The organism is Mucilaginibacter limnophilus (assembly GCF_004005815.1).
In the GTDB taxonomy this organism is placed as follows: Bacteria; Bacteroidota; Bacteroidia; order Sphingobacteriales; family Sphingobacteriaceae; genus Mucilaginibacter; species Mucilaginibacter limnophilus.
This window is the reverse complement of record NZ_SACK01000013.1, coordinates 1-57,671: the sequence shown is the minus strand read 5'-3', so window position 1 is coordinate 57,671 and position 57,671 is coordinate 1. Positions and strand designations below refer to the sequence as shown.

Below are 57,671 nucleotides of genomic sequence, written 5' to 3'. Positions count from 1 at the left end.
TTGTTTTATTTTTTAATCGTTGCTTTGTTTGTGACTTATTAAGGTGCTCAACTACCGATATAAATTCTACCTGAAATAAAAACCATTTTAACCAACAAGGAACATGCCAGTAAGTTTCACCAAACCATCAGGGTTGTTGTATTTGACACTCCAGAATGGTGAGTTAGCGGTGCTATTTCTGCTATTCACGATTGTGCCCTGCATAAATATAGGTGCATTTGCTAATGCACCTATCATCTCAAAATCTATAGTATTTATTTACGGCTTATCTATTATTTTTTTATTATCATCTGTTAACCTTGTCCTTAATAGAATAAGGCCACTTACCCGCATATCAAACATTGATTTGGCCCTGCTTACAATTATCGGGTATAGTTTTCTTAATCGGTATTATTTGCAAAGCAGGCACGGCTTTTCATTAGTATTTATTGATATGTTTTCGCTAATTGCATTGTACGTAATAATTAGAAATACCAGGATTAATCAACTTCTTTTATTATTACCCGCTATCATACTATCAGGCATAGTGCTTGCAGGTTATGGCTGCATCGAATTACTAACTAGTAAAAAAGCTTTAGCAGGATTTTCCAACCCAGGGCCGTATGCCGGTTATTTGGCCATTATTGGTTGTGTTGCTTTGGGTATGTATGTGTTTAAAAACCAGTTGCAGGCAGTAACCATCCCACTGGCTTGTTATCCCAAAATGCTATTATTTAAGACACTGCCCATTATAGGTATAATATTTATAGCCATTGTTTTACCGGCACTGCGCTCCCGCTCAGCATTTTTGGCAATTATAGCCGCAGCCGGTTACCTTCTATTCTGCCGCTACCAGTTAAAAATATACGGCACTAAGCTAATGCGTATTGGTTTACCATTGCGTTTGCTTCTTTTTAGTACAATAACTGCAGTTACGCTTATTGCGTTATACACTGTTTACAGTTCGCGTATAGAATCGTCAAACGGGCGGATGCTTATCTGGAAGGTGACCGGTAATATAATAAAAGATAATCTGGCGTTTGGTGTTGGCACCGATGGTTTCAAAACATATTACATGGACGCCCAAGCGGCCTATTTTAATAAACATCACCATTCACCATATGTTTTACTGGCTGATAACACCTACTATGCTTTTAATGAGTCATTGCAGTTTGTTGCAGAAAACGGTATAGTTGGTGTTTCACTTTTTGCCTTATTTATTATTGCTTTGTTCAGGGTAAAGTTTAATGCCCGGTTTGTGTTTTTAATACAGTTGGCTGTAGGTGCCTTAATTGCTTTTTTAGTTTTCGGCATGTTTGCATACCCCACGCAAATACTGCCCATTAAAATGGTTATAGTGACATTGATTGCATTGATAGCCAACCTGGACGATAGAAAGGTAAATTTCGCAACATCCCAAATAGCTACAGGACCCGGTAAGCAGGTTCCTGCAATTCGATATGTTGCCGGACTAGCTTTATTCGCTGGTTCTGTAATGATTATATATCAGGGAAATATCCTCAGCAGCGCTTCATTTAACTGGCAAAATGCGCTAAACCTTTACGAGCATGGTAATTATAAGGCGAGCCTTAAAAGCTTTGACCTAGCCCGACCCTATTTGCAGCGGGACGGCGATTTTATGATGAACTACGGAAAAGCGCTGGCTTTCGCTGGTGATAATAAAAAAGCCATGATCGTGTTAATTGAAGCCAGACGTTATACAAACACAGAAATTACGGAAACGGCGCTAGGTGATGTTTTTAAAAGTCTAAAGCGTTATCAACAAGCCGAAACAGCTTACATAGCGGCAACCAATATGGTACCTAACCGCTTTTATCCCCTGTATTTATTGGCCAAACTTTACAATGACACAGGTAATAAAGATAAAGCCGGTGAAACGGCCAGGCTACTACTGGTTAAAGATGTAAAGATATACTCGGCAGCTATTGCGCAAATGATGGATGAAATGAAAAAAATTGCAGCTGAAGGTAAGGAGCCTTTAAATACTGCATTTAATTAAAAACGCAAGCCTATGGTATAAAAACATCGATTGAGAGGGTCTTAATATAAGATGCATTACCTGGTGGAACCAAGTAATAACCATGCGAAGCATATCAGCGTGCCTTAAAAAATCATTATGCATCAATCAATCAATCAAATTAATAATTTAAGTATAATATCCATGAAAAAAGTTTTAGGATTTATTGGCCTTACAGCTATGGCAGTTGGCTTATTTGTAACTACCCAAAATGTTGACAAAGCAAGCAGCACTAACTTTGCCGACATGATAAGCATCAACAAAGCTAACGCTGAGTGCGTGTATAACACCAACTTCCCACATTTAAACTACGGAACATGCAGCCGTACTCCTGAGTACAAATGCTTTTGGGCTTCTGCTGCTGATCCGGGCAATTGTGATCCAGCCCTGTCTAACTAATTGGTATCGCTGCCATCGATATTGTAATAACGTAGTTTATACTGCATAAAGCGATATACTGGCCAGCTTTACTAACAGCTGGTTTAAGCAATTAAGCCGGCTGTTACAATCCCCTACAACTTATATCCATGAAAAGACATTTGATTTTTTTGTATTGCGTTTCCACTTTCGCCCTCTCATGTACAAATACTTCTGTAACTAGCATAGTTAATGAAAAACAAGGTCGGCTTAAGTCCACCCATAAACTTGAGATAACTTCCGAGAAAAAATTTCCGCTTGACAGTGTGACCGCGCCACGGCCAAACTATACACAAGTTTATACCAACAGCACTGGCAACAGGTTTTACACCATTTTAAACACCTACAACAATTCAATATACTTTTATGATTACGCTGGTTTGAAATTCATAAAAAAAATAAGTTTTGATAACCTTGAACCCAAGCCTGATATTACGGCATTTCATATTAAAAGCTCTGATTCTATATATCTCTATAATGAACGGGCAATAGAATTATTGCTCACGGATAGTAGTGCCAAAACCTTTAAAAAAATATCCCTTATAGGTAGCAAGAACATCCGTAAAGACCCATGGATGTACATGTATCCACAATACAATACACAAACAGCTATACCTTTTATACAAACCCTAAATGAATTACTTTTTACTGGCGAGTTTATAGGGCAGATACCTGATGACATCATACGCACCTTTAAATTTACCGCCGGTATTAATTACTCTACCAATGAGGTAAAGTTTAGCCACACATACCCCATTGAACTGTATGGCGGTAATAAACTATGGCACAATATACCTTTTACGGAGGTTTATTTAGATTATGATACCGATAACCATAAATTAGTTTATAGCTTCCCTGTTTCGCATAACCTATATATATCCGATTTAAATACAGACAAATATGATGTGGTATACGGCGGCAGCAACGAAGCCAGCACCATAACATCACTTAAAGCGAACCAACGCGATATTGATGCCGATTCTTTTTTAAAACACATAGGCGAAACGGATGAGTATGGGAGTATTAAATATGATAAGTATCGTAAACTTTATTACAGATTTTTATATAAAAGCATACATGATGACGGTGGTGTAGTTACGGTAAAAACCAAATGGAAACAAAAGCCGGTGAGCATAATAATAATGGACAAACATTTTAACTATTTAGGCGAAACACCTATAGGTTTGGCCGGCGACTGGAACCTTAAAAATGTGTTTGTAACCAAAGAAGGTTTAAACATTGAGCATGTTGGCCACGATATTGATGAAATGTATCTAACACTGAAAATTTTAACATTAAAAAAAATATGAAAGCAAAATTTACCTGTGTATACTTCACAGCCATCTTAGCTATAACTATTATATGCGGGTGTGGCAAAAAAGAGCCTAAAGACATTGAGGCTGATTATTTGGTTGAGTACGTAAAAGAATTGCACTTACAAAATAATGTAAAATTAGTGCTTATACTACCCGGTTTAGGTTGCCATGGTTGCATTGAGGAGGGCGAGCTTTTTATGAAAGATATGGCAAATAACAAAAACATCAATTTTGTACTTACAAAGGTCGAATCGTTAAAAATACTGCAGGGAAAAACCGGGGTCAACGTTAAAGACCACAACAATATAATTGTAGATACGGATGACCGTATTAACGTGCCTACCGATAATCAAATTTATCCGTGTGTAATACACGTAAAAAATGGTCAGTTTGTTAGCCATGAATTTCAATCACCTGATAACTTTATGGCGCTGGCTAATATTAAAAAACAGATTGAGGACGGGAAACTTCAATAGTGCCTTTCTATAAAATATTTATAGTTTGTTAGTTGAAAATGAAAGTGTGTATTAAAATGATTTCGCTGCTGTCTATTTATATAATGATGCTGGCAGACACCGTACGTGCGCAATCTATTAATAATGATGTAAAAGACATTGTTGCCGCAATTGATACTTTTAACACGCGGAACCCAGCGGAAAAAGTTTTTTTACATATTGACAGGCCTTATTATACAAATACTGATACCATTTGGATAAAGGGTTACCTACTTAACAACCAGTTAGCCTATTCGGCCAAAAGTGGCCTGCTGCATACCGAATTGCTTAATGACACTGGCAGGGTGGTAATGCGCATAGCCATGCCTGTACTTGATGGCATCAGCTTTGGACAAATGGTCCTTGACAGCGCCTTGATAACTGAAGGCAATTATACATTGCGCGCTTATACCGGCTGGATGCAAAACAACGGCACCGAGAGCTTTTTTACCCGGCAGATATACATTGGCAGAGTAGATGAAGGTAGCTTGCTAGCAAAAATTGATGCCATTGCCGCAGCAAAAAACGGTAAAGAAACCGTTGATACACGTGTGCAATTATTAAGGCAGGATGGCAGCCGGGCAATATTGCAAAAGGTGCAGCTTAAGTTAACAGATGGCCAGCGAACCTTCCTAAATCAAAACGTACAAACAGACGTAGAAGGGAAAGTAAATTTCGGTTTTGAATTGCCCGCAAAAGCAAATACAAGTCGATTGATGTTTGTGGCAAAATACCAAACCCAAACGGGCGAATATAAAACTATGCAGTTACCGGTGCCTATTAACAGCCCCGGGCACACCGATGTGCAGTTTATGCCCGAAGGTGGTTATATGGTAAATAATTTAACATCAAGGGTAGGAATTAAGGCTATTGCCGAAAATGGCAGGGGCGTTAATGTTACAGGTGAGGTGATAGATAGTAAAAACAACATTGTTGCACCAATTAAAACCTTACACAAAGGAATGGGGGTATTTGAAATTACCCCATTGCCGAGTGAGGCCTACACTGCCAGAATAGTGCTGCCTGGCGGCACTGTAAAAAGCTATCCACTGCCCCAAGTAAAGCCGTCAGGCGTGGTAATGTGTGTTATGAACCACCCCGAACGCCCCAGTGTAATGGTCGTTATACAGCGTAGTGCCAATATTGCCGAAACAGGCAACTACTTACTGGTGGCCCAGGGAGAAGGCCGTGTATGCTACGCTGCTGTTATAAATTTTAAGCAAGGCACCAATAGTATTAATGTTATGATTGATAAGCAACTATTGGCAAGTGGCATCATACGCTTTACGCTGCTTAGCATGCAGAAAACACCCCTTGCCGAACGTGTTATTTATATTGAAGGCAACAACCATCTAAATATTAACATAAAGGCCGGCCGGCAGGCTACTGATAGTGTAAGTATGGATTTACATGTTACCACTACAGATGGTCAACCTGTTCAAGGCGCCTTTTCTATAGCTGTTACGGATAATAACCAGGTAAAAGCTGATAGCGTTAACATGCCCGATATTGCCACCTACATGCTACTAACAAGTAACCTGAAAGGCGAAATTGAAGAGCCTGGCTATTATTTCGCCCAGGCTAACACTGCGCAGCACCTGGATATGCTATTGTTAACCCAGGGCTGGACTGCCTATATCTGGAAGGACGTTTTTGACAAAGCATACAAGCCCGAATTTTTACCCGGATACGCAAACCGTGTAACTGGTAAAGTAGTAAGCGGAAATAGGCCCCAAGCTAATATTAAAGTAACTCTCCTATCCACCAAACAACCGGTAGTGTTTCGCGATACGGTTACTGACAGTAATGGCCGCTTTAGCTTCACTGATTTGCCGCGCATTGATTCTCCAGCGTTTATTGTGCAGGCAGTTGGCAAAAAAGGCAATATGTTCGAGTCTATGGTTTATATTGATGAATTTATCCCGTCTAAGACAAGCATTAGTTTGGCGCCCCGTATTGCCCCCTGGTATGTAAACACGGATACTACGTTACTAAATTATAACAAACAAAATATAACCCGTAAAAAAGAGCTTGACGGATTGTATGCCGGCGGCGGCCGTTACTTACAAGAGGTTATAATTAAGGGTCGAAAGGTGATTAAAGGCTCAAAGTTTTATGCCGGTTACGGCGCCGTGCCAGATTTAGTTTTGGACGAGAAAGAGATGAATACCGCAAAAAAAACCTCAATAGAACAACTTTTAAGTAAGCGGGTAAGTGGCTTTAGCTCACGTTTGTTCAGAAAAAAAGCATTAGAGTATATGGTGAATGACGGTCTGGCTTATTTTTTTATTGACGGATTTGAGATTGAGACATTCTACAACCCATCAGATAGCCCTACCCCTAATGAGCACTATAATTATGTGCGGTCATATTTATCTCAACTTACTGCCGAGGATGTCAGAGGCATCGAGGTAAAAACTACCATGATGATGATTGTTTTACCTGATGACAAAGACAAGAAAAAGGAACTGCACAGGGTTACTTACATCGAAATAACTACGTGGTCTGGCGATGGGGCTTTTATGAAACGTGCAAAAGGACGTGTTTTATACCGTCCGTTCCCTGTAAGCTGGCCTAAAAATTTCTATCAGCCTAAGTATACTTCCGGTAATAAAGCCCTTAATAATTTGCCAGCAACCATATTTTGGGCGCCTAATTTAATAACAGATAAAGAGGGCAAAGCTAAACTAACCTTTATGCTGCCACCCAAAGGCCCGGCATGCACCGTAATAGTAAACGGCGCCAACATGGATGGAAAAATAGGATATAATCGTGTTAAGCTAGGCCTGTAAAGTTTTCAATTTTACTAATTATAGCACACCTTATTACACTTCATGAATAAAAGAATTACGCTTACTGTTTTTTTGCTGTTTGTTATTGCTGCCATTTTTACCCGGTGCATTTTTATTGACGAGCTTACGATGCCGGCAAATGTACAAGCCGGCAAAAAGTTTAAGATCAGCATGCGCATACGTATGCAACCCAAACAGGATCGCGAAAACATCCGCTTTGTATTTGCCATGCTTGTACCTAAGGGATGGCATGCGAAGAATAACACAAAAATCAGCTATACCAGCACAAGGGGTAACGGCATCCTGGTGCCTGTGCCTGCTAATGTTGTAGCCGCTAAAATGCAATACATTAACTGGCCCGATGGTTTAATGAACAGAGTTGGAATGGGTAAGAACACAATCCCTGATTTTGAATGGGTAGTTTTTTGGACACAGCGTATTTACAGCATTACGTCTGGTGAGCCAGAATTTTCGGGCATGTTACACGTTATTGCAACCGCCGGAAACGAAAATGCTAAAATGGACATGGGCTTTATGGTGTGCAATAGTTTTGACGGTTTTGAAGGTGAATCAGTAACTAAAAAGGTTTTCAAGCCTTTAACAGTTTCAGGCGGCAAAGGGCTTCAAATCGACTACCAGAAACCTCAAACATCGGTGGTTACGCCGCTCAGAAGCAGGGATACCGCCCTGTTTACAATATCACTAGATGGTAATAGGGTTAATACTCCGCTTTCGCGCGCCAGTATCGTTTATTTATATGCGAAAGGTTATGCTAATCAAAAGGTTTTTGAGGTTTCAGAACAACGTATCGATAACAAAATGGTACCCTTGGGTAATAACAAATGGCAGTTAAAATTGCGTCCGCGTACTTTCTTTGACGTTGAAGAAGGCCAATCATTAAAGCGCATGGAATATTATTTTGTAATTGGTAACAGCCGCTTAAAAGTTGATAATAATAGTGTTAAACGTTATCAACACACCTTTCAGTAAAACCCTATGAAACCATTGTATGCTTTATTTTTAATTATCCTGAGCACGCTGCTTTACTCGTGCAGGCAAGGCAAACCTGTTAACATAGTTGGCGATTTGGGTTTGTGCGATACTGAAATTTTGGTAAGAAACTGGGAGCTGACAGCCCCAACCCCATTAACCATTGATGATGAAAACATATCGGTAAAAGACCAGGGCGACTTTATTAATGATTATACCGGTTTTGCAGCTTTATTTAATAAAACCTCTTCAGCTCCGGATACCTCAGGTACCGCAAAATCTGAGAATTTTGTAAGGTACCCGTATCATGTAAAAGGAAGTTATTTGGCTATTGATACATTTTTTAATCGAGCTTTGTATGTTAAAAATTACTCGGCATGTATTATTAAAAGCGACATAGAGCAGGATGCCGGCTTTATAGTTAGCGGTGATTATGGCCTGAAGGTTTGGCTGAATGGCCGGTTGATAGTAAACAAGATAAAACAAATCGGCATACAAGGATATGAATTTGTAACACGGGTGCATCTAAAAAAAGGAGAGAACTTTGTGATGGTAAAATCTCTTCATAATGAGGATAAATGGCGGTTTCTGATAAAGCTTTGTTCGGTTGAATATGCCCGTGATAATTCCCTTAATACGGCTTACGAGAGCTTTATAGATAATTATATTCTTAACCCGCAAGATACCCTGTCTTTACTTCTGGCATCGCCATTCGTAACAGCCAGCAAGGGGGCGCAACTGCTTATTACCGATAGCAAAAAAAAGGTATGGCTAAACCAGCACCTTGTAAAAGGAAACAAGTGGGCCGTAGCGTTAAAAATACCCGAAAATACCTACCAGGCACAACTTATAACAGACCGCGATACTTTTACACAAAAAATATTTGTTGGAGATTGCCGTAAGTATTTGGCTGAACTTAAAACCAGGTTTGCACAGTTTAGCGCCAATCAGCAAATTATAAATAATACCGATATCCTGTTCAGCAGGTTCGCCTACCTGGACACTGTTGCGGTTGAACATGATAACCTCTATGAGCGAAAACTTACTGCCCTTATTTTTGAACTTACAGACCTTTACGAAAAGGTAAAAACCGGGCAGGAGGCTTTTAAAGATGTTCCCGGGTTACATATTCGCAAGCAGGCTAACCCAGAGTACGCCTCAGAATCATATATGGTGTACATACCACCGGGTTATAGTAAAAACAAACCCTTGCCCCTTGTATTTATGATGCCACACAAAACCTTTTTACGCCAGTTCAACATCAGTATTTACCTGGCCGATATGAATAGGGTGGAATTTGTTTGTAAGCAAGCAAAAAAATATAACTATGCTGTAGTTTGGTCAAGCGCAAGGTTTTATGAGCAATATGAGCATACCGCCCTGGTACCGCAAACCATATTTGAAATAATTAACGAGGTTAAAAAAGACTATAGCATTGACGACAGCCGTATGTATGCTTACGGCGATTGCGCCGGCGGTGCATTAGCTTTATTTACAGGGAATAAATACCCTTCATACTTTGCAGCTATCGGAGTTGATGGACCTGCCATATCGGATGTAGACTGCAGTGACTACGCATGCGACCTTACTTCGCAAAAACTCTTATCGTCTGATTTTTATAACACGATAGAGAACTACCGCAACTTTAATACGCTGATTATTCACAGCCGGTACGAGTACAAATCACCCTTTGTCCGGTCAGAAAAACTGTTTGACGCTATAAAAAAAGACGGCGGGAAAATAGAGCTCAAAGTTCTTCATATCGAGAAAGGGAAAGAGTATGCTTTTATTGATTTGATGCCCGAGAATAAAATGGTTGCCGATATCTTTAAATTTTTTTATAACAAGCGTAAGGTTATACCTGATACTGTTACGTTGGCCACCTGGCAATTAAAATATAACAAAGCGTTCTGGATAACTATTGATGACATTGCCGATAATAAAAAAGCATTTATACAGGCGGTTTATAATGCGGCGAAGCACAGTGTTACTGTAAATACCCAAAATGTCAACAGTTTTACAATTGATGCATCGCAGTTAAAAAATATAAACCGCACAAGCAAAATTTTTGTTAGCTGCAATGGCAAAGCCAGCAGCCACAGTGTTTCAAAAAACAAGCAGGTTAGTATAAGTATTAAAAAAGATGTTAAACGGGCACTGGTTAAAAACGCTTATACTGAAGGACCTGTAAATGACTTTTATGCCAGGCCGTTTATTATAGTACAAGGCACAACGGGTGACACTGCATTACAAAACAGCTTTGCTAAAGTAGTAGACACTATAAAAACCAATTGGAACCGCAATTTTTTGGATGACAGCTGCTTTGTAAAGCGTGATAGTGATATAACGCCGACTGATATTGCAAAATATAACTTAATACTGGTTGGTACGCCGGCTACAAATAAGTTTATTTCTGGCATTAGTAAGCAACTTCCCCTAATAATCACGCCCCAATACATCGCGATTGCCGGTAAAAAATATCAGGCAGATAGCCGCTACATTTTTATTTACCCTAATCCGCTAAACAAGCAAAAATATATCCTGGTAATAGGTGGTGGCGCTATAGACCCATTTCCGCCAGGCATGCTCGAAAACTTGTTTTTTCAGGGCTGGTATGATTACGAGGTATGGAATAACTTCTCATCAGTAGATAAAGGATATTTTAACCGGTATTGGGGGCTTTAATTTTTTCTATCCAAAGCCGTAAACAACAAGCAACTTTCAATTTACAAAAAGTCACACCTAAATTTTATCTCTCGGACCGGGGTTAATTATATGAGTAAAATTCTTTTATTTATGCTATTACTGGTTAGCATAGCAAGCCAGGCCCAAAAGCATGCTTCTATTGCCGGTAGAGTGCTCGACTCTCTAGAAAACGAGCCCTTAGAATTTGCAACCGTTGCAGTGGTTAACCTGCAGGACTCTTCCATTCAAACCTACACCGTTACTGATAAAAACGGGATGTTCAAATTGCACCGGCTACCCACGGGTAACCAGTTAAAAATTGTGATCACCTATATAGGCCATAACAATTTCAGGAAAACCATAAACCTGTTTGCCGGGCAGGAATTAAATTTGGGTAGAATTTACCTGAGTTCGAAGTTATTGAACGAGGTAGTAATTAAAGCGGATAGCCCACCCGTGGTTATAAGAAAGGATACCATAGAATTTAGCGCCGAAGCATTTAAAACCCGCCCCAATGCCGTTGTTGAAGAATTGCTTAAAAAACTTCCGGGCACACAGGTAGACCGTGACGGGAATATTACTGTTAATGGGAAAAGCGTGCGCAAAATGACCGTAGATGGTAAGGATTTTTTCGGCAATGACCCCAGGGTAGCTTCACGGAATTTGGATGCTGATTTAATAGATAAAGTACAAGTATATGATGATAGAGAGTTTGACCCCGACCATTTAATAGAGGCTTCTAAAGTAAATAAAATAATAAATCTTAAACTAAAAAAAGCTGTTAAAAAAAGTGTTTTCGGGAAGGTATACAGTGGTTTAGGGTCCAGAGACAGGTTCGAGTCCGGCGGGCTGATCAATATGTTCAGGGATACTTTGCAGGTGAGTGTCATCGGGTTAACAAACAACCTTAACCGCTTCGCTTTCTCGCAAAATGACCTTTATACTATGGGCGGCTTTGACCGCAGCGGCGGCAACCCGTTATATGACGGCACATTATCTGTTGGTGGAGGCTCACGCGGAATTGAACGGGTTATATCAAGCGGGTTTAATATAAATAACGATTATGGGCAGAAATTGAAAATGAACCTGATGTATTTTTATGGTAACACGCAAAACACTAATGAAATTGCTATCCGTACTCAACAATTTTTAAATGATACCACATTGCTCATCACTTCTGCTAACAGGAATGTGCAAACTCAAAACAAGCATAACTTGAGTGGTACTATAAAATGGGTACCTGATACCGTTAACAATTTTCAGTATTCGCCACGTTTAGTTATAACCAGGAATAATTCAAAAAGTGATAACAGAGGCAAAAGAAGTAATAACCTTGTGCTCATGTTAAATGAAAGCACAAACATGAATAGCGAAAATAATACCCAAAATGAATTCCAGCACTCTTTTAACTATTATAGAAAATTAAAGAAGAAAGGACAAACAATAAATATTTCTCATAGTCTGAATATTTCCCCCTATTCAAATCAGCAGTATAATAATAATATCCTTATGTTGTACAACGGCATGCCACAGGGAGATACCGTTACCACCGATCTTTTTATTAAAAGGGTTACCAGGAATGGCTCAGGCAACGTAGATATCAATTACAGATATCCGTTTAACAAAAAATTAACTGGCTCCATCAATTTAAAGGGTAATTATGATAGGTTAGAAGAAACTGTTTTGGCCTATAACAAAAGCGCTGAAACAGGCGCATACGACGAGCTCATTGAAACTCAAAGTAACCAGCTAAAAAGAAATGCATGGTCGCGCAGAATAAATCCCGGCATAACTTACCAGTTTACTAAAAACTTATCCGTGGTTTTCAATCTTTCGGCACTGTGGCAAAATATCCATAACGAGTTTAAAAATAATATTGCAGATGTAAACCAGGAGTTCTTTAACATTCTTCCATCGGTAAAAGTTTCGGGGAGAGACTTTTCTGTTAGTTATGATGTAAGTATAAATCAACCCAATATTTCTGATCTTCAACCAGTAAGCATTGTTTATAATCCATTATATACTTTTACAGGCAACCCTTTGCTGCAGCCCACCCGTTACCACACCGCAAATGCACAATATTTTGTTTATAAGTACCAAAGCCAAATTAGCGTTAACGCATATTTTAATGGGACTATTGAAGAAAATGCTATAGTCAGAAAACGCATAATAGATCCTAAAGGAGCAGAAACAGCTACACCAATTAATACCAACGGCCAGTATAAGGCACAATTAGGAATGGCATTCGGAAAAAGGTTTAAAAAAACTAAGAATTGGCAAATAAACCTCCAAATCGGACTGAATACTAATTTCGACCGTAGCTTTTTTCTGCTGAATTTAGACAGAGGTTGGCAGGACCGGTACTTTGGCGGATTAAATCAAAGATTATCAATTAATTGGAAAGATAAGGTAGATCTCAATTCATCATACAATTTTATCCAGTCGTTAACAAAATATAAAAATGCAGGGTACAATAATGTTAACACAGCAAATCATAATTTTAATACAGCTTTAAGATTTTACTTTCCCAAAAAAGTTATATGGGAGTGCGACTACAGCTATAGTTATAATTCGCAGCTGGCTGCCGGTTTCAGAAAAAGCAACAATCTCTTAAGTGCCGCCGTTTCGGTTCAGATGCTAAAAAAAGACAGGGGGCAATTAAAATTATCTGTGTATGATTTGCTGGACCAGAATATAAGTGCCTATAGGTATGCGTCAGGTAACTCTATCTCTGATGTGCAAAACACCATATTAAAACAGTACTTTCTGCTGACCTTTCAATTCAAATTTAATAAGACCACTACCAAATAGGGTAATATAAACACGCTTACTAACGATACCCACTGGCAACCTGTAGTGTTAGGCACCAAATTTCACGATAAAAAAGAGGCTATTGTTGTATAGCGGTCACTTTCTATCTATAATTTTATTGATCTTGAATTTTGGTAAATGTCTTTAAGGAAATTTTACTTATTCAAAAACCTTAATAATTATTCCAATGTGTTGACACGTCTTTAATGCCCTTTTAAGTTACATCTTCGATTAATCAAAAAGAAACGGATCATTAAGAAAGTAACAGCAAGTAGACCACTAGAACTAAAAGTGCAATAGTATTAATCATGGCCATCAAAGAGTATGAAGGTGGCCGTGAGCTAAACGATGTATGCCGTTAACTGGGCGCACACAAATCTACCTTTAGGATGAGAACCGCAAACTGAAGCATATATATGCAGAATTGGCGTGAGATCACAGCCTAAAAGATGTGTTCTCAAAAAAGTTCTGAAGCCCTGCCAGCGCAAGGACATAGTTGCTCACTTAATGGAGTTCCGTCGGGTAAGTATTAGCAGGGCTTGCCGGGTGCTAAAGCTGCCACAAATCGATGTACGTTCGTGATGATTAAGAGACCATTGATAAGCTGCTTCAACTATCTGAACTGAATCCGACCGAGGGCTAGGATCTGTATTACAGCCGCATCCGCCAGCAAGGTCTGCAGTGGAATATAACCAAGTCAGGCGGGTTTACCTGCTGCTGGGCATTTAATCGCCGCAGAAAGGCCCGCAGACGTGTGAATGCACGGGTTAAGGTACCCTTAGTAGTGCTTGACCAGGCTGAAGATACATGGTCAAAGACATTATGTGCGATGCGCTGGTGAACAAAAGAAGGTTCCGTACGCTCAATACAATCGATGATTTTAACCGGCAAGCTATTGCCATGGAAGCTGCCCATACCATGTCAGCCATTCGGTAGCTCAGATACTGGAGCGCACCATTAATAAGCAGGGCAAACCCAGCTGTATCAGGGTAGATAATAGACCGGAGTTTAAATAGCAAGGAGTTTAAAGATTGTTTGAAAGCAAAGGTATTACAGTACAATTCACCCAACCGGGCAAGCCTATGCTGAACGGCTATATCGAACGGTTCAATAGAAACTTCCGTGAAAACCTACTGGATGCTTACTTATTCGAAGCCATCAACCAAGTACAGGTTTTAGCCGATGAATGGATGGAAAATTAGAATTACAGCAGACCGCAGGAATCAGTGAAAGTTATAACGCCAGACTTGAACAAGCGGTAAAACTGTGCGAATATTGAACTCTAGGGAGTTTCCAACATCCCCACAGTTCCAACAACATAATTATTTTGAATTAAATAAGTCTATAAATCACCGGTCCGAACTAAGGTAGGGTTACACTATCCCAAAATTCATGAACACTCAATCCTCATTCCAATTTCCTGATCAAAAGCAGGAAAATGTAAATAATCTTCAAGTCAATTATTAGTCAAGCTTAACAGAACTTCTTGTAGAACTAAACGTAAGGATAAGGTTTTTTGTAAACGGCAGCATTCATCGCTGTGCCATGTATCTTATAAAAGAAGCTTGAAAAGTAAAAAGAAAAGGCTGCAACTGCAGCCTTTAAAGTGTTCCCGACGAGATTCGAACTCATATCAGCTGAACCGGAATCAGCCATTCTATCCATTGAACTACGGGAACTTTGGTCGGCAAATATAAAGTAATTTCAAATGTGTCAACGGCTAAATGAAATAATAAGTTGAGACCTGTTTACCCCATAAATAAACACAAACATTACGTTGCAAGTTCCTCGTTTAATACACCTATAACAGCCTCCTGAACTTCATCAAGAATTTTCCAATCCTTTTCAATGTAAATATCTGTTGTTTTCCTGCCGTCGTCAATATGGTTCAAGGCCATTGCAACATCGTCTTTGCTTTTCCGACAGGTATTACGTGCGATTGTTGCAAAAGTGTGCCTCGCCCAATAAAACGTCACGCCAGGAATATTTAACTGTTGCTGAATTTTTCGCATTCCATAACTCAGAGCGGTAGATAAACCAACTCTCGACGAATAGTGCCTATTTAAGACCCCTAAATACTTATCAATTAAGGGCTGTGCTTCGTCAACGACTTTGATGCTAATAAATGCTTGGTCCTTACGTTTGCCCTTCGTTTTAGATCGCTTATATTCTAATCTTCCATTTTTAAGGTTCTTAGGACTCATTTGGTAAAAATCTACGGAATTTGTACCGCACATATAAAAAGATAGCATAAATAAGTCTCTAGCCAAAGCCGGCCTTGAACCCTCTGGCCAATCACTATTTTTAATGGCAGCAATTTGGGCAATATCTATGTTTCGTTTCGCCGTTTCAGGACGGCTAATTATCTTATACTTCTTAAATGGATAATGCGCAATTTTAATTATACCAAGATCTTCGTCATTGAATTCATCTCTGGCTGAATTAAAAAGGGCTCGCAAATCACGCATATGATTATGTAATCCACCATCAGCAAGCGGAGGACTAATTATAGTAAATTCTTTCTTGTTCTTGCTCTGCCTTACGAGCTTTCTTTCTGACCTTAAATACTTTTCATAAGATCGTAACATAACAGCATTAATTTCATTAATTGATACAGAGTCACGCTGAAAGAAATCAACAAGGCTGTTAATTACTGCGCGGTAATTAACTGATGTTCCTATTTTACCATCCGCAAGAAGAGCCTCTATTTTTGACTTCCCAAATTCGATGAAATCGATCTCCTTATTTGATTGAGTAAGATAATCGACTATTTGCGTACAACTCATAAAGTTTATCCTGCTCCCCAATTCACTTATAGCGCGACGATATTCACTTAGTTCTCTGTCAATCTGTACTTGAATAAAATTGTCTTTCACTTCCATTTTCTTGTTAAGCTGTTTATCGACGACGAAGTGATTTGTATCCAAGTATCTCGAAACTCTATTATGCGATATCCTTATTTTGACGTCCAAGTCCCATCTGCTTTTCGATGATGTTTTAAGATTAATGATTTTACCGTAGCCATGGCATTCTAATTATTGTAAAACATTTGTAAAACATTTTCGCTGAGTTTGTCAAAAAATCTTGTCAAACTTAACAAAATCAATCATGAATAACACTGTGTATTTAATTGATATTCAAATATATAAAATGCTTTTTACATAAAAAATAAACAATTAGTAAAATCGCCAAGAATGTATAGGATTATGGTTTCCGGTTCTGATGATATGAGTTCGAATCTCGTCGGGAACACCAATCACAACACGTTAAGGCTTTATATCATTCCTGAACTTAGCCTTAACGTGTTTTTTCTACATTGTTATACAATACCTATTGACTTAACATTAGAAAGCAAAAATAATATAGTACCAAGCAACGTAACAAAACCTAAGAGAGTGAATACACGATACCTAATCATTTTATCCTGAATCTCAGCTACTCTTCCGCTACCCTTTAATTTTTTCACGCTGCCATAATTTGCTAATGCAAAATAGAACAGAAAAGCAGGTATTCCCAATAGTATAAACAAATTCATTACTTGAGTTAATTTGTAAACTTATACGCAACTAACATTGGGAAAGTTTCACAAATTAAACTAATAATTAAATTTGACTTTGTAATAGTTCTTTCGACATACAGATAATTAAATATAATAGGGCATGCGTAACGCTTGCTAGTATTTAAAGGTCACATAAAGTTGACTATCAATCAAAACTATTTATGCCTACTACTCATAAAAAACGTAATGCTGCCGCCGTTCATGATATCCGCATGTGATATCGACCAGCCGGTTAGCGGTTTCCCGTTCAGCTCAATTTTTTGAATGTATACATTTTTAGCACCCTGATTTTTCACGGTAACCGTAAATGTTTTGCCGTTTTCAAGATTAATGGCAGCGCCGTTTACTGCCGGACTGCCTATCGAGTACTGATCATTACCAGGCGCCACAGGATAAAAACCTAGTGAGCTGAAAATGTACCAGGCGCTCATCTGGCCTGTATCATCATTGCCGCCAAGCCCATCAGGTGTAGGTTTGTACATAAGCGGTAATATCATACGTATACGTTCCTGTGTTTTCCAGGGCTGGCTTGTCCAGTTATATAAATAAGCCACATGGTGCGACGGCTCGTTGCCATGTACATAATTGCCAATAATGCCATCGCGGGTAATGTCTTCGGTTTCAGCAAAGTACTTATCAGGCAGGTGCATGGTAAATAACGAATCAAGATAACGCACAAAGCGTTTTTCGCCGCCCATAAGTTTGATCAATCCTTCAGGATCTTGCGGCGCAAACAAGGTGTAGTTCCATGAGTTGCCCTCAATAAAACCGGCATTGTGTGTTGATAGCTGGTCGAACTCTTTGCGGAAGGTACCATCAAGCTTTTTAGGACGCATAAAACCTATAGAAGCATCGTAAACGTTCTTATAGTTTTGCGAGCGTTTTATAAACTCTTCATAAATATCATTCCGACCAAGCTTTTTGGCTAATTGTGCAATAGACCAATCATCATAAGCATATTCCAGTGTTGATGATACCGATATGCCGCTTCTTTCGTCGGGTATAAAGCCTCTGTCGATATAATCGCCAATGCCTTCATAATCGCGCTTGCGGGCGGTAGTTACACAGGCATCCAAAGCTTTGTTAGCATCAAATGACGCGTTGCTTTTCATCACCGCGTCGGCAAGTACGGCTACGCTGTGGTAACCGCTCATACACCAGTTCTCGTTAGCTGAGTTTGACCATACAGGCAGCATATGCTCCGGACTTTGATCAAAATGCGCCAGCATACTTTTCACCATATCGGCGTTGCGGGTGGTCTGTATAATGTTGAACAGCGGGTGTAACGCACGATAAGTATCCCATAACGAAAAGGTAGTATAGTTGACAAAGCCATCAGCTTTGTGCACATTCTGGTCAAGCCCCTTATACTGCCCGTCGGTATCCATGTAAATAGTTGGATTGATCATGGTATGGTACATCGAGGTATAAAAGTTCTTTTTGGTTTCCGCGCTGCCGCTGATGGTGATCTTGTGCAGTTCTTTTTCCCAGGCCTGCTGCCCGTCTAGTTTAACCTTGTCGAAATCCCAGCCCGGTACTTCCGCCTTCATGTTGTTAAGCGCGCCATCCATGCTTACCGGCGAAAGCGCAAACTTTATTTTGATTTTCTCTCCTTCATTGGTTTTAAAATCAAAATAAGCACGTATTTGCTTACCGGCTATCTCCGGAAAATTTTTGCCTTGGTTGAATTTGCCCCAAAATCCACGGTACACCTGGCCTTTGCTGTAGTTTTTAAAGCCATGCTGAATAAAAGGCTTTGAAAACGCCATAGCAAAATACAGTGTACGGGTACGCGCCCAGCCATTTGTTTGGCGGTAACCCATCAGCGTGCTATCGTTTAATATCTTTACATACGTCCATACGGTTTTGTCGGGATAGTTATAGATACCGGCCATCAAATCAAGGATGATATGCGCATTATTGCTTTTTGGAAAAGTATATTGGTGAAAACCCACACGGGTACTTGTGGTCATTTCCGCAACAATGTTACTTGCGTCAAGCTTCACTTTGTAATAATTAGCCTGCGAAACCTCATTGGCATGTGAAAATGCCGAGCGATAGCCGCTGCAGGGCTTATCGGCCGTGCCGGGGTTAAGTTTTAGTTCGCCTACGGTAGGCATTATTAAAAAGTCACCAAGGTCTGAGTGGCCCGTTCCGCTGAAATGTGTATGACTGAAACCGGTAATGGTTTTGTCATCATACTGATAACCAGCGCAATATTTATATACATCGGGGTTATACTTGCCGTTAAGTTCGTAACTGACGGTATCGGTTTCCGGACTGAGTTGCACCATACCAAAAGGCACCGTGGCACCCGGAAAGGTGTGCCCCATACGCTGGGTACCTATAATTGGATTTACATATCTTACTAAGCTTTCGGTATTTTTATTTTGTGCCGATGTATAAAAGGTAAGCAGCAATAAACAGACGGTAAGTGGATGTTTCATTAAAAGTAGTGTCAGGTAATATAAGCTCAAATAACGGCATAATTAGGGTTTATGAAAAATTCTTTTAAAAAGAGTTGTGGATTTTTCCGGTTATAATGTACTACAATTCTCCTTCATTAGTCACAAACAATCCACAACCTGCAAAAGTTATAACAGGCATTATGGATCTGAACAAATTTTATGACAAGGCTTATGATTGGATAATACGCTATGGCCCGCGTTTAGTTATCGGCATAATATTGTTGGTTGTAGGCTTTTGGCTGATACAGCGTTTTATGAAATGGTGGCAGGGGCGCATGGAACGCCGAAAGGTTGACCCTACCATTAAAGCGTTTCTGCAAAGCCTTGTTGGTGTGGCGCTGCGTGTGTTGCTCCTGTTGGGCTTTATGCAAATAGTAGGTATACCAATGACGCTGTTTGCAGCTGTTATTGGGGCCTTTGGTGTGGCTATCGGGTTGGCGCTTTCGGGTACTTTACAGAACTTTTCAAGCGGCGTTCTTATACTGTTACTTAAACCTTTTGCCGTAGGGGATAATATCATTACCCAAGGGCTTGAGGGTACGGTAACATCGATACAGATATTTTACACCATAGTGCGCACATTTGATAACCGCCTGGTTATTGTACCCAACAGTAAACTATCAAACGAGGTGATCATTAACATCAGTCGTGAGGGTAACCGCCGGTTGGATATGGAATTCAGATTCCCTAATTCGGTTGATATCAAAGAAGCGAAAGAGGTGATTGATAACGCGGTTGATAAAGTAGAAAACATATTAAAAACGCCCGAGCGCCGTATTGGCGTAGCTGTTGTTGAAGCTGATGGCTACAAAATTAATGTAAATGTATGGGTACAAGCACATGGCTTTTATGATACCAAGTATATTGTACAGGAAATCATCTTACAGGCCATAAAAGATGCGGGTATAAAAATAGCCGGGTTGTAAATTTATTTCGGCGAAGTTAAACACGGTTGGCGCAAAAGCCTTTAAATAGTATATTTGCATGTGTTTTTTCTGTTTTCATAAAACACATACTATGAATGCCGTGTCCCGCCTGATGCGGCATTCGCTTTTAAATACCAACTGTAATTTTCGTGTGAAATAAGTTCAGCTTACCGCTTATTTAGCTTACATTGCGGTATCAATAATAATTTTTGCAGATGACTTATTGCTTAGGCATAAAAGTGAAGGAAGGCCTGGTGGCCATTGCCGACAGCCGGATAACATCAGGTACCGATACCACTATAAAAAAGAAGGTTACCATTGAACAAAAGGATGGCTTCAGCTTGTTTATCATGACCAGCGGCTTACGTTCGGTACGTGATAAGGCCATTGTTTATTTTACCGAACTGCTGGAAACACAGGAGTACAACAAATTGTACAAAGCGGTTAACGCATTTGGCGAACAGGTGAAACGCGCCGCCGAGGAAGACCGGGTGGCATTGGAAAAGGCGGGTTTTAAGTTTGACCTGAATACCATAATCGGCGGTCAGCTAAAAGATGATAACGAACACAAGCTGTTTTTACTGTATCCCGAAGGTAACTGGGTTGAACTTGGGCTTGGCGCTCCTTATGTAGTAATAGGCAACTCAGGGCATGGTAAAGCCATACTTAACCGTGTATTGAATGAAAATTCAAGTATGAAACTGGCACTGAAGGCAGGTTTTCTTTCATTCGATTCAACGCGGGTAAGCTCTAACAATGTTGATTTTCCGATAGATGTAGTGCTGTACAAAAAAGATACCTACCAACTGGTTGAGCAGCGCTACGAGGCGCGCGACATGTCTTCGGTGTCCGATCAATGGGATGAAGAACTTAAACGCGCTTTGGCAAATATTTCTGAAGAATGGATGGAAGCCGCTTTTAGTAAGCTGCCCGAAACAAAAGAAAAAGAAGAGGAAAAAACCGTATGAAGTTTGACGTATATGCCAGCATGCTTTACACCGCTAATAGCCCGGGGACGTTAATATTAAACATACATGCCCTGCGCACGCCAAATCAAACAGTGGTAAGCGAAATGTTTACCCTGGAGCCATATATTAAAGCGGAAGAATTGGTTAGCATTCATGGTGAAAATCGTTTGGTGCGTTTCGAAGTAGCCAATCCGGGTGAGATCAGCATAGTATATACTGCCAGGATTGATAACGCTTACAAACTTGTTGAACTGGGCGACGTACCTGAAACGCCGGTACATCAGCTGCCTACTGACGTGCTTACCTATTTGAACCCAAGCCGTTACTGCCAGTCGGACAAGCTGTTCAGGCTGGCTAATAACATGTTTGGCAATATTGAAAACCCATTTCAAAAAGTAAGTACACTGGTTGATTGGATATACAATAACGTACAATACTTAAGCGGCTCAACCAACTCCCAAACTTCTGCGTTTGACACCGTTACCGAGCAGGCCGGCGTATGCCGCGATTTCGCGCATCTGGGCATTGCCTTATGCCGGGCACTGACCATACCGGCACGTTATTTTACAGGCTATGCTTACAAGCTTTTTCCTGCCGATTTTCATGCCTGTTTTGAAGCTTACATTGGCGGCGAATGGATATTGTTTGACGCTACCCGCCTGGCGCCGCTTAACAGCATGGTAAAAATAGCCACCGGCCGCGATGCCGCCGACGCTGCCATAGCCAACATATTCGGCGATATAAGTTTTAATGCCATGCAGGTTAATTGCACCCTGGCAGATGAGAACTTTGTACCCTTTTATTACCTGCCCGGCGGCACTCAGGGTATATCATATCTTTAAGAGAAGCGGTTTTTAGGCAGACGGTACTTATATCGTTTGTAAACTATCCAGTTGATAAGCAGCACAATGAAACATATCAGCAAACCGAAAAACTCACGAGCTTCTTCAATCCATGGTTTTTGCGCCTTCATGGTTTGTACAAGGCTTTCTTCATGGTGAACGGTTATCCAGTCGATAACACCATTCCTGTCAAACACCTTATAAATGGCATAACCAAGGTATCCGCCAAAGCCGATAAAATAAGTTAGCGGGTAATATTTGTTTTTTATTGCCAGATAGCAAAGCAACGCCGCGTACAGGTATATTGGCATCCACAGGTATGGGTCGGGATCGTTGTACTGCAACCCGGCCGATACAACAAACAGGATAATGAAGAGAATATTAAATACTTTCATTCAGTTGCAGTTTAAAGTTGGCAGTTATTTCTACCAATTTACTATCTCCAAACACCAATCTCTAATCTCTAACCCTTATCTTCTATAAAGTTAAGCGGTTTATCTTTATCAAAAGCAACATACACGCGGCGCCATGGCTCGTCGTCAATCATGTGCCATTTATGTGCGGTACCGGTAGTATCCATGGCTATCAACACCTCACCGGGACGGAGAATAAACTTTTCACCGGGGCGGGTTTCAAATTCAAGTGTACCGGTCAGCGAGATCACATACTGCTCTGTCGGCGCATTATGCCAGTCGTAAAACGAGTGTGGCGGCGACTCCTGAAAACGTACCGATACTGCCTCGTGCAATTGCCCCTCACTCACATGCCCCGTCACAAAATAGGAATGGTTGTCTTCGCCCGTATATAGTTTATAAGCTTTAATCATTAAATAATAGTATAGTAAGCGGCCAAAAGTAAGCATTCGTGCTAAAAAATATTGCGCACATGCTTACTTATAATATCTTTACCGCTATGAACCAAACAAGCGCACCGCAAAAAATACAATGGGGCCCATTGCTCATCAGCATAGCTATTCCGGTAGTAATAGGGATAACCGCGTCGATTTTTACACGGCCGGAAATTGACGGCTGGTACAGGGCATTGAATAAACCATCGTTCACGCCGCCCGATTGGCTTTTTGCCCCGGTATGGACTATCCTGTATATCATGATTGGCATTTCGGCTTACCTTGTTTGGGAAAAGCGCGACGACTCGATAACTTTCACTAAAGCCAGACCTATTTATGTAATGCAGTTGATATTCAACTTCCTGTGGTCGTGGATGTTTTTCAACCAACACAATCCGCTGGGTGGATTGGTTATTATCATTATCCTGCTGATATTGATCATTTCAAACATCTTTTATTTCAAAAAGTTCAGTATAACGGCCGCCTGGTTGCTGGTGCCTTATTTGTTATGGGTAAGCTTTGCCACAGCGCTTAATTATGCCATAGTAGCGCTTAATTACAAGTAAAAGCTTATTTTTATACTGAATACTTAACATGAAAAAGTACCTTATTTTACTTCTTTTGTTTGTTGCAACCGGGCAGGCTTTTGCCGATACCATATCTATCGACCATTTTACAGTGGTGCAAAATCCTTTTGCCGAAGATGAGGTAGCTGTACAGGCCACTGATTCGGCGCTGCATGTACGTGAGGATGTAAACGGTGTGTTCACCTTCAGTATGAACGGTTTTGAAGAGTCGCTGCAGTTTGATAAGGGCACTGCTTTTTATCGCCATAAAATTCAAAAATCCACCTTTTTATATGCCAAGCATGTAAATGATAACGGCACCCATTCAAACCTGTATTATATCTACCGCAACAGCGGCAAGCTTATGCCCTGGCATATCAGCTGGATGTGGCTGCTTATTATTCCCTGCGCGTTAATACTGCTGGCATACATGTTCAAACGGTTCATTATTATAGCCGTTATCATATTTATTATCTTCTTTTATTTTAATCACGCCAACAACCTTAGCCTTGGTCGCTTTTTCGAAAGTATTATTGATGGCCTGAAGGGATTGTTTTAACTAACTATACTAAAAACAAATTAGCAGTTACGCTTTTCTGCACGTCTTTAAATTTTAGTTAAAAATATTTCAAACATCGTTTCCGTAGGGTTTGTTAAAAACCATATGGAATACAAATTATTTTCTCCAAAGCAGCACGGCATAAACGACTATCTGTTTTGCGCTGTCATCCTGGCTGCGCCGCACCTGTTGCACTTTAAAAAGAAAACTACTGCCTTTTATAACCTGCTTAGTTTAAACCTGGCTACTTACAACGCGCTGTCCGATCATCCGGTAGCCGTAAAAAGGTTGATACCCTACCATCAGCACCATAAAATTGACATTTTGAATGTAGCCGGGCTGGCTCTGCTAACCGCATGGAAAGGCATCCGCAAGCAGAAAAAATCGCTATGGTTTCATGCCGCGTTTGTAACGCTGGCAGCTGCCAATGTCCTGCTTACTAACTGGCGCAGGGATAAATACGAAAACGAAGTTCTTTTTATTTAACCATAAACTAAATACATCTTCTATGTTAGCAATGAACTACCGGGGCCCCTACAGGATAAGGGCCGAACAAAGGCCGATGCCGAAAATACTTCATCCTGAGGACGCGATTGTGCGCGTAACGCGTACATGCATCTGCGGGTCAGACCTTCACCTGTATCATGGCATGGTTCCTGACACGCGTGTAGGCTCAACCTTTGGCCATGAATTTACAGGTGTTGTTGAAGAGATTGGTCCAATGGTGCAGAACCTGAAAGTTGGTGACCACGTGCTGGTACCTTTTAATATAGCCTGCGGCAAATGTAACTTTTGTAAGCAGGGACTTTACGGCAACTGTCACGAATCAAACCCTATGGCTACAGCCGTAGGCGGCATTTTTGGCTATTCACATACCGCGGGAGGTTTTGATGGCGGCCAGGCAGAATATGTGCGTGTTCCATATGCCGATGTTGGTCCAACGGTTATTCCGCCGGATATGGACCCTGACGATGCTGTTTTGCTTACCGACGTTGTACCGACAGGTTACCAGGCCGCCGAAATGGGTGGCATAAAAGAAGGCGATACCGTGGTGATTTTTGGAGCAGGGCCGATAGGTATTATGGCGGCACGTTGCGCCTGGTTCTTCGGGCCTTCAAGGGTGATAGTGATCGATCATATTGATTACCGCCTTGAGTTCGCAAAAAACTACGCTAAATGTGAAGTGTATAATTTTAAATCACTTGAAGATCCGGTTGTATTCCTGAAAAAAACTACCGACTGGTACGGCGCTGATGTTTGTATCGATTGCGTAGGATGCGAAGCTGAAGGCAATACGTTGCAAACCTTTAGCGGGCGTGTAGCGCTGCTGCAGGCAGGCGCCGGCACAGCCTTGCAATGGGCCATAAACTCGGTTAAAAAAGGTGGTATAGTATCAATAGTTGGTGTATATGGGCCTCCATTTAACCTTATCCCCATAGGCAACGTATTGAACAAGGGCATTACACTGCGTGCCAACCAGGCATCGGTTAAGCGTTTGCTGCCGCGATTGATTGATCACGTACAATCGGGCAGGTTAAAACCAAGCGAACTGATAACACATCGTATTCCGCTTGAAGAGATATCCGACGCGTATAACATCTTCTCGTCGAAACTTGACAATTGTATTAAAACAGTACTTATACCACCATCAGCAAAAGCTTAAAGATATGGAACAGGAAATTTTTGATTATAAATCGATCCCGGGCTGGGGCATGGACGCCGATCCGGAAAACGAACCAACATACCCGATGAAAAACTACACCGGGGATGATCATAACCGTATAAATTACGAACGCTCGGCGCCGCAGCCGGTTACTGTAGAGATTTTAAAATCAAACGAGCGGCCTATACTGCCGGCGGTTTTTGGTACATCGGTACCGCCATCAGGCCTAAGCGGCGTTATCCGCAGGTATGCATTTCAGCACAGCGAAGATCGCTACCGCCACTGGCTGCCTTTAATACTGGCCGACCGTATTAATGTAGTGGAAGGCCTGATTGACGATATCAAAAAAGGGCATTTTCCGAACATCTTTGTCGAAAAAGGCTTTAAGGCAAGCCTGAAATATGACAAGGCAAGGCTGCTAAGAAAAGTATTTATCGCCGGGTTTGTTACCGCGGCGGTGATTACCTCGATGCGAAAAAAGAAGTAAAGCAAAAAGCCCCTTAACGGGGCTTTTGTAATGCATCACACTTTTTAAAACGGCAAGCCTACACCAAAGTTCAACTGCATAAAGCTATAACCCTCACTGTTGGTTGCCCGGTAAGCTCGCTTGAAGTCGCCGGTTTTGAATATTTCGTCGGGATGCTTAAGCAGTACATACTGGTTTGACCCACTAAACTGCGGATCTTTAAACTTGAATGCCATATCAAACCTAAATACAAAGAAAGTAAGGTCAAACCGCAGGCCGGTGCCTATACCAATGGCCATTGAATCCCATAGTTTATTGAAGCGAAATTCGCGGCTTTCATCAACATCATCATTTATTACCCAGATGTTACCAAAATCAGCAAATACGGCGCCTTTTAGCTTCGAACCAAAAAAGTTATCAGCCAGTTTATAGCGGTATTCAATATTCCCGGTGAATTTGATCTCGCCGTACTGATCAATGTACCTTAATAACGACCTTAAAGTATCAGCAGCGCCGCCTACACCATACGATGCACGGTTAAAATTACCCGGGCCAAGCGTACGCGGCAACCACGCCCTTATATCGTTAGTACCACCTGCATAGAAGTTCTTTTCGAATAAAAGCTCCGCTTCCTTACCAAACGGTATGCCTATACCGGGATTTATCCTGAAAATAAACTGACGCTCATTCTGGAAAGTTTTGTACAGCCTTAAATCAATGTCAGTACGTACATAGTTTGAGTAGTTTCTGTTAAACAACTCATCATTGCTACGCTTATTACCTGTGTTAAATATGTTGCTGAACGGAGCTACCTCCAGACTTCCCCTGAAGTACATAAAATCGGTCAACATATTCAGCTTATTTGCATTAAGCTGATACGTATATTGACTACCCAGCATAAAATTGGTCCGGTTTATCAGGAAGATATAGGAGAACCTGTTTTGGCTTAACAGGATATCATACGCTGTACTGTCAACCGAACCGCGGGTATATTGTAAAAATAAAGGCGTTATACTGTGCCGCTTGTCGGGCGTTTCAAAAAAGTCGTAGGTAATAGAATTAATAAAGCTCTCGCGTTTAACTAATCCTTTCTGATAAAACAACTGGTAGTTGGTTGAAAAAGTGGTATGTGGCACACCATACTTGCCAAGCGTTGGTACGTTAAACGGTACAATAAGCCGCGGATAGCTAAGTGTTGCGCCTATTTTAAAGTCTTGGTTCTCTATGCTTCCACGCACACCCGAGTTACGGCCGTTATCAAACAAAACGCTCCAGTTAAACTTGATCTGCAAAATGGCAGCCTGCTTAAACATGTTACGGTTGGTAAACGTGTTACCAATATTATAACCATACCGCCCTCCGTTAAACAGGAACTCCCCTTCTATCCTGTCGCTCATGCGTTTAAGTGGAATAATATCGATCTTGGTATTGAGGCGGTTTGTGCTGTCGGCAAGTTTGGTGTACGTTGGGTTGGGTACGTTCCTGAAAACGTTAAGCTCAGATAGCCTGGTTGTTGTTAATATCTGCCTGTCAATATTATAAATTTCCCCTTTTTTCTGGAAGATGTAATCAGTTACGGTACGTGGCTTAAACCTGCCCGAGTAATCAACAAACCTGAACTGCGAATCTACCTGAATGGTATCAGGCTTGGGATAACTTTTACCTGTTAAGGCGCTTGGTTCGGTAGTACGGCCGCTGCTGCGCGCTATGGTAATAAGTGTATTATTTATTTTATAAACCGGGTGCGCTGCTTTACCTTCCGGGTTATCGATAATGATTGTAAGGTCAACCACACTTTTATTAAACGTAGAATCGTAATTATAATTGATATACTGGCGGTAAAAATCATAATACCCATTACGTTTCATTACTGAATACAGTTCATCCCTGTCAAACGCAAGGCTATCGGTATCAAACCTGCTGCCAGGCTTAACATGCGCTATGGGTTTATAATTTTGATAAAGCGAACGAACACGTCCGTCGGCAATACTGTCCGTATAATTTCGTACCCTGAATAAAGGCCCTTCTGTAGCGGTAAAAATAAGTTCGGCTTTCTTCTTTTTTAGGTGAATACTGTCGGCAACACGGGCTTTCAGGTAACCTTTGTTTCTCAGAAACTTTTCAATTTGTACACGTGAGTATTCTACAAGGTTACTATCCAAGATAGAAGGCGGTTCACCAATATCCTTTTTACCATTCTTGCTGAACATGTAGTAAAACTGCAGGTTCAGCCAGTTATTGGGGCGCTGTTCTTTATCAATGTAGTTTAAGGCAAGATCTTCAAACTCTTTGTCAACACCTTTTATGGTAATTTTGCGCACAAGCGCCTGATCATCTTTAAGCTTGCGGGTAAGACTGCACCCCTGGGCTATTATCAGCAAAAGAATACTTAATATTGTAAGGCGATAAACAGCAGGTTTCTGGTATGCTTTCAAAGTCTCAAATCAATTTATTAAAATCCTTACAACATAAAAAGTTTCGTACCGAACATGGTTTTTTCCTGGTTGAGGGGCGTAAATCCATCTATGAATTTGCTGATTCGGCCTACCAGGTCGACACTGTTTATCAAACGTACACTTCCGATCCAAAATTGCTGAATTTATCCCGAAAAATAAACTTTCAGCAAATTTCGCTTAACGACCTGGAGAAGATAAGCAGCTTAAAAACTCCACAGGATGCCATAGCCCTTGTAAAAATACCCGATTGGCCTGCCTTAAAAACCGAAACATTGCGTAAAAGTTTTACGCTTGTGCTTGACGGCGTGCAGGACCCGGGCAACCTGGGCACTATTATCCGCACGGCCGACTGGTTTGGCATCCGCAACATTATCTGTTCAGAAGACACTGTTGACGTTTATAATCCTAAAGTAGTGCAAGCCACTATGGGTTCGTTATCACGAATAAAAGTACATTATACTAACCTTGAAGCTTTACTACGCAGCACGGGCTTGCCTGTTTACGGCGCTTTACTTAACGGGAATAATATTTATACAACCAATTTCGGCGACGAAGGGCTGATAGTTATGGGCAACGAGGGCAACGGAATACGCCCTGTAATTGAAAAGCTGGTAAGCCGCGCCATTACCATACCGAGGGCCGGCGGCGCCGAATCATTGAACGTGGCAATAGCCGCCGCTATATTTTGTTCAGAAGTAACAAGAAATACCTTGAAATAAAGTTGGTGTTGCAAAAAAATAATTACTATTTTTGCAATCCTTTAAATAAGGGTCGGATGGCCGAGTGGCTAGGCAGAGGTCTGCAAAACCTTTTACAGCGGTTCGAATCCGCTTCCGACCTCAGGATTAACAGTATTATAAAAAAATAAAGCGTCATGGGTGTTACTCGTTTAAAAAGAAAAGACAGAAGAAATAAAACTTTCTCGCGCCTGGAAGTTCAGTTCCTAAAACTGGCTACTAACCTTCAGCCGGGAAGCCGTTCGAAAGAATCAAAAACCAGCCAGCTTGCTAAAAACAATGAAGTTTTAGCCAGCCTGTCTGCAAAATAAATTTTATAAAAAAATTTGTTTATAAAATCCTGTTAGCGGAGCTGACGGGATTTTTTGTTTAGGATTATTTACAGACGATTACTTGACTGTTGTCATTTCGAACGGCAGTGAGAAATCTTCTAAAATATGGAGTCTCGGCACCGACTGCTTTTAGAGGATTTCTCTTTCGCACAATCCACATTCCTGCCCCGGCTCGAAATGACATCGCTTTTATAGCGACAGTACCTTCTTATTTATCCGTCCTATCAATCCCGGCCCTTCGTAAATAAAGCCGGTATAAAGCTGCACTAACGCCGCGCCTGCGTTAAGCTTCTCTATTGCATCTTCAGCAGAATGTATACCGCCTACCCCTATAATAGGAAATGTGCCGTTTGACTTTTTATGAAGATAGGTGATCACTTCCGTTGAACGTTTGGTTAACGGCCTGCCGCTTAATCCGCCTGTTTCACCTTTATGTGCAGATGTTAATCCTTCACGGCTGATGGTAGTATTGGTAGCAATAACGCCGGCTATTTTGGTTTCAGTTACTATTTCAACAATATCATCAAGCTGCTCATCTGTCAAATCCGGAGCAATTTTTAAAAGTATAGGCCTGCTGATGTCGTTCTTCCTGTTGCGCTGTTGTAAAGTATTCAGGATGTGCATCAGTGGCTCTTTTTCCTGCAATGCACGCAGGCCGGGAGTATTTGGCGAGCTTACATTCACCACAAAATAGTCGACGACATCAAACAGCTTATCAAAACATTTAATGTAATCGCTTACGGCGTCTTCATTAGGAGTTACTTTGTTTTTGCCGATGTTACCCCCAATAATGATTCCCTTTTGATTTTCAGGTTGATTTTTACGGTAAGCAGCAATGCGCGCGGCTACCACATCAACACCAAGGTTATTAAAACCCATGCGGTTGATCAGCGCTTCATCAGCCGGAAGGCGAAACATACGCGGCTTTTCGTTGCCCTGTTGCGGCAGCGGTGTAACCGTACCCACTTCTATAAAGCCGAAACCAAGGTTTGCCATCTCGCCTATCACTTCGCCGTTTTTATCAAAACCAGCTGCCAACCCAACGGGGTTCGGAAATTTTAGTCCGAACACTTCTCTTTCAAGCCGGGCACCATGCACATTCCATACACCGCGGATGATGCTTCGGCCGAGCCACAGTTTATTAAAGCGTTTTAAGTTGCGGGTAACAAAATAATGCACCTTTTCCGGGTCGAACTGAAACAGCAGTGGTTTTAGCAGGCTATACATGCCGCAAAGGTATTATTTTTTATGCTGATAGTTAATGGTTCGTGGTTCGTAGCCGCACCGGAAACTTAATGAGATGAAACCTCAGAAAATGTTCTATTTTAGTCGGCAGTGAACACACCAATAATTAAACAAAATGAGCTTTAACCGTCGCAATTTTATTAAAACTACGGCAGCTGGTACTGCTGCAATCAGTATTCCATCAATTGTTAACTCAGCATTTGCCACTGAACCAAAACCTAAAAAAGTAGGCTTCAATAAAAATGATATCGTGCTTTTTCAGGGCGATTCGATAACCGATTCAGGTCGCGACTGGGGCAAGCATGAGTTCAATACCATACCGGGCCTGGGCCATGGCTATGTGTTGCTGACGTCAGCGCAGCTGTTGAACACCCATGCCGATAAAAATCTGACCATCTACAACAAAGGCATCAGCGGACACAAGGTTTACCAGTTGCTTGAGCGCTGGGACCGCGACTGTATCGACCTTAAGCCAAACGTAGTAAGCATTATGATAGGCGTAAACGATTTTTGGCATACCCTTGATTTTGGCTACAAAGGCACGCTTGATGTGTATAAAGCCGACCTGAAAAAGCTGCTTGACACTACACAAAGCCAGCTACCAGGCGTTAAACTGGTTATTGGCGAACCATTTGGTATAAAGGGCGTAAAGGCGGTTACCGATAAATGGTACCCGGCATTTGACGGCTACAGGCACGCAGCTCGTGAGGCAGCAACCGAACACGGAGCCATATTTATCCCCTACCAAACGGTTTTTGAAAAGGCGCTTGCAGTTGCACCGGGCAGTTACTGGACTACCGATGGCGTACACCCAAGCATTGCAGGCACCAGCCTGATGAGCCACGCGTGGCTAAAAGCTGTTGGCGAGTAAGATTATCAATACCCGTAGCGATGGGTTTGAAACCCATCGCTACGGTTTTATAACTTTCTGATTATATACCATTCATATCCATCACTATCTACCAGCACGTTCCCGTCTGCAGTTCGCCTCAAAATCCGTATCTTTGCCGCCGAAATGATAGCTATAAATAACCTGACGTTTGAGATTGGTGCGAGGGCATTATACGACGAAGCCAACTGGCATATAAAACCCGGAGAAAAAATTGGTTTAATTGGCGCCAACGGCACCGGCAAAACCACCCTGTTAAAAATTATTGTTGGGCAGTATAAGCCAACATCGGGCACCATATCAATGGCTAAGGACCTTACCATAGGTTACCTTAATCAGGATCTGCTATCGTTCGAATCGGAAAAGAATATCCTGCATGTGGCCATGGAGGCTTTTGAGCGCCAGAACCAGCTGCATACCGAAATAGAAAACCTGCTGAAAAAGCTGGAAACCGATTATACTGAAGACCTGATACAAAAGCTGAGCGACAAGCAGACAGAGTTTGAAGCGCTTGACGGTTATAATATCGAATATAAAGCTCATGAGATTTTAGCCGGGTTAGGTTTTAGCGAGGCTGATACGCACCGCAAGTTGAGCACCTTTTCGGGTGGATGGCGTATGCGCGTGATGCTTGCCAAAATCCTTTTACAGGCACCCGATATTTTGCTACTGGATGAGCCTACCAACCACCTTGACTTACCTTCAATACAATGGCTTGAAGATTACCTGAAGGCTTTTGAAGGCGCGGTGGTAATTGTATCGCACGACAGGTGGTTCCTTGACAAGGTGATCAACCGCACGGTTGAATCGCGTAAGGGTAAGCTTACCGTTTACGCGGGCAATTATTCATTCTACCTGGAAGAGAAAGCCTTGCGTGAAGAGATACAGCGCGGCGAGTTCAAAAACCAGCAAGCCAAAATAAAACAGGAAGAGCGGTTGATCGAGCGTTTCCGTGCAAAGGCTTCGAAAGCAAAAATGGCGCAGTCGCGCATTAAAATGCTTGATAAAATGGAGCGTGTTGACGATGTGGACGATGATAACCCAACCGTTAACTTTACTTTCCGCTTCTCCAAGCAATCGGGCAGGCACGTGGTTACGCTTGAGCATATCACCAAAAAATATCCTGCTATTGATATATTGAATGATGCCGAGGCGGTTATTGAAAAAGGCGATAAAATTGCATTGATAGGTGCCAACGGCCGTGGTAAATCAACCCTGCTGCGTATTGTGGCCGGCGCTGATAAGGACTATACCGGCACCGCGACTACAGGCCATAACGTTACAACTACCTTCTTCGCACAGCACCAGTTGGAGTCGCTGCATTTGGAGAATGAGATATTGCGCGAATTACAATCGTTCGCGCCAAAGCATAACGAAACAGAGCTGCGTACCATATTAGGCTCGTTCCTGTTCACCGGTGACGATGTATTCAAGAAAATAAAAGTACTTTCGGGTGGTGAAAAATCGCGCGTGGCATTAGCAAAAGCGCTTACCGCCGACGCTAACTTCCTGATTCTGGATGAGCCCACTAACCACTTGGACATACAGTCGGTTAACATATTGATACAGGCATTGCAGCAGTTTGAGGGTACATTCATTGTTGTATCACACGACAGGTATTTTCTTGACAATGTAGCTAACAAGATATGGTTTATTGAGGATCAGCAAATAAAGATCTACCCGGGTACTTATCAAGAATATGAAGAGTGGAACTCGAAACGCAAGCTCGACCATAAGTCGGCGCCTGCCCCTCAGCCTAAAAAGGAAGAGAAAAAGCCTGAGCCTGTTAAAGCGCAGACGCCCGATAAAAGCCAGCAACTTAAAAAGCTGAACAGTGATCTTGTTAAAATGGAACAGCAGATTGCATCTCTTGAAACCGAAGTTAAAACCCTGGAAACTCAGCTTGCCGATGAAAAGGTCTATTCGGACAGCAACCGTTTAAAGGAAACCAACATGGCATACAAGCAAAAGCAGGACGAAGTGGCCGCCATAAAACAGCAATGGGAAGCCCTTGCAGAACAGATACTGGAACTGGAAGCGTAAAGACCTGACCCAATCCTGTCCTTTTGAGAGGTTTTTTATTCTGTAAAAAAGGTCATCCTGAACTTGTTTCAGGATCTCAGCATAATGCTTACCTTGTGAGATGCCGAAACAAGTTCGGCATGACGGTTTGTATTATGAAAAAGCTTCTGTTTATCATCACCTTTCTTACAGCAACTGTTACTGTTGCCGCGCAACCTTATACCGATGCTGTTTTTAAACCTGAAATAAAAAGCATTGAGCTGTATAACGAGAGTAAGCAGGGATCGTTGCCGGTTATCGCACTGAATTCGAGTGAAAAGCTGGTGCTTGGCTTTGACGACCTTACCGGCCAAACACGTAACTTTTATTATACCATTGAGCATTGCGATGCTAACTGGAATTCATCTCGCCTCTCCCCTGCCGAATACCTGCAAAGCTTTACCGAGGACCAGATCCTTAACTACAAATATTCAACCCGCACCTACCGCAAGTATGTGCATTACGAGATAGAGTTTCCTAACGCCAACATTATACCTAAGTATGCAGGCAACTACATCTTAAAGGTGTATGAAGATGGCGACCAGAATAATCTGATTTTTACACGCAAGCTTTATATACTGAATCAGCGGGTTTCGGCTGCAGTTACTATTGTACCGTCAACCAACGTAACAAAGCGCCAAACTAACCAGAAACTTAATTTTACTATCGATTACGGCAGCCTGCGGGTACAAAACCCGGGTACCGATATGCGGGTGCTGGTGATGCAGGACTATCGCCCTGACGCATCGATACTTAACGTTAAACCCACCTACATCCGCGGAACGCAACTAATTTATAATGATGTTAACATTAATGATTTTCCCGGACGGAACGAGTTCAGGTATTTTGATATGCGCAGTTTGAAGGCCGGCGCGCCGGGCATTGCCCGCATTTACCGAGATACAGTTGCAACGGTATTGCTGAATAATGATGTTAACCGCAGCAGCGAGGCGTATACTTCACAATACGACAACGACGGCAACTTTTTTATACTGAATTCTGACGGCGATGATCCGCGGATAGATGCTGATTACGCACACGTTTATTTCAACCTCGACGCCAGGAAAACCGACAAAGAAGGCAGTGCTTACGTGGTGGGGAGATTTAATAACTTCACGATTGACGAAAACAGCAGAATGCAGTATGATGGCCAGTCGGGCAGGTTTTTTACCGAACAGTTTTTAAAGCAGGGGGTGTACGACTATGAATATGTTTGGGTTGACAAAGCCACCGGCAAAGCTGACGACACCGTAATTGAAGGCAGCCACTTTGAAACGGAGAATAACTACCAGCTATTCATCTATTACCGTCCGCCGGGCGCCCGCTGGGAAGAACTGGCAGGTGTGCAGGAAGTGAATAGCGGGAAAAGGTAATGTTTTCGCTGGTCGTATCGAAGTATGCGGAACCCTTTTCGTTTTTACTGTCATGCTAAGGAACGAAGCATCTGTCACTAATAGATTCTCCGCTATCGCTCAGAATGACAAAACAAATAACCAGAATTCGCATTAACCGTATATTTACCCAATGAAAGAAAAAACGCCGCAGGACAGCTTTACTATAATGAATGAACTGGTATTACCTAATGATACCAATCCGCTGCATAACCTGATGGGCGGGCGCTTGCTGCACCTTATGGATATCGCGGCGGCCATATCGGCACAAAAGCATTGCAACCGGGTAGTGGTTACTGCGTCGGTTGATAATGTTTCGTTTCAGCAGCCGGTTAAGCTGGGTGATGTGATCACCATACAGGCGAAAGTTACCCGGGCGTTTAATACCTCAATGGAAGTTAGGTTGGATGTATGGGCGCAGAACATACCATCGGGCACCAATGTTAAATGCAACGAGGCTTATTATACTTTTGTAGCTTTAGATGAAAACGGGCATACCATACCAGTACCGGAAATTGTACCGCAAACCGATGAGGAAAAGGAACTGTTCAATGGTGCGCTTCGCCGCCGACAGTTAAGATTAATTTTAGGCGGCCGTATGAAACCGGGTGAAGCTACCGAGCTAAAGGCTTTGTTTACTGAGTCGAACAACAATTAAACAACTATAAATTCCTTATCATGACAAAACAACTTAACTTTATCACCCTTATTATATTGATGATTTTAAGCGCATGTGCAAACAGGAAAGCCATGCAATCATCTATTGAGCGCGATGGCTCATCATTTGAAAAAGCTATAATTATCACCGAAACAAGTAGCCGCCCCGGAATAGCTGCTGAATATAGCTGGATTAGAAAAAATCATCCAGGTTATGCTCCTCAGGGACAAAGCCTTGTCCATAAAGACAAAAGATCATTTGATATCATTAAAACAGCAAACGCCAAAGGTGAAGAAAAGTTGTTTTACTTTGATATCACCAACTTTTTTGGGAAGTTTTAATTTAACTTCCCAGTTCAATCACCCGGTCGAACTCTTCGGGTTTTAACGACATAACAGACAGCCTGCCCTGACGTACTAAACCAATATCTTTCAGGCGCTCGTCGGCTTTTATCTGCTCAAGAGTAACAGGTTTTTTCAGCGTTTCAACAGGTGATAAGTCTACTACGCACCAGTTTGTGTCTTCAGTGGTTGGGTCCTGGTAAAACTCTTTTACCACTTTGGCTATGCCTACCACTTCTTTACCCTCGTTGCTGTGGTAAAACAACACAAGGTCTCCCTCTTTCATTTCACGCAGGTTGTTTCTTGCCTGATAGTTGCGCACGCCGTCCCAAAAGGTACGGCCATCTTTATTGAATTTTTCCCAGCTATATTTTACAGGTTCCGACTTGACAAGCCAATAGTTCATTTTTTTCTATATTTTCAACGAAGATAAAACGTATGAATCTGGCAACAAAATGATATCAGCCAAATTGTATCCTTACTATAATATATTAATATGTTAACTTCTCAAGATATTAAAATTGGTATATGGCGATTTAATGATGGTTTTTGGCCCAAGCCATTTAACATTGAAGATGCAGAGGTTTATAGAGCCGAGCGCTTAGTTTTAGACACTTCAACACTCAATCCAGAGTTTAATTTGCTTAGCCCAAGCAAAAAGAAAGAACTAAGAAGTGCCTGGCAAAAAACTTTGCCCAAACTGATAAACACAAAGTATCTGTTTATAGCCCACCAAGTAGATCAAAACTTTTTTGAGGCTATATGTGACATGCCAAACCTTGAAGGCTTATATATCAAATGGAGCAAAGTAATTGACATATCTTGCTTTGAAAATCTATTTAAACTAAAGCACCTATATTTCGGAAGCACACCGGGTTTAACCAATTTAAAGGGAATTGAAAGACTTTCGTCGTTGATTTCAATTGAGCTTGAAAATTTTAAAAGCATCTATGATTATCGGGCATTAGGGGAGTTAACCGGATTAGAAAGTTTGATAATCACAGGCGATATAAATAATTCGCGGGCAAAAATGCTGTCTTTAGATTTTTTGCAAAGGCTTAGTAAACTAAAAGTTCTGGTATTAGATGTCTCTTTAGGTGATAAAAGCTTGGAGCCATTATTTTACTTAAAGGATATGGTTAAATTGTATCTGCCTGATCGTTTATATAAAGGCTATGAGAAACAGGCTCTTTTGAATAAATTTCCTAATTTACAATACGGCGATTTGCTCGACAGACGCGCATAAACACCTAATGCAATATCTTAAACATCAGTTCTTTCATCAGTTCGCCGGGCGAAAGATTTGAGTCGACACCTTTACTTTTGAGGTCGTACTCGCGCAGCAAACTGATGATCTGTACCGTTTTGCCCAAATTGTAGCTTCGGGCGGCCTGCTCGTAATCCTTGATAAAGAAAGGATTTACGCCAAGCTCTTTAGCCAGGTTTTGGGGAGTTTTATCTTTTACATAATGATACACCAATACCTTGCTGAAAAAGTTATTCAGGTTACCAAACAGCAGCACAATGGGGTTGGCTTTTTGGTTGGCTTCGAAATAATTAATGATCTGGTTGGCTTTGAGCACATCCTTTTTGCCAAGGGCTGCCTGCAGCTCAAATACGTTATATTCTTTACTTATACCGATGTTATCCTGAATGTGCTTCAGGGTAATTTCCTGTCCCGGCGGCACGTTCAGCATCAGCTTCTCAAGCTCGTTGGCAATTTTTGAAAGGTCGTTTCCCAGATACTCAGCCAGCATAGCTGAAGCCTGCTGACTTGCCTTATAGCCTTTTTCGCTGATGAAACTGTCTATCCAGCCCGGTATCTTGTTATCATACATCGGCGCCGACTCAAACACAAGTCCGTTTTTGTCTATGGCCTTATATGTTTTTTTGCGCTTGTCAAACTTTCCATACTTATAACAAAATACCAATACGGTACTTGGCAGCGGGTTTTCAAGATAGGCCAGCAGCGGGTTGATGTGTTTTTTATCGTCGTCATCCTTGCCCCACTTCATTTCCTGGGCTTCTTTCACCAGCACTACCTGGCAGTCGGACATCATAGGATAGCGCTTAGCGGCGTTTAGCACGGTTATCATTTCGGTATCCTTGCCGTACAGTACGGTTTGATTAAATCCACGCTCGGCCTCGCTAAGCAAGTTATGCTCAATGTAATTACTTATCAGGTCGATATAATAAGGCTCTTCGCCGTGCAGCAGGTACAGGGGCTTGTACTTGCGGTTCTTCAGGTCTTTTAGTATATCGGCAGCCGTCATATCAGTAAGGTAAAAATAGAAAATTCTATTGTGTGAACCTTAGATGTTGAGAATTTAAGCATGATGGAAAACAAATACCTTGTAACTTGCGCCCATGAACCAGCTGCAGCCGCTTGCCCTACCGCCCTACCCTTTTAAAATTACCGAGGCAAACGGTCAGCTTACCCTGTTTGACGAACTGCGTAAAAAAACCATCATCATCACCCCCGAAGAATGGGTTCGGCAACATTTTGTGCAATATTTAATCAATCAGAAAAATTACCCTAAAACACTAATGCGCCTCGAGGGCGGCTTGAAGGTAAACACCATGGCCCGCCGTACGGACATTGTAGTGTTTAACACCTCAGGAGAAAAGATACTAATGGTGGAATGTAAGGCGCCGTCGGTAGCCATTACGCAAAAGGTATTTGATCAGATTGCGCGGTACAATATGTCGCACAAGGTATCGTTGCTGGCGGTTACTAACGGTTTACAGCATTACTATTGCCGCATTAACCATGTGGATTGCACTTATCAATTTATTGAGGAATTACCGGGGTTTAGGGAGTTATGAAATTTCCAAGCAAAGTGGTGATGTCATATCGAACGTAGTGAGATATCTACTGTGACAAATATCACACTGTTCGCTTGCAGAAGATTTCTCCTCGTACCTCGTCGAAATGACATGATTTTTTATCAGCTAAAGACTTTACACCTTCACCGGCTCCGCGTTAAGCGTTACCAGGCTTTGTATCTTTTCAAAAAGTTCTTCAGGCTTGAATGGTTTTGACACATAGTCGTTCATACCTGAGGCATAAACTTTCTCTTTGATATCAAACAATGCCGAAGCTGTAAGCGCGATGATCGGGATATTAGCTTTGCGCGGATCAGGGAGCCTGCGTATTTCTGTAGCGGCGTCAAAACCGTTCATCACCGGCATTTGCAGGTCCATAAGTATAATATCGAAATTGCCGTATTGCAGCAGTTGTATGGCCCGCTCGCCGTTCTCGGCAATGGTAGGTGTGATCTTCCATTTTGAAAGCAGCTTTTTCATCAGCATTACGTTTACCACGTTGTCTTCGGCAATCAATATTTGCAGACTGCTTAGGTTTTCGTTGTTAATAAGCAGATGATCAGTTTCGGCTTCAGGAACAACCTCAGTTGATACCGGCAGTTCCATGCTAAATGAAAACTCTGAACCTACGCCCACCTTACTGGTCACCTTCATTTGGCGGCCCTGCAGCTCAAGCAAACGCTTAACAATGGCCAAACCAAGCCCTGTACCGCCATACTGACGTGTAGTAGTAACCGATTCCTGCGCGAAAGGCTCAAATATCACCTCAAGGTTTTTCTGTTCGATGCCGATACCGGTATCCTTTACAGAAAATTTAACCGTATTGGTGTTGTGCCTGTCTTCAATGCACGAAACCCTTACCCAGATGTTACCCTGCTGCGTAAACTTGATAGCGTTGCTTATCAGGTTAAAAATGATCTGCGTAATGCGGGTTGGGTCGCCTATGAAAACTTTGTTTTTAAGCGCATTATCTACACTTAATTTAAACGTCAGCCCTTTTTCTTCAGCCTTAATGATAAGCCCGCCGCAGATGTTTTCCATCAGTTCGCCCAAATTGAAGCGGATCTTCTCAAACACTACTTTGCCCGATTCAATCTTGTTGAAATCCAATACGTCGTTTACAATAGCAAGCAGGTTAGTGGCAGAAAACTTCAGTATGTCAAGGTTCTCACGCTGATCGGGCCGGGGGCTGTTCATCAGCATCAGGTTAGTCATGCCTATAACCGCGTTAAGCGGCGTACGTATCTCGTGTGACATGGTGGATAAGAACTCCGACTTAGCCTGTGATGATTTTTCGGCCTTTTGTATAGCCTGCTCCAGTTGCACGTTAAGGCCCGACTGCTCTTCACTGGCTTCTTTAAACTCTTTTATATTGGCAATAAAGGCGCTGTAAAAGTGGCTTTGTACAAAAACTATCAGTATAAAATTGGCAAATACGCTAATGATAATAGTTGTTTGATCGAGACGCTCGGGCTTGAAATCAATAAAGTAGTTGGTTTCAAACTGCAGCACCATAAAACCCAAAACAGGCAGCATATTAGCCAGCGAATAAAATATCCCCCAGCTTTGGCCAAGCATGTAGAATGAAAACACAATAACCGCGATGATAGCCTGCACCGTTATCAGGTTAACATCCTGCATAGTGACAAACACGTTAACCAGGTTAATAAGCGTAGCCATTACCAGCAAACCGTGCGATACACGATGCCAGTTGGGTTTCCAGGTAAGGTATTTGAAAAGCGCCACCACACCTACAAGCATAAAGCTGAATGTGTAGGTGAGCATGGTTTGCCCTTTGAGATACACGTTTGACAGTAACACCCCCAGCCCGAACATCACCAGCATCAACCCATAGTAAAGCAGGCGGATGCGTGCCTGATCAAGAAACGATTGGCTGCTATTGAGTATGTTACGTAACGAAAAGTTAAAAAAGCTGGCTTTACCCGTCATCTAAATTGTACTCCATCATGCAGGCACTTCCAGGAAACGATACTGTGGAAGCGTTGCATTATTCGGACAGATACTGCAATTAGCCCGCCAAATCTTTCAGCTGCTTCTCAATGATAGACAGTTTCGCTTCGGCATCGGCCTTTTTGTTTTGTTCATTTTGCACAATTTCAGGCTTTGCATTTTGTACGAAACGCTCATTTGATAGCTTAGCATTTACCGATTTAAGGAAGCCCAATAGGTATTCCTGCTCTTTTTGCAAGCGCTCGATTTCGGCAGCGGCATCAATGTTTTGGCTCAGCGGAACAAAAAACTCATCTGTATGTGCTAAAAACGATGCTGCGCCGTCAACGGCTTCATTCACTACTGTAAATTCACTTACGTTAGCCAGTTTGCCAATAACGTTTTTATAATCGTTGTAGCTGATACCTGAGTTAACTTTCACTGAAAGCACAAGCGCTTCTTTAGGAGAAATTTGTTTTTGGTTACGAATGTTCCTGATTTGTGTAACCACTTGTTTTACCACCTCGACCTCGTTTAACAACTGGGTATTAACTTCCCCAAAACTTGGCATTTGTGCAACAATACAACAGTCGTTTTCCGCACGCTCGCCAAACAGTTCATCATGCCACAATTCCTCAGTCAGGAACGGCATAAACGGATGGAGAATCTTCAATATATCTTCAAAGAATTTAACTGTACGGGTAAAGGTCTCCCTATCGGCAGGGTGCTGATAAACAGGCTTTATCATTTCCAGGTACCAGGCACAGAAATCGTCCCATACCAGCTTGTAAGTGGCCATCAGCGCATCGCTTAGGCGGTATTGCGCAAAGTTGTCAGCAATCTCGGTAAGCGCCTGGTTAAAACGGCTTTCAAACCAATCAATCGCCACTTTATTTTCGCATGGCAGGCTGTCGTCAACCTCCCATCCTTTTACCAAACGGAACGCATTCCATATTTTGTTACCGAAGTTACGCCCCTGTTCGCAGTAAGCTTCATCGAACATCAGGTCGTTACCGGCAGGAGCGCTTAATAAAATGCCAACACGCACACCGTCGGCACCATAGCGTTCAATCAGGTCGACAGGATCAGGCGAGTTGCCTAATTGTTTCGACATTTTGCGGCCCAGCTTATCACGAACGATACCGGTTAAATAAACATTTTTAAACGGTATCTCACCACGCCATTCATGACCGGCCATAATCATCCGGGCAACCCAAAAGAACAGGATATCCGGACCGGTAACCAGGTCGTTAGTTGGATAATAATATTGTATCTCAGGGTTATCCGGGTTAGCAATGCCATCGAAAACCGATATCGGCCACAACCACGATGAAAACCAGGTATCAACTACGTCTTCCTCTTGTAACAGTTGGTCAATAGTGAGAGCTGAGTCTTGAGTGATTTTTTGAGCTTCCTCAAATGCTTCCTCGCGGGTTTTAGCTACCACATACTCACCGTTTGGCAGGTACCATGCCGGTATCTGCTGCCCCCACCACAACTGCCTGCTAATGTTCCAGTCTTTAACGTTCTCCATCCAGTGGCGGTAGGTGTTAATAAACTTGTCGGGTATCAGCTTCACGTCGCCGTTTAGCACATAATCCAACGCTGGCTTGGCCATTTCGCCCATTTTACAAAACCACTGCATAGAAAGCTTTGGCTCTATGGCAGCGTTTGTACGTTCCGAAAAACCTATCTGTGATTTATAATCTTCCGTTTTTTCCAGCGAACCGGCTTCCTCAAGCATCACCGCGACTTTTTTACGGGCGGCGAACCTGTCTTCGCCAATTAGTATCTCGGCTTTTTCGTTAAGTGTTCCGTCGTCGTTTAAAATATCTATAACCGGCAGCTTATGTTTCTGGCCGAGTTCATAGTCGTTCAGGTCGTGCGCGGGTGTAACCTTCAAACACCCCGTTCCGAAAGTCATATCCACATACTCGTCCAGTATCACCGGTATTTCACGGTTAATTAGCGGCACCAACACTTTTTTGCCATGCAGGTGAAAATACCGCTCGTCGTTAGGGTTAACGCATATAGCTGTATCGGCCATTATTGTTTCAGGACGGGTGGTGGCAACTGTTAAATGCCCTGAACCATCAGCTATCTTGTAATTTATATAATAAAGCTCCTGGTTAACCTCTTTACGGATAACTTCTTCATCGCTGACAGCGGTTTTACCCTGCGGATCCCAGTTAACCATGCGTATGCCACGGTATATCCATCCTTTTTTATACAGGCGGATAAAAGTATCTATCACGGCCTCGCTCATGTGCGGGTCCATAGTGAAGGCGGTGCGGTCCCAGTCGCACGAAGCGCCCAGTTTTTTTAATTGTTCAAGTATGATGCCGCCGTATTTTTCCTTCCAGTCGTAAGCATATTTCAAGAATTCCTCACGGGAAATATCTTTTTTACTTATGCCTTGCTCTTTCAGCATGTTTACAACCTTTGCTTCGGTGGCAATGCTGGCGTGGTCGGTACCGGGTACCCAGCAGGCGTTTTTACCGCTCATGCGAGCACGGCGTATCAGTACATCCTGAATGGTGTTGTTCAGCATATGGCCCATGTGTAGCACCCCGGTTACGTTTGGCGGCGGAATTACTATGGTGTAAGGTTCACGCTCGTCGGGTACCGACTTAAAAAACTTGTGCTGCAGCCAGTAGCTATACCATTTATCTTCAAAATCCTGAGGCTGATATTTTCCGGAAGTACTCATAGGGCGCAAAAGTAATTATTTGAACGGAAGGTTCATAGTTTGAATGATGAGTGGCAGGTAAGCAATCCGTAGCGATGGGTTTGAAACCCATCGCTATGTGGAAACGCATGATGTTAACTCGTCATTTACTTTAAAAATCAGTCAAGTGCGTTGACCAAACCTATAGCCTTTTGAGGAGTAATACTGAAATAATAGGCGGAATAGACTATGCCACCGAAGCTGTTACGTCCGTAACAGCGTAAAAAAACGGTGTAATTAACAATCTTTTTCTTATCTGCAGGAGTAAGGTTTTTCAATCGGTTTGCTAATGATGCTTTTCTTTGAGCAGTTTTTTCATACTCCGTTTTAAGTTCACCATAGTCGCTCCTTAAGGATTCTAACCAGTTATCGTGTCTTGCTAAGGTTGCCGAATCATTGGGCAGACCATCTTCTCTTTCTTTTAACTCGGCCTTCAGTAACCTTACCGTTCGTTGATACTCTGAATTGTACGACATAGTATCAAGCTTTTCTATTTTGTTTTCGTACCAGGACAAGGAATCAGTAAGGTCGGATTCCATGGTGTTTGGAGCAAGGCGGATACTGGAAAACTTATAACTGTAAGGATTCTTAAAGTGCATGGGAACATAAACCTTTTCAAAATAGTTTCTTGCATATGTTTTCAATGATTCCTGCCTTTTACGTTCACCTGCATCTTGTGATAATGCCGTAATGCTGCAATGGGTTATAACCAGGAAAAATAGAACTAATCTTTTTCTCATTTTAATATAATAGTATGTAAAAATAATAAGTATCATTCGCTTACTCACGGATAGTAAACCCATATTTACTTACGGTTCATTAATTTTACAAGTGTCTGCAATTTACATTTCCGCACAATATTTTTACAATTAGCAAGTTAATAAAATATAACTGGCGCGAAAATCATGAAAACTCTGTCTTTCAACCGTTTTGTACACGAATTGCTAAAAAGAACTCACCTGGATTATATCATCCAATGGCTTAACCGCTAAACATTTAGCCAGCCCGATTGCTTGTTCGACGCTAATTGGCTACCTTCACTTTATATTAACTACACATCATGAAATTTTATACCACGGGATTAACTTTCCTCGCGGCGGCATGCCTGTTTACGGCAGCGTACGCAAATGATGGCGGTAAGAAGCCTAAAACTGCTTTAAAACGCCAGGATCCACCTACAAAGTTTATCGATAAAGCCAACATGAACCTTGCTGTAAAGCCGGGTGATAACTTCTTTGAATATGCCAATGGCGGTTGGTTGAAAAACAACGTCATTCCGGCTAAAGAAACCCGCTGGGGAAGTTTTAACATGCTTCGCCAGGAAAACGCCGACAGGCTGGTGCTTATACTGGAAGAAGTAAGCAAAAACGCCAACAACCCAAAAGGCAGCGTAAAACAGCGTGCAGGCGACCTGTACGCCAGCGGCATGGACAGCCTTGCTATTGAAAAACGCGGTTACGACCCGATAAAAGCCGATCTGCAGCGCGTTGACAAGATCAGCAGCATTAAAGATGTGATTGACGAACTGGTTTACCAGCGTGTTAACGGTATTGCAAGTCCGCTGTTTAGTTTCGGCGTTGGCCAGGACTCGAAAAACGTCAGCAAATACATTGTAAGCCTTGGTCAGGGTGGTACAAGTTTGCCCGACCGTGATAACTATCTGAAAAGCGACGCTCGTACAAAAAAGATTCAGGACGCTTATAAAACATACATTGTAACCTTGTTTACACTAACCGGTTCGCCTGCAGATGCTGCCGAAAAAAATGCCGCCACCATATGGAACATTGAAAAGGCATTGGCAACCGCGCAAATGACTCGTGTAGCTATGCGCGATCCAAATCTTACCTATAACAAATTTACTGTGGCTGCTTTCAGCAAAAATACGCCGCACTTAAACTGGACAGAACTGCTGCCAAAACTCAAAACACCGGGACAAGATTCATTACTGGTTAGCTCTCCTGCCTTTTTAAAATCAGCCGACTCGTTACTGGCTGCAACGCCGGTTGCCGACCTGAAAACTTACCTGAAATGGAACATCCTGAAAAACGAAGCAGGCGCGTTAAGCTCACCGTTTGTTAAGGCAAGTTTTGCTTTCAGCAGCGCGATTAGTGGCCAGAAGGTGCAGGCGCCGCGTACCGAGCGTATGTCGGCCATGGTTGATGGCAGCCTGGGCGAATTGCTTGGCCAGTTGTATGTAGAGAAATACTTCCCGCCTGCAGCGAAAGAATATATGCTGAAGCTGGTGAACAACCTGAAAGCTACTTATGCCGAACGCATTCAAAAAGTTGACTGGATGAGCGATGCCACAAAAGCACGTGCGCTTAAAAAATTGAATGCCTTTACCGTTAAAATTGGCTACCCGGATAAATGGCAAACCTACGACGGGCTGGTGATTAACCGTAACGATTACTTTGGCAACCAGCGCCGTATTTCGGCATGGCGTTATAACTACAACGTAACCCGCCTTGGCAAACCGGTCGATAAAACCCGCTGGGGCATGACACCGCCGACGGTTAATGCTTACTACAATTCAGTGAACAACGAAATCGTTTTCCCTGCCGGGATACTGCGTTTTCCATTCTTTGATTACCAGGCTGATGACGCGATCAACTATGGTGGCATAGGCGCGGTGATAGGTCATGAAATTACCCACGGTTTTGACGACAAAGGCCGTTTGTATGATGCCGACGGCACCCTTCGCAACTGGTGGACTGATGAGGACAACACCAAGTTCACCCAGCGTGCCGATAAAGTGATTGAGCAATACAATGCCCTTACCGTGCTCGATACTATCCACGTAAACGGTAAACTTACACTGGGTGAAAACCTTGCCGACCTTGGGGGATTAAGCATGGCTTATGATGCCTGGAAAAAAACAAAACAGGGCCAAAGCGGTAATAATATTGACGGCTTTACGCCTGATCAGCGTTTTTTCCTATCTTGGGCGCAGGTTTGGCGCAGCAAGCAGTTGCCTGAAACCGCCGCTCAGCGTATCCTTACCGATCCGCACTCGCCTGAAGAACACCGTGCCAATGCCCCGCTCACCAATATCGACGCGTGGTACAAGGCATTTAACATACAGCCGGGCGAAAAACTATACAAAGCGCCCGAAGAACGCATTAAGGTATGGTAACAAGAAATACCCTGTCTTAAGTTTAAATCCGAACCCCGGCTCCATTGAGCCGGGGTTTTTTGTTGGCCTCACCCTACCCTCTCCAAGGGAGAGGGTTCTCCGCCTTCTGGTCATGCTGAACTTGTTTCAGCATCTCACATGCAAGCATTCAGTCCTGAGGGATCCCGAACAAGCCGCTAATGCACATTACCCACCATTCACAACTCACCAATTACCCTACTTGCGCTCGTCTATGACGAGTGCTTAATATAGCTTAGCGTCTGCGACGCGCTTACAATAAATTGTTAGCAACGTTAAGCACTTCTTATAGCGCAACTATATTTACCCACAATTCACCATTCGCAACTCACCAATTACTAATCTCGCCCAAACGCATATCTTTGCCACATGCTGATCCATCAATTTTATGATAAGGGCCTGGCCCATGCGTCGTACGCGGTATTGCGCGGGGGGCAAATAGCGCTTATTGATCCCGGGCGTAACCCGCAGCCATATTATGATTTCGCTACTTTGCATGAAGCTAAAATCGTAGCTGTTATTGAAACGCACCTGCATGCCGATTTTGCCAGTTCGCACCTCGAGATACACAATACCTGCGGGGCCACTGTCTATATCAGCAAGCATGCCGAAGCCGAATACCCGCACCAAACTTTTGATGACGGCGATACATTGCCGCTTGACGATATCAAACTCAAAGCCATCAACACGCCCGGCCACTCGCCCGATTCTATCTGCGTGTTGGTTGAGGATGAGAACGGCTGTGATGTAGCCATTTTTACAGGCGATACCTTATTTGTAGGCGATGTCGGCAGGCCCGACTTACGTGAAACTACCGGCATCAGCGCTAAAAAAGAAGAACTTGCCCGCCATCTGTACCATTCAACCCGTGATAAGCTAATGAAGCTTCCGAAAGAGGTAGTGGTTTACCCCGCACACGGCCCCGGCTCGCTATGTGGCAAAAACATCAGCGCCGATTTGCAAAGCACTATCGAGCGGGAGATACGTGACAATTACGCCCTGCAGTTAATGGACGAACTGAAATTTGTTAACCTGATGCTGTCTGAACAGCCCTTTATGCCAAAATATTTTGGCTTTGATGTGGCGGCAAATAAAACCGGCTTACCTGCTTTCGAACCAAGTGTTGAAGCTGTGATTGAAGGCAGGGAAGCTTCACTTCAAGAAAACACGCTAATAATCGATACGCGTCCGAAAGGAAACTTTGTGCAAGGCCATGCCAAAGGAGCCATCAATCTGCAGGATGGCGACAAATTTGAAACCTGGCTGGGTTCAATAGTAGCGCCTGATGAAGCGTTCATGCTGATAGCCGCTACTGCCAACGATCTGCAAAGCATGGCGGAAAAGGCGGCAAAAATCGGTTACGAAAAGAACATCGCCTCGGTATCAACATCCCCGCAGGGCGAAGAAAAATCACCCGCCTTTGCTGCCGATGACATAAACGACAATCCCGGGAAATACACCATAATAGATGTACGCAACGCGGGCGAAGTAAAATCCGGCAAGGCATTTAGTAACGCTATCAATATTCCGCTTCCCGAGCTTCGCGAACGGATTAGTGAGATTCCAACCGATAAACCCATTGTGGTGCACTGCGCGGCGGGCTACCGCTCGGCGGCGGCAAGCAGTATTATACAAGCTCTCATAAGCAACGTCCCGGTTTATGATATGGGTGAGCGGATACAACAGATGTTGGTTCATGGTTAATAGTTCATGGTTAATAGTTCATGGTAATTAAGTTCTGACCCAATAAAAAAAGCTATGAACTATGATCAATTAACTATGAACAAATGAACAACAACCTAACAATCGTCCCCACTGCCGATGGTTCAAATACCATTTACAATCCACAGGTGGGCGAAAACTATCATTCCAAACATGGCGCTTTGCAGGAAAGTAAACACGTGTTTCTTGATTCAGGATTAAAGTATTTCCTGGAAGGAAAAGATGCTAAAGAAGTATCAGTACTCGAAGTTGGCTTTGGTACCGGGCTTAACTTTTTACTTACTGCCAACTACTGCACGGCTAATCAAATCACACTGAATTACACCGGTATCGAGGCTTATCCGCTATCAACTGAAATGATAGTGCAGACAGGCTACGATCAATATGTTCCGACCGAAATATGGCAAAGTTTCACCGGCGCTTATCCATCAGCGCTAACGCATAAAACGGAGCTTAATAGCTTTTGCCACCTACATGTTGCCCATTGCAAATTACTCGATTTTCAATCGGCACAAAAATATGACGTGATCTACTTTGATGCCTTCGCAGCCATCCATCAGCCCGAAATGTGGGATGATACCGCTATTGCACATACCCTGCAGTTTTTAAAACCCGGCGGCGTGTTTGTTACCTACGCCATTACGGGCAACCTGAAACGCAGCATAAAAGCCTTAGGCCTCAAAGTGGAAAAAGCCAAAGGTGCGCCGGGAAAGCGGGAAATGCTGAGGGCGAGTAGACCATAGTCCATGGACAATAGACCATAGAAAATATAGTTGCCCCCCAATGATATATCATAGTTGATAGTCAATGCAACATTTCTGACGTTTTTGGATAAATACTATCGACTATGGACCATGGTCTATCGACTAATCCCTATCTTTACAAACAAAAACGTATGCCTTTTACCCCTCCTGCCACAGGTTTAACGCCTGCTTCATCGTTTGAACGTTTGCTGAAAATTATGGACGACCTGCGCGAGAACTGCCCATGGGATATGAAGCAAACCATGGAAAGCATCAGGCACCTTACCATTGAGGAAACATATGAACTGAGCGACGCTATACTTGACGGCGATATGCAGGAGATCCGCAAAGAGTTGGGCGACATTATGCTGCACCTGGTATTCTACGCGCGTATTGCGTCAGAAAGCAATGCGTTTAACATCACCGATGTATTGAACGGCATTTGCGATAAGCTGATTAACCGGCATCCGCATATTTACGGCGATACCGAGGTGAATAACGAAGATGATGTAAAGCGGAACTGGGAACAGATCAAACTTAAGGAAGGAAACCGCTCGGTACTGGCAGGTGTGCCGGCATCGTTACCTGCGCTGGTAAAGGCGTCGCGAATACAGGAAAAGGCTCGCGGCGTTGGGTTCGACTGGGAAGAGAAAAGCCAGGTTTGGGATAAGGTTGAGGAAGAAATGCAGGAGTTTAAAAATGAGTTTAACGCCGAAGATGAAAGCGCCATCGACCGTGAAAAAGCCGAGGGTGAATTTGGCGACCTGCTGTTCTCGCTTATCAACTACGCACGGTTTATCAACATAAACCCCGAAGACGCGCTTGAAAAAACCAACCGTAAGTTTATTAAGCGCTTTCAGTACCTTGAAGCCAAAGCTGCCCAACAGGGCAAAAAGCTGCATGACATGACGCTTGCTGAAATGGATATTTTTTGGAATGAAGCGAAAAAAGTTTAATTAGTTATATAATTGTAGCGTTTATAAATGGGTTGCCGTAAAGCTGGTATAACCCCAAACAATGAAAAAACACATAATTAATATACTTATAGTTGCTACCCTGTTATCAGGTATTACGCTTAGCGGCTGCATTAAGGATAACGACACGCTGGCACTGGCCACACCCGGGCCGATAACAGGAACCTTTGAAGGTCCGTTTAAGGTTCTTAAAAAAAGAGCGACAAACAACGGTTACGATACCCTGGTTAACGACACCCTTGAATTAACGTTAATGGCAAACAACGCTTTTACTGTTGATGGCGACACCACCAACCATGCCGGAAGTAAGGGCGCTTTTAAAAACGAAAACTTTATCCAGTTTAACGACAGAACTTACACCGACAAATCGCTAAAGAAACATCTTCACGGACTGTACAACTACTTTTACGACGGCCAAAAATTACAGATAACCCGCAGTTTTGCCGATGGCGTGGGCGTAATTTACGATTTGAGAAAAAAGTAACACCTTATTTCACACTACTTCATACTTCTTTCGTAACCCGCTAAAATTCAGATATAAAAAATTTATACCTGCTTGTAGCGTTTGTGTAATATCATACGTAAATAATTATACAAAGCTTAAAGGATTATGAAAAAGACAACGATTAATGTGTTAGTGGTGATTGCCCTGTTTTCGGGCATAATGTTTACAAGCTGTTTAAAAAGCAAAAACGAAGTTACCCCTGCCCCTAAAATTACCGGAACTTTTGACGGTACGCTAAAAAAATTAAAGAAGAACATGACAAGCGGTAAATTTGATACCGTATTTAAGTTTGGCTTTGCAGTGAGGATGAAGGCCGACAGCGGATTTACTGCTACAAGCGATTCAACACTGCATTCAAACAGTCATGGTAAATTTGCTAACGATTACAGCTATATACAATTTGATGATGCTACTTATGCCAGCAGCTCAACAAAATTGTTTTTACATGGCGTGTATATTTACTCGTTTGATGGCACACGTTTACAATTTTTGGCCTCAAAAGGTGATACTGTTGCTTATTTTTATGATTTAAAAAAGATAAGTAATTAAAAAACAGTGTCATTACTTACCTTTACCCTTCCAAAAAAGGAAGATCACAATTTCTCGAGGCCATTAATGTTAAAACCCAAAAGCATTACTGAGAGCGAGCTCATCAGTCAATGTAAAAAAGGCAGCATACGATATCAGGAAGTACTGTATAAACAGTACTATGGGTATGCTATGGGTATAGGTTTGCGGTACAGTATAAACCGTGACGATGCATTAGAGGCCGTGAACGATGCTTTTATAAAGGTTTTTAACGCGATACACACCTACAGCGAAGATAAGCCTTTTAAAGCGTGGCTGCGTACAGTGGTGGTAAACACTGCTATTGACCAGCGGCGTAAAGGTTTGAAATTTATGATGAATACTGATATTGATGAGGCGCCGCCTATTGGGCAGCATGCCAGTGTGGTTGGAAAGATGAATGCTGAAGATATACTGAAGCTGCTTGATGAGCTGCCTGCAATACAGAGTACCATTTTTAACTTGTATGAAATTGACGGTTACAGCCATGAAGAGATCGGCAATATGTTAGATATCCCGGTTAGCTCGTCAAGGGTTTACCTGAGCAGGGCCAAAGAGAAATTAAGGAAGATTTTAAGTACGGAGGAACAAGAACTATGAAAGAGGATCTTGAAAACGACTTAAAGAGACGCATCAGCGAGGTTTTCGATAATTACGAAGACAATACCGCCGATGAAGGCTGGATGCTGCTGCGGGAGAAATTTCCTGCACAAGCAAAGCACCGCGGTGTAGCAAGGTTGTGGTGGACCTCTGCAGCCGCGGTGATCCTGCTCTTCCTGGGAGTTGGACTGTGGCTCAACTACGAAAGCGAAAACCAGCAGGTACAAATAACAAAAACATCTGTAAAAAAACCGCAACAACAGCCTGTACATGTAACTGAACCTGCTGTTACCGACAAAACTGAAGTTGAGGCCGAAACCGTTGAACAAGCGGCTGCACCAACTGAAGCTGAGAATTTAGCAAACAACAACTTTAAACCGGCAGCTCCATCATTAAGTGTTCAGCCACGTCCGGAAAATACTGTTCAGGTTATAACACAGCAGCCTGTAAAAAAAGAAAGTGTTAAAGCGCCTGCCATTGCTCCTGAAGCACCAAATGGACAAGTTACTGATCCTGTTTATGCGGTTACACAGCCTGTTGACACAAAACCGGCCCCGGTTACTCAAACTACGTCTGTAACAGCACAAAAACAGCCTGCAATGCAACCGGTGATAGTGCAACAACAACCGGCGACGGCAAAAAGCTCAATTATGGCACTACTGGAAAAAGACAGTAAGCCGGCAAATAACCGTAAAGAAGAAAGCAGTGATAAAGCAGTAAAATTAGGACTTTATGCCGCCACTTATGTAAACTATGCCAAGGGCAGCGATAACAGGGTAAATGTAGGCGCGGGTTTAACATCCGATTTCCGAATTACCAAAAACCTGAAGCTGTCAACCGGTATCGCGATAGCGCAAAACTCATTCAACTACAACTCTGGCGCGGTAGCAGAAGTTCCGGCGGTAGCTGTGCAGCAGTCGGTAGCGTTAACCGCTATGAAAGACGATAACAAGATGTTTAACGGTATTATCTCATCGCCATCGCTACAAAACTATAACGCCAGTCTGTTAGGGCTTGATATTCCGGTTAACCTAAAATACGAATTTGCCCCGGGTAAAAGCGATACGTATGTTTCTGCTGGGGTAAGCTCGGGTACATTCCTTAACGAGAATTATACCTACAAATATGGTTACAGCGGCGCGGTTAGTGGCTCATTGGCACAGCCTATCGGCGAAAAGATAACCGAAGGCTTTGGTAACTTTTACTTAGCGCGAACTTTAAACGTAGCGTTTGGTGTTGGTTATCCGCTCGGTAAAAGCAATACTCTGGTTATAGAGCCATTTTTGAAATACCCGCTTGATGGCATGGGCGCGCAGCAGATTAAGTTCGGCGCGGGCGGTATTAACCTTAAACTGAACTTCCAGACCAAAAGAAAATAAAAGATCTGAAACCGGATTTATTCATAGCATATAAACGGTTAAACAGGGCCACTCCATAACGGAGTGGCTTTTTTTGTTAATATGGTGCCATTATTCTGACGGTGTTGACTGGTGTTGACGATGTTGACTGGTGTTGACGATGTTGACTGGTGTTGACGGTGTTGACTCTGTTGACGTCAACACCTACAGTTTACTTAAACCGTATCGACTTAACCGGCGAAATTTTAGCCACTAGTGACGAAGGGATAATGAGCACCAGTAGACATATCACCAGCGTGCCGATGTTAAGCAGCACTACATCCTTCCAGTCGATAAGTATCGGCACAAAGCTCATGTAGTACGAGGCGGCGTCGAGTGTAAAAAAGTGCGTATGCTGCTGGAACAGCGCCAGGCCCAGCCCGAACAGGTTACCAAGCAGCAATCCCAGGCCTATCAGGTAGGTAGCGTTGTAAAGAAATATCTTTTGTATGGCCCAGTTGGCAGCGCCCAGTGCTTTAAACATGCCTATCATTGCGGTACGTTCGAGTATCATAATAAGCAGTGCCGATATCATATTGATCACAGCTACAATGGTCATCAGTATCAGCATAACCCGGGCGTTTACATTAAGCAGCTCCAGCCACTCAAAAATAGTAGGATAGCTTTCCATTACCGTGTACGATTTCAGCCTGACAGGCATGGTAGCCGCCAGAGCACTGTTGGCCTGCCTGATCTGGTCGAAACCGGTTGCACGCACTTCATATCCGCCAATTTCATAGGGTTCCCAATTGTTTAGCCGCTGTATAAGCGACAGGCTGCCAATAACGAACGTGCGGTCAACCTCGTCAACCCCGGCGCTGTAAATACCGCAAATGGTGAATTTACGCTTGCGCAGAGGTTCCTGAACGAAGTACATCAACAGGTCGTCGCCGGTTTTAAGTTTCATGCGGTCGGCTGTTTGCCTCGATATCATGATCTGCTTCTGCGCCTCAACTGAATCCTTAAAGTCAATCACCTTGCCCTCAACCAGCGCGTTCTTAAAAAACTGCCAGTCGTAATGGCTGTCGACACCTTTCAGCACCACGCCTTCAATTTCATCATTGGCCTTGATGATGCCCGGCTTGGTAGCAAACGGAGATATGTGAGTAATGAGTTTGCTTTTAAGAGATTGCTTTACAAAGTCATCATCGGCAATAAAGGGTGAGTTTTCATATGAATTATTCAGGTCGAACTTCACCACCTGTATATCGCCGGCAAAACCGCGGATCTTTTCGCGTATCTCCTGCTTAAAGCCGCGCACTATGGCCATGGATAGTATCATCACCCCAAGGCCCAGCATAATACCGATAACGGCTATGCGTACGATAAGCTTCGAGAACGTACGCTTCGACTTAAATGTTATTCGCCCGGCTATGAAAGATGAAAAACCCAAACCTGTATGATTTTTGTAACTTCGCAAATATGCAGTTTTGCCGTTAAAAAACTACGGTTTAATTACCGCTATACACTACTATGATAAATACCGCCATGATATTACGCACAGCCGCCCTAAGTGTTTTACTTGGGGCCACAACCTGCAGCAATCAACCTGCGAAACAACAACATTCGGCTGCTGACAACGCTACAACCAGCGTACAACAACCTGCAGAACAATCAAAAGGCATCGTGATAGCCGCTAACCGTACCGAAGCTTATATCGATCAGCTTAAAGGCAAGAATATCGGTATGGTAATTAATCAGACATCTACCATTGGCAAAGGTAAAAAGCTTACCGTTGACAGCTTGTTGAAGCTGGGTGCCGGTATAAAAAAGATATTCGGGCCTGAACATGGTTTTCGCGGCGATGCCAGCGATGGTGCTACCGTTGCTAACAGTACCGATAAGGCTACTGGATTGCCGGTAATTTCCTTGTATGGTAAACACTACAAACCCACTCCGGCCGACCTGAAAGGCCTCGACCTGGTGATATTTGATATTCAGGATGTAGGCACCCGCTTTTATACTTACATATCCACACTGCATTATGTAATGGAAGCCTGTGCCGAGAATAATATTCCGGTGATGGTTTTCGACAGACCCAATCCAAACGGCTATCTGGTTGACGGGCCGGTTTTGCTTGATACCACGGTAAAATCATTTGTAGGTATGCATCCTGTACCCATAGCCCATGGCATGACCATCGGCGAATATGCCCAAATGATAAACGGCGAGAAATGGCTCAAAAACGGCATACAATGCAAACTGACCGTTATAAAAATGGAAGGTTATAACCATCAGGTGGATTATACGCTGCCTGTGCCGCCGTCGCCAAACCTGAATACGCAGCAGTCAGTATTACTGTATCCAAGCCTTTGCCTTTTTGAAGGTACTACTTTTAGCATTGGGCGTGGTACGATGTTTCCATTCCAGGTGGTAGGACATCCGGCATTAAAAGGTAAATACAGTTATTCTTTTACACCGGTAAGTATTCCGGGCATGAGCGAAAATCCACCGCAAAAAGGTAATACCTGTTACGGTATTAACCTTAAGGATTATGATGTTCATAGTCTTAAATCATCAGGAAAACTGAACCTTAAATGGCTAATCGAATTGTATAAAGCTTTTCCTGATAAAAAAACGTTTTTTAATACGTATTTTGTAAAGCTTGCCGGTACCAAGCAGCTTCAAAAGCAAATAGAAGCAGGGGTAACAGAATCAGAAATACGCAGCAGTTGGGAACCGGCGTTAAATGACTTTAAAGCGACACGCAAAAAGTACTTATTGTATCCATAATGCTGTATTTTGCTACAGCATTAACAAACATTAGCCACCGTTCTTGTTTATATATTTTTATTTAGATACAGCATACCATGAGAATTGTATTTATGGGCACGCCCCAGTTTGCCGTAGCATCGTTAGACGCCCTTATAGCTGCAGGATGTGATATCGTAGCGGTAGTTACCGCGCCCGATAAACCGGCGGGACGCGGACAAAAAATCAGCGAAAGCGCTGTTAAACAATATGCTGTTGAACATGGTATAAAGGTACTTCAGCCTGTAAAGCTTAAAGACCCTGAATTTCTGGAACAATTACAGGCAATTAAAGCCGATCTGCAGGTTGTGGTGGCATTCAGGATGTTGCCCGAAGTAGTTTGGAATATGCCACCAAAAGGCACCATCAATTTACATGCCTCCCTGCTGCCGCAATATCGCGGTGCCGCACCAATAAACTGGGTATTGATAAACGGTGAGAAAGAAAGCGGTGTTACTACCTTCTTTTTAAAGCATGAAATTGATACAGGTGATGTTTTGTTCACCGAAAAGGTAACCCTTACCGGCCATGAAACCGCAGGCGAACTGCACGACCGCCTGATGCATAAAGGCGCGGGCTTGCTGGTAAAAACGGTTAAGGCCATTGAAAGCGGCCGCTACCACGAGCATCCGCAGGAACAATTAGCAAGCGGAACCCAGCTGCAACATGCGCCAAAATTAACCAAAGAGCTTGCTGTTATAGACTGGACACAGCCGGTACAAAAAATTTACAATTTAATACGCGGACTTAGCCCAACTCCTGCCGCCTCAACCACGCTTAACGGTAAAAATTTTAAGATTTACAGTGCCGAATATCAGGACAAGGAACCGGGCATACAACCGGGCGGCTTTTTAACCGACAACAAAACCTACCTAAAGTTTGCCGCTGCAGATGGTTTTATCTGTCCGTTAGATGTGCAGTTGGAAGGCAAGAAACGCATGGGTATTGATGAGTTTTTAAGAGGTGTGAAGTTATAACACCTTTACTGCCTTAGTTGTAACTGAAGTCTTGCATTAAAGCCGGATTTGTATTTTATAACCGCACTTCTGTTACTACCATTTCTATTGCAGTTCTTCGTTAGGCATTGAAGAGTGTTTTATCATCGCAAGTGGATGTCACTTTCTTTTGACAGCCAAAAGATTTCTATGATAAAAGCAAGATTAAGCTGCTATTTTTGAATGATAGGTTTTGTTGTTTTTTACAACAGAGACAATGCGCTGGAGCATTTTATTTCGTAAGGCGTTGATAACGCTCATTTTGT

Annotated in this window: 49 protein-coding genes and 2 tRNA genes; 37 read left to right on the top strand and 14 right to left on the bottom strand. The window is 42.6% G+C overall.

Annotation, left to right across the window (positions count from 1 at the left end; translation table 11 throughout):
- Positions 1-87: 87 nt before the first annotated feature.
- Positions 88-237: a hypothetical protein gene (locus EOD41_RS20825; RefSeq protein WP_164850000.1), complete on the bottom strand. Its 150-nt coding sequence runs from the start codon at positions 235-237 to the stop codon at positions 88-90.
- 196 nt (positions 238-433) lie between these two features.
- Here EOD41_RS20825 and EOD41_RS19550 point away from each other — a divergent pair, with 196 nt between their 5' ends.
- The 9 genes from EOD41_RS19550 (at position 434) to EOD41_RS19510 (ending at position 14,724) form a co-directional block, all read left to right on the top strand.
- Entirely contained in the window at positions 434-1,999 is a 1,566-nt protein-coding gene (locus EOD41_RS19550; protein WP_164849999.1) for an O-antigen ligase family protein, read from the top strand.
- Between the two features lie 162 nt (positions 2,000-2,161).
- Complete coding sequence (locus tag EOD41_RS19545) at positions 2,162-2,416, top strand: hypothetical protein (protein ID WP_127708193.1); 255 nt, start codon at positions 2,162-2,164, stop codon at positions 2,414-2,416.
- A gap of 128 nt (positions 2,417-2,544) precedes the next feature.
- The gene (locus tag EOD41_RS19540; RefSeq protein WP_127708190.1) at positions 2,545-3,744 is read left to right on the top strand and encodes a DUF4221 family protein; all 1,200 of its coding nucleotides are present in this window, start codon (positions 2,545-2,547) and stop codon (positions 3,742-3,744) included.
- Positions 3,741-4,226, top strand: coding sequence for a hypothetical protein (locus EOD41_RS19535; RefSeq protein ID WP_127708187.1), 486 nt, complete (start codon positions 3,741-3,743; stop codon positions 4,224-4,226). The genes EOD41_RS19540 and EOD41_RS19535 overlap by 4 nt, the downstream gene beginning before the upstream one ends.
- Positions 4,227-4,309: 83 nt before the next feature.
- On the top strand, positions 4,310-7,036 hold the full coding sequence (locus EOD41_RS19530) for a carboxypeptidase-like regulatory domain-containing protein (RefSeq protein WP_127708184.1): 2,727 nt from the start codon (positions 4,310-4,312) through the stop codon (positions 7,034-7,036).
- Between the two features lie 42 nt (positions 7,037-7,078).
- The gene (locus EOD41_RS19525) at positions 7,079-8,026 is read left to right on the top strand and encodes a DUF4961 domain-containing protein (RefSeq protein WP_127708181.1); all 948 of its coding nucleotides are present in this window, start codon (positions 7,079-7,081) and stop codon (positions 8,024-8,026) included.
- 6 nt (positions 8,027-8,032) lie between these two features.
- Positions 8,033-10,711, top strand: a complete 2,679-nt coding sequence (locus EOD41_RS19520; protein WP_127708178.1) for a prolyl oligopeptidase family serine peptidase — start codon at positions 8,033-8,035, stop codon at positions 10,709-10,711.
- Positions 10,712-10,801: 90 nt separating this feature from the next.
- The gene (locus EOD41_RS19515; protein WP_127708175.1) at positions 10,802-13,522 is read left to right on the top strand and encodes an outer membrane beta-barrel protein; all 2,721 of its coding nucleotides are present in this window, start codon (positions 10,802-10,804) and stop codon (positions 13,520-13,522) included.
- A 1,031-nt stretch (positions 13,523-14,553) separates the two neighbouring features.
- Positions 14,554-14,724, top strand: a complete 171-nt coding sequence (locus EOD41_RS19510) for an integrase core domain-containing protein (RefSeq protein WP_127708173.1) — start codon at positions 14,554-14,556, stop codon at positions 14,722-14,724.
- Positions 14,725-15,129: 405 nt separating this feature from the next.
- On the opposite strand, the gene EOD41_RS19505 is transcribed toward EOD41_RS19510, so the two are convergent.
- The 3 genes from EOD41_RS19505 to EOD41_RS19495 form a co-directional block, all read right to left on the bottom strand.
- Positions 15,130-15,201, bottom strand: a tRNA-Arg gene (locus EOD41_RS19505).
- Positions 15,202-15,294: 93 nt separating this feature from the next.
- A complete protein-coding gene (locus EOD41_RS19500) occupies positions 15,295-16,404 on the bottom strand; it encodes a site-specific integrase (protein ID WP_164849998.1) in 1,110 nt (369 codons plus the stop codon).
- Between the two features lie 832 nt (positions 16,405-17,236).
- On the bottom strand, positions 17,237-19,528 hold the full coding sequence (locus EOD41_RS19495; RefSeq protein WP_127708167.1) for a GH92 family glycosyl hydrolase: 2,292 nt from the start codon (positions 19,526-19,528) through the stop codon (positions 17,237-17,239).
- Between the two features lie 161 nt (positions 19,529-19,689).
- Between EOD41_RS19495 and EOD41_RS19490 the strand changes: the two genes are divergently transcribed.
- The 3 genes from EOD41_RS19490 to EOD41_RS19480 all read left to right on the top strand — a co-directional run bounded on the left by EOD41_RS19490 (position 19,690) and on the right by EOD41_RS19480 (position 22,285).
- On the top strand, positions 19,690-20,475 hold the full coding sequence (locus EOD41_RS19490) for a mechanosensitive ion channel family protein (RefSeq protein ID WP_127708164.1): 786 nt from the start codon (positions 19,690-19,692) through the stop codon (positions 20,473-20,475).
- Between the two features lie 215 nt (positions 20,476-20,690).
- Positions 20,691-21,443, top strand: coding sequence for a peptidase (locus tag EOD41_RS19485; RefSeq protein ID WP_127708161.1), 753 nt, complete (start codon positions 20,691-20,693; stop codon positions 21,441-21,443).
- Positions 21,440-22,285: a transglutaminase-like domain-containing protein gene (locus tag EOD41_RS19480; protein ID WP_127708157.1), complete on the top strand. Its 846-nt coding sequence runs from the start codon at positions 21,440-21,442 to the stop codon at positions 22,283-22,285. Before EOD41_RS19485 ends, EOD41_RS19480 begins: the two co-directional genes overlap by 4 nt.
- On the opposite strand, the gene EOD41_RS19475 is transcribed toward EOD41_RS19480, so the two are convergent.
- Positions 22,282-22,680 (bottom strand): transmembrane 220 family protein, encoded by a 399-nt coding sequence (locus tag EOD41_RS19475; protein ID WP_127708154.1) that lies wholly within the window; start codon positions 22,678-22,680, stop codon positions 22,282-22,284. The genes EOD41_RS19480 and EOD41_RS19475 overlap by 4 nt on opposite strands.
- A gap of 68 nt (positions 22,681-22,748) precedes the next feature.
- A complete protein-coding gene (locus EOD41_RS19470; RefSeq protein WP_127708151.1) occupies positions 22,749-23,111 on the bottom strand; it encodes a cupin domain-containing protein in 363 nt (120 codons plus the stop codon).
- A gap of 86 nt (positions 23,112-23,197) precedes the next feature.
- Here EOD41_RS19470 and EOD41_RS19465 point away from each other — a divergent pair, with 86 nt between their 5' ends.
- The 5 genes from EOD41_RS19465 to EOD41_RS19445 all read left to right on the top strand — a co-directional run bounded on the left by EOD41_RS19465 (position 23,198) and on the right by EOD41_RS19445 (position 26,407).
- The gene (locus tag EOD41_RS19465) at positions 23,198-23,698 is read left to right on the top strand and encodes a TspO/MBR family protein (protein ID WP_127708148.1); all 501 of its coding nucleotides are present in this window, start codon (positions 23,198-23,200) and stop codon (positions 23,696-23,698) included.
- Between the two features lie 28 nt (positions 23,699-23,726).
- Positions 23,727-24,257 (top strand): hypothetical protein, encoded by a 531-nt coding sequence (locus EOD41_RS19460; RefSeq protein WP_127708145.1) that lies wholly within the window; start codon positions 23,727-23,729, stop codon positions 24,255-24,257.
- A 105-nt stretch (positions 24,258-24,362) separates the two neighbouring features.
- Positions 24,363-24,743, top strand: coding sequence for a hypothetical protein (locus EOD41_RS19455; protein ID WP_127708142.1), 381 nt, complete (start codon positions 24,363-24,365; stop codon positions 24,741-24,743).
- 76 nt (positions 24,744-24,819) lie between these two features.
- The gene (locus tag EOD41_RS19450) at positions 24,820-25,920 is read left to right on the top strand and encodes a zinc-dependent alcohol dehydrogenase (protein ID WP_205780604.1); all 1,101 of its coding nucleotides are present in this window, start codon (positions 24,820-24,822) and stop codon (positions 25,918-25,920) included.
- A gap of 4 nt (positions 25,921-25,924) precedes the next feature.
- On the top strand, positions 25,925-26,407 hold the full coding sequence (locus EOD41_RS19445) for a hypothetical protein (RefSeq protein WP_127708136.1): 483 nt from the start codon (positions 25,925-25,927) through the stop codon (positions 26,405-26,407).
- 44 nt (positions 26,408-26,451) lie between these two features.
- On the opposite strand, the gene tamL is transcribed toward EOD41_RS19445, so the two are convergent.
- Complete coding sequence (gene tamL, locus EOD41_RS19440; RefSeq protein WP_127708133.1) at positions 26,452-28,821, bottom strand: translocation and assembly module lipoprotein TamL; 2,370 nt, start codon at positions 28,819-28,821, stop codon at positions 26,452-26,454.
- Between tamL and EOD41_RS19435 the strand changes: the two genes are divergently transcribed.
- The 3 genes from EOD41_RS19435 (at position 28,812) to EOD41_RS19425 (ending at position 29,890) form a co-directional block, all read left to right on the top strand.
- A complete protein-coding gene (locus EOD41_RS19435; protein ID WP_127708130.1) occupies positions 28,812-29,561 on the top strand; it encodes a TrmH family RNA methyltransferase in 750 nt (249 codons plus the stop codon). The genes tamL and EOD41_RS19435 overlap by 10 nt on opposite strands.
- Before the next feature lie 50 nt (positions 29,562-29,611).
- Positions 29,612-29,682, top strand: a tRNA-Cys gene (locus EOD41_RS19430).
- A gap of 34 nt (positions 29,683-29,716) precedes the next feature.
- Positions 29,717-29,890 carry a spore protein gene (locus EOD41_RS19425; RefSeq protein ID WP_127708127.1) on the top strand — a complete coding sequence of 58 codons (174 nt, stop codon included), beginning with the start codon at positions 29,717-29,719 and terminating at the stop codon, positions 29,888-29,890.
- A 210-nt stretch (positions 29,891-30,100) separates the two neighbouring features.
- On the opposite strand, the gene EOD41_RS19420 is transcribed toward EOD41_RS19425, so the two are convergent.
- Positions 30,101-31,138, bottom strand: a complete 1,038-nt coding sequence (locus EOD41_RS19420) for a quinone-dependent dihydroorotate dehydrogenase (RefSeq protein WP_127708124.1) — start codon at positions 31,136-31,138, stop codon at positions 30,101-30,103.
- A 133-nt stretch (positions 31,139-31,271) separates the two neighbouring features.
- On the opposite strand from EOD41_RS19420, the gene EOD41_RS19415 reads away from it, so the two are divergent.
- The 5 genes from EOD41_RS19415 (at position 31,272) to EOD41_RS19395 (ending at position 36,496) form a co-directional block, all read left to right on the top strand.
- Positions 31,272-32,027, top strand: a complete 756-nt coding sequence (locus EOD41_RS19415; protein WP_127708121.1) for an SGNH/GDSL hydrolase family protein — start codon at positions 31,272-31,274, stop codon at positions 32,025-32,027.
- A 144-nt stretch (positions 32,028-32,171) separates the two neighbouring features.
- Positions 32,172-34,088 carry an ABC-F family ATP-binding cassette domain-containing protein gene (locus EOD41_RS19410; protein WP_127708118.1) on the top strand — a complete coding sequence of 639 codons (1,917 nt, stop codon included), beginning with the start codon at positions 32,172-32,174 and terminating at the stop codon, positions 34,086-34,088.
- A gap of 134 nt (positions 34,089-34,222) precedes the next feature.
- A complete protein-coding gene (locus EOD41_RS19405) occupies positions 34,223-35,479 on the top strand; it encodes a type IX secretion system plug protein (RefSeq protein ID WP_164849997.1) in 1,257 nt (418 codons plus the stop codon).
- A gap of 151 nt (positions 35,480-35,630) precedes the next feature.
- Complete coding sequence (locus tag EOD41_RS19400; protein WP_127708111.1) at positions 35,631-36,155, top strand: acyl-CoA thioesterase; 525 nt, start codon at positions 35,631-35,633, stop codon at positions 36,153-36,155.
- A 20-nt stretch (positions 36,156-36,175) separates the two neighbouring features.
- On the top strand, positions 36,176-36,496 hold the full coding sequence (locus EOD41_RS19395; protein ID WP_127708108.1) for a hypothetical protein: 321 nt from the start codon (positions 36,176-36,178) through the stop codon (positions 36,494-36,496).
- A gap of 1 nt (position 36,497) precedes the next feature.
- On the opposite strand, the gene EOD41_RS19390 is transcribed toward EOD41_RS19395, so the two are convergent.
- The gene (locus EOD41_RS19390) at positions 36,498-36,902 is read right to left on the bottom strand and encodes an EVE domain-containing protein (RefSeq protein ID WP_127708105.1); all 405 of its coding nucleotides are present in this window, start codon (positions 36,900-36,902) and stop codon (positions 36,498-36,500) included.
- A gap of 90 nt (positions 36,903-36,992) precedes the next feature.
- Between EOD41_RS19390 and EOD41_RS19385 the strand changes: the two genes are divergently transcribed.
- Positions 36,993-37,742 (top strand): leucine-rich repeat domain-containing protein, encoded by a 750-nt coding sequence (locus EOD41_RS19385; protein ID WP_127708102.1) that lies wholly within the window; start codon positions 36,993-36,995, stop codon positions 37,740-37,742.
- 4 nt (positions 37,743-37,746) lie between these two features.
- Here the strand turns inward: EOD41_RS19385 and holA are convergent, their stop codons facing one another.
- A complete protein-coding gene (gene holA, locus EOD41_RS19380) occupies positions 37,747-38,769 on the bottom strand; it encodes a DNA polymerase III subunit delta (RefSeq protein WP_127708099.1) in 1,023 nt (340 codons plus the stop codon).
- A 94-nt stretch (positions 38,770-38,863) separates the two neighbouring features.
- Between holA and EOD41_RS19375 the strand changes: the two genes are divergently transcribed.
- Positions 38,864-39,322: a type I restriction enzyme HsdR N-terminal domain-containing protein gene (locus tag EOD41_RS19375; RefSeq protein WP_127708096.1), complete on the top strand. Its 459-nt coding sequence runs from the start codon at positions 38,864-38,866 to the stop codon at positions 39,320-39,322.
- Between the two features lie 135 nt (positions 39,323-39,457).
- On the opposite strand, the gene EOD41_RS19370 is transcribed toward EOD41_RS19375, so the two are convergent.
- The 3 genes from EOD41_RS19370 to EOD41_RS19360 form a co-directional block, all read right to left on the bottom strand.
- Positions 39,458-41,272, bottom strand: coding sequence for an ATP-binding protein (locus EOD41_RS19370; protein ID WP_127708093.1), 1,815 nt, complete (start codon positions 41,270-41,272; stop codon positions 39,458-39,460).
- A 79-nt stretch (positions 41,273-41,351) separates the two neighbouring features.
- Positions 41,352-43,982, bottom strand: a complete 2,631-nt coding sequence (locus EOD41_RS19365; protein ID WP_127708089.1) for a valine--tRNA ligase — start codon at positions 43,980-43,982, stop codon at positions 41,352-41,354.
- Between the two features lie 137 nt (positions 43,983-44,119).
- Positions 44,120-44,740 (bottom strand): hypothetical protein, encoded by a 621-nt coding sequence (locus EOD41_RS19360; protein ID WP_127708085.1) that lies wholly within the window; start codon positions 44,738-44,740, stop codon positions 44,120-44,122.
- 320 nt (positions 44,741-45,060) lie between these two features.
- On the opposite strand from EOD41_RS19360, the gene EOD41_RS19355 reads away from it, so the two are divergent.
- The 8 genes from EOD41_RS19355 (at position 45,061) to EOD41_RS19320 (ending at position 53,641) form a co-directional block, all read left to right on the top strand.
- Positions 45,061-47,133, top strand: coding sequence for a M13 family metallopeptidase (locus EOD41_RS19355; protein WP_127708083.1), 2,073 nt, complete (start codon positions 45,061-45,063; stop codon positions 47,131-47,133).
- Positions 47,134-47,520: 387 nt separating this feature from the next.
- Positions 47,521-48,855, top strand: coding sequence for an MBL fold metallo-hydrolase (locus tag EOD41_RS19350; protein ID WP_127708080.1), 1,335 nt, complete (start codon positions 47,521-47,523; stop codon positions 48,853-48,855).
- Positions 48,856-48,938: 83 nt separating this feature from the next.
- Positions 48,939-49,616 (top strand): tRNA (5-methylaminomethyl-2-thiouridine)(34)-methyltransferase MnmD, encoded by a 678-nt coding sequence (gene mnmD / locus EOD41_RS19345; RefSeq protein ID WP_127708078.1) that lies wholly within the window; start codon positions 48,939-48,941, stop codon positions 49,614-49,616.
- A gap of 152 nt (positions 49,617-49,768) precedes the next feature.
- On the top strand, positions 49,769-50,572 hold the full coding sequence (gene mazG / locus EOD41_RS19340; protein WP_127708076.1) for a nucleoside triphosphate pyrophosphohydrolase: 804 nt from the start codon (positions 49,769-49,771) through the stop codon (positions 50,570-50,572).
- Between the two features lie 61 nt (positions 50,573-50,633).
- A complete protein-coding gene (locus EOD41_RS19335) occupies positions 50,634-51,074 on the top strand; it encodes a hypothetical protein (RefSeq protein ID WP_127708074.1) in 441 nt (146 codons plus the stop codon).
- A gap of 126 nt (positions 51,075-51,200) precedes the next feature.
- The gene (locus tag EOD41_RS19330) at positions 51,201-51,644 is read left to right on the top strand and encodes a hypothetical protein (protein WP_127708072.1); all 444 of its coding nucleotides are present in this window, start codon (positions 51,201-51,203) and stop codon (positions 51,642-51,644) included.
- Between the two features lie 66 nt (positions 51,645-51,710).
- Entirely contained in the window at positions 51,711-52,262 is a 552-nt protein-coding gene (locus tag EOD41_RS19325; protein WP_127708070.1) for an RNA polymerase sigma factor, read from the top strand.
- Complete coding sequence (locus EOD41_RS19320) at positions 52,259-53,641, top strand: hypothetical protein (RefSeq protein ID WP_127708068.1); 1,383 nt, start codon at positions 52,259-52,261, stop codon at positions 53,639-53,641. The genes EOD41_RS19325 and EOD41_RS19320 overlap by 4 nt, the downstream gene beginning before the upstream one ends.
- 190 nt (positions 53,642-53,831) lie before the next feature.
- Here the strand turns inward: EOD41_RS19320 and EOD41_RS19315 are convergent, their stop codons facing one another.
- Positions 53,832-55,079: an ABC transporter permease gene (locus tag EOD41_RS19315; protein WP_240663501.1), complete on the bottom strand. Its 1,248-nt coding sequence runs from the start codon at positions 55,077-55,079 to the stop codon at positions 53,832-53,834.
- Positions 55,080-55,132: 53 nt separating this feature from the next.
- On the opposite strand from EOD41_RS19315, the gene EOD41_RS19310 reads away from it, so the two are divergent.
- Together EOD41_RS19310 and fmt are read left to right on the top strand one after the other, a co-directional pair.
- On the top strand, positions 55,133-56,392 hold the full coding sequence (locus EOD41_RS19310; protein WP_127708064.1) for an exo-beta-N-acetylmuramidase NamZ family protein: 1,260 nt from the start codon (positions 55,133-55,135) through the stop codon (positions 56,390-56,392).
- A 77-nt stretch (positions 56,393-56,469) separates the two neighbouring features.
- A complete protein-coding gene (gene fmt, locus EOD41_RS19305; protein WP_205780603.1) occupies positions 56,470-57,387 on the top strand; it encodes a methionyl-tRNA formyltransferase in 918 nt (305 codons plus the stop codon).
- Positions 57,388-57,671 lie beyond the last annotated feature (284 nt).

Coding starts and splice junctions, on each gene's coding strand:
- EOD41_RS20825 (WP_164850000.1), bottom strand. CDS start 237: ATGATAGGTGCATTAGCAAATGCACCTATATTTATGCAGGGCACAATC.
- EOD41_RS19550 (WP_164849999.1), top strand. CDS start 434: ATGTTTTCGCTAATTGCATTGTACGTAATAATTAGAAATACCAGGATT.
- EOD41_RS19545 (WP_127708193.1), top strand. CDS start 2,162: ATGAAAAAAGTTTTAGGATTTATTGGCCTTACAGCTATGGCAGTTGGC.
- EOD41_RS19540 (WP_127708190.1), top strand. CDS start 2,545: ATGAAAAGACATTTGATTTTTTTGTATTGCGTTTCCACTTTCGCCCTC.
- EOD41_RS19535 (WP_127708187.1), top strand. CDS start 3,741: ATGAAAGCAAAATTTACCTGTGTATACTTCACAGCCATCTTAGCTATA.
- EOD41_RS19530 (WP_127708184.1), top strand. CDS start 4,310: ATGATGCTGGCAGACACCGTACGTGCGCAATCTATTAATAATGATGTA.
- EOD41_RS19525 (WP_127708181.1), top strand. CDS start 7,079: ATGAATAAAAGAATTACGCTTACTGTTTTTTTGCTGTTTGTTATTGCT.
- EOD41_RS19520 (WP_127708178.1), top strand. CDS start 8,033: ATGAAACCATTGTATGCTTTATTTTTAATTATCCTGAGCACGCTGCTT.
- EOD41_RS19515 (WP_127708175.1), top strand. CDS start 10,802: ATGAGTAAAATTCTTTTATTTATGCTATTACTGGTTAGCATAGCAAGC.
- EOD41_RS19500 (WP_164849998.1), bottom strand. CDS start 16,404: ATGGAAGTGAAAGACAATTTTATTCAAGTACAGATTGACAGAGAACTA.
- EOD41_RS19495 (WP_127708167.1), bottom strand. CDS start 19,528: ATGAAACATCCACTTACCGTCTGTTTATTGCTGCTTACCTTTTATACA.
- EOD41_RS19490 (WP_127708164.1), top strand. CDS start 19,690: ATGGATCTGAACAAATTTTATGACAAGGCTTATGATTGGATAATACGC.
- EOD41_RS19485 (WP_127708161.1), top strand. CDS start 20,691: ATGACTTATTGCTTAGGCATAAAAGTGAAGGAAGGCCTGGTGGCCATT.
- EOD41_RS19480 (WP_127708157.1), top strand. CDS start 21,440: ATGAAGTTTGACGTATATGCCAGCATGCTTTACACCGCTAATAGCCCG.
- EOD41_RS19475 (WP_127708154.1), bottom strand. CDS start 22,680: ATGAAAGTATTTAATATTCTCTTCATTATCCTGTTTGTTGTATCGGCC.
- EOD41_RS19470 (WP_127708151.1), bottom strand. CDS start 23,111: ATGATTAAAGCTTATAAACTATATACGGGCGAAGACAACCATTCCTAT.
- EOD41_RS19465 (WP_127708148.1), top strand. CDS start 23,198: ATGAACCAAACAAGCGCACCGCAAAAAATACAATGGGGCCCATTGCTC.
- EOD41_RS19460 (WP_127708145.1), top strand. CDS start 23,727: ATGAAAAAGTACCTTATTTTACTTCTTTTGTTTGTTGCAACCGGGCAG.
- EOD41_RS19455 (WP_127708142.1), top strand. CDS start 24,363: ATGGAATACAAATTATTTTCTCCAAAGCAGCACGGCATAAACGACTAT.
- EOD41_RS19450 (WP_205780604.1), top strand. CDS start 24,820: ATGCCGAAAATACTTCATCCTGAGGACGCGATTGTGCGCGTAACGCGT.
- EOD41_RS19445 (WP_127708136.1), top strand. CDS start 25,925: ATGGAACAGGAAATTTTTGATTATAAATCGATCCCGGGCTGGGGCATG.
- EOD41_RS19435 (WP_127708130.1), top strand. CDS start 28,812: ATGCTTTCAAAGTCTCAAATCAATTTATTAAAATCCTTACAACATAAA.
- EOD41_RS19425 (WP_127708127.1), top strand. CDS start 29,717: ATGGGTGTTACTCGTTTAAAAAGAAAAGACAGAAGAAATAAAACTTTC.
- EOD41_RS19420 (WP_127708124.1), bottom strand. CDS start 31,138: ATGTATAGCCTGCTAAAACCACTGCTGTTTCAGTTCGACCCGGAAAAG.
- EOD41_RS19415 (WP_127708121.1), top strand. CDS start 31,272: ATGAGCTTTAACCGTCGCAATTTTATTAAAACTACGGCAGCTGGTACT.
- EOD41_RS19410 (WP_127708118.1), top strand. CDS start 32,172: ATGATAGCTATAAATAACCTGACGTTTGAGATTGGTGCGAGGGCATTA.
- EOD41_RS19405 (WP_164849997.1), top strand. CDS start 34,223: ATGAAAAAGCTTCTGTTTATCATCACCTTTCTTACAGCAACTGTTACT.
- EOD41_RS19400 (WP_127708111.1), top strand. CDS start 35,631: ATGAAAGAAAAAACGCCGCAGGACAGCTTTACTATAATGAATGAACTG.
- EOD41_RS19395 (WP_127708108.1), top strand. CDS start 36,176: ATGACAAAACAACTTAACTTTATCACCCTTATTATATTGATGATTTTA.
- EOD41_RS19390 (WP_127708105.1), bottom strand. CDS start 36,902: ATGAACTATTGGCTTGTCAAGTCGGAACCTGTAAAATATAGCTGGGAA.
- EOD41_RS19385 (WP_127708102.1), top strand. CDS start 36,993: ATGTTAACTTCTCAAGATATTAAAATTGGTATATGGCGATTTAATGAT.
- holA (WP_127708099.1), bottom strand. CDS start 38,769: ATGACGGCTGCCGATATACTAAAAGACCTGAAGAACCGCAAGTACAAG.
- EOD41_RS19375 (WP_127708096.1), top strand. CDS start 38,864: ATGAACCAGCTGCAGCCGCTTGCCCTACCGCCCTACCCTTTTAAAATT.
- EOD41_RS19370 (WP_127708093.1), bottom strand. CDS start 41,272: ATGACGGGTAAAGCCAGCTTTTTTAACTTTTCGTTACGTAACATACTC.
- EOD41_RS19365 (WP_127708089.1), bottom strand. CDS start 43,982: ATGAGTACTTCCGGAAAATATCAGCCTCAGGATTTTGAAGATAAATGG.
- EOD41_RS19360 (WP_127708085.1), bottom strand. CDS start 44,740: ATGAGAAAAAGATTAGTTCTATTTTTCCTGGTTATAACCCATTGCAGC.
- EOD41_RS19355 (WP_127708083.1), top strand. CDS start 45,061: ATGAAATTTTATACCACGGGATTAACTTTCCTCGCGGCGGCATGCCTG.
- EOD41_RS19350 (WP_127708080.1), top strand. CDS start 47,521: ATGCTGATCCATCAATTTTATGATAAGGGCCTGGCCCATGCGTCGTAC.
- mnmD (WP_127708078.1), top strand. CDS start 48,939: ATGAACAACAACCTAACAATCGTCCCCACTGCCGATGGTTCAAATACC.
- mazG (WP_127708076.1), top strand. CDS start 49,769: ATGCCTTTTACCCCTCCTGCCACAGGTTTAACGCCTGCTTCATCGTTT.
- EOD41_RS19335 (WP_127708074.1), top strand. CDS start 50,634: ATGAAAAAACACATAATTAATATACTTATAGTTGCTACCCTGTTATCA.
- EOD41_RS19330 (WP_127708072.1), top strand. CDS start 51,201: ATGAAAAAGACAACGATTAATGTGTTAGTGGTGATTGCCCTGTTTTCG.
- EOD41_RS19325 (WP_127708070.1), top strand. CDS start 51,711: ATGTTAAAACCCAAAAGCATTACTGAGAGCGAGCTCATCAGTCAATGT.
- EOD41_RS19320 (WP_127708068.1), top strand. CDS start 52,259: ATGAAAGAGGATCTTGAAAACGACTTAAAGAGACGCATCAGCGAGGTT.
- EOD41_RS19310 (WP_127708064.1), top strand. CDS start 55,133: ATGATAAATACCGCCATGATATTACGCACAGCCGCCCTAAGTGTTTTA.
- fmt (WP_205780603.1), top strand. CDS start 56,470: ATGAGAATTGTATTTATGGGCACGCCCCAGTTTGCCGTAGCATCGTTA.